The organism is Sphingopyxis sp. J-6 (assembly GCF_046603995.1).
Lineage (GTDB): Bacteria > Pseudomonadota > Alphaproteobacteria > Sphingomonadales > Sphingomonadaceae > Sphingopyxis.
On record NZ_CP145810.1, the window covers coordinates 3728020 to 3784868 of the forward strand.

Annotated in this window: 55 protein-coding genes and 1 pseudogene (2 of these 56 only partly in view); 20 read left to right on the forward strand and 36 right to left on the reverse strand. The window is 66.3% G+C overall.

Annotated features, from left to right (window positions below):
* The 3 genes in view from V6U71_RS17825 to V6U71_RS17835 are tightly spaced (at most 43 nt apart) and all read left to right on the forward strand, a layout consistent with a single transcriptional unit that may run on beyond the window.
* A protein-coding gene (locus tag V6U71_RS17825; RefSeq protein ID WP_411339690.1) for a methyl-accepting chemotaxis protein crosses the window boundary here: on the forward strand, positions 1-1346 show its 3' portion. The gene continues 7 nt to the left of window position 1, outside the view; only the last 1346 of its 1353 coding nucleotides appear in the window; the start codon falls outside the window, past its left edge; it ends in the stop codon at positions 1344-1346.
* Positions 1347-1389: 43 nt separating this feature from the next.
* A complete protein-coding gene (locus tag V6U71_RS17830; RefSeq protein ID WP_411339691.1) occupies positions 1390-2082 on the forward strand; it encodes an SDR family NAD(P)-dependent oxidoreductase in 693 nt (230 codons plus the stop codon).
* A gap of 3 nt (positions 2083-2085) precedes the next feature.
* The gene (locus tag V6U71_RS17835) at positions 2086-3057 is read left to right on the forward strand and encodes a 50S ribosomal protein L11 methyltransferase (RefSeq protein ID WP_411339692.1); all 972 of its coding nucleotides are present in this window, start codon (positions 2086-2088) and stop codon (positions 3055-3057) included.
* 100 nt (positions 3058-3157) lie between these two features.
* On the opposite strand, the gene phhA is transcribed toward V6U71_RS17835, so the two are convergent.
* The 15 genes from phhA to V6U71_RS17910 all read right to left on the reverse strand — a co-directional run bounded on the left by phhA (position 3158) and on the right by V6U71_RS17910 (position 18483).
* Complete coding sequence (phhA, locus tag V6U71_RS17840) at positions 3158-4027, reverse strand: phenylalanine 4-monooxygenase (RefSeq protein WP_411339693.1); 870 nt, start codon at positions 4025-4027, stop codon at positions 3158-3160.
* 52 nt (positions 4028-4079) lie between these two features.
* Positions 4080-4697 (reverse strand): ATP-binding cassette domain-containing protein, encoded by a 618-nt coding sequence (locus V6U71_RS17845; RefSeq protein WP_411339694.1) that lies wholly within the window; start codon positions 4695-4697, stop codon positions 4080-4082.
* A complete protein-coding gene (gene modB / locus V6U71_RS17850; RefSeq protein WP_411339695.1) occupies positions 4687-5382 on the reverse strand; it encodes a molybdate ABC transporter permease subunit in 696 nt (231 codons plus the stop codon). The genes V6U71_RS17845 and modB overlap by 11 nt, the downstream gene beginning before the upstream one ends.
* Entirely contained in the window at positions 5382-6149 is a 768-nt protein-coding gene (gene modA, locus V6U71_RS17855) for a molybdate ABC transporter substrate-binding protein (RefSeq protein WP_411339696.1), read from the reverse strand. The genes modB and modA overlap by 1 nt, the downstream gene beginning before the upstream one ends.
* A gap of 26 nt (positions 6150-6175) precedes the next feature.
* Complete coding sequence (locus V6U71_RS17860) at positions 6176-7519, reverse strand: PepSY-associated TM helix domain-containing protein (protein ID WP_411339697.1); 1344 nt, start codon at positions 7517-7519, stop codon at positions 6176-6178.
* 12 nt (positions 7520-7531) lie between these two features.
* Complete coding sequence (locus V6U71_RS17865; protein WP_411339698.1) at positions 7532-9523, reverse strand: TonB-dependent receptor family protein; 1992 nt, start codon at positions 9521-9523, stop codon at positions 7532-7534.
* A 71-nt stretch (positions 9524-9594) separates the two neighbouring features.
* Positions 9595-9987 carry a hypothetical protein gene (locus V6U71_RS17870; RefSeq protein ID WP_411339699.1) on the reverse strand — a complete coding sequence of 131 codons (393 nt, stop codon included), beginning with the start codon at positions 9985-9987 and terminating at the stop codon, positions 9595-9597.
* 40 nt (positions 9988-10027) lie between these two features.
* Positions 10028-11197 carry a sterol desaturase family protein gene (locus V6U71_RS17875; RefSeq protein ID WP_411339700.1) on the reverse strand — a complete coding sequence of 390 codons (1170 nt, stop codon included), beginning with the start codon at positions 11195-11197 and terminating at the stop codon, positions 10028-10030.
* Positions 11198-11356: 159 nt separating this feature from the next.
* A complete protein-coding gene (gene ligA / locus V6U71_RS17880; RefSeq protein ID WP_411339701.1) occupies positions 11357-13492 on the reverse strand; it encodes an NAD-dependent DNA ligase LigA in 2136 nt (711 codons plus the stop codon).
* On the reverse strand, positions 13489-14091 hold the full coding sequence (locus V6U71_RS17885) for a hypothetical protein (protein ID WP_411339702.1): 603 nt from the start codon (positions 14089-14091) through the stop codon (positions 13489-13491). The genes ligA and V6U71_RS17885 overlap by 4 nt, the downstream gene beginning before the upstream one ends.
* Before the next feature lie 18 nt (positions 14092-14109).
* Entirely contained in the window at positions 14110-14496 is a 387-nt protein-coding gene (locus tag V6U71_RS17890; protein WP_411339703.1) for a putative quinol monooxygenase, read from the reverse strand.
* Complete coding sequence (locus V6U71_RS17895; protein ID WP_411339704.1) at positions 14496-15179, reverse strand: GNAT family N-acetyltransferase; 684 nt, start codon at positions 15177-15179, stop codon at positions 14496-14498. Before V6U71_RS17895 ends, V6U71_RS17890 begins: the two co-directional genes overlap by 1 nt.
* A complete protein-coding gene (gene recN, locus V6U71_RS17900; RefSeq protein ID WP_411339705.1) occupies positions 15176-16861 on the reverse strand; it encodes a DNA repair protein RecN in 1686 nt (561 codons plus the stop codon). The genes V6U71_RS17895 and recN overlap by 4 nt, the downstream gene beginning before the upstream one ends.
* 49 nt (positions 16862-16910) lie before the next feature.
* On the reverse strand, positions 16911-17702 hold the full coding sequence (locus V6U71_RS17905) for an outer membrane protein assembly factor BamD (protein WP_054589182.1): 792 nt from the start codon (positions 17700-17702) through the stop codon (positions 16911-16913).
* A gap of 61 nt (positions 17703-17763) precedes the next feature.
* Positions 17764-18483 (reverse strand): peptidylprolyl isomerase, encoded by a 720-nt coding sequence (locus V6U71_RS17910; protein ID WP_411339706.1) that lies wholly within the window; start codon positions 18481-18483, stop codon positions 17764-17766.
* Positions 18484-18585: 102 nt separating this feature from the next.
* Between V6U71_RS17910 and V6U71_RS17915 the strand changes: the two genes are divergently transcribed.
* Positions 18586-20109: a M28 family peptidase gene (locus V6U71_RS17915; protein ID WP_411339707.1), complete on the forward strand. Its 1524-nt coding sequence runs from the start codon at positions 18586-18588 to the stop codon at positions 20107-20109.
* Between the two features lie 107 nt (positions 20110-20216).
* Here V6U71_RS17915 and pnp read toward each other — a convergent pair whose 3' ends face one another.
* The 6 genes from pnp to V6U71_RS17945 all read right to left on the reverse strand — a co-directional run bounded on the left by pnp (position 20217) and on the right by V6U71_RS17945 (position 25557).
* A complete protein-coding gene (gene pnp / locus V6U71_RS17920; RefSeq protein WP_411339708.1) occupies positions 20217-22535 on the reverse strand; it encodes a polyribonucleotide nucleotidyltransferase in 2319 nt (772 codons plus the stop codon).
* Between the two features lie 192 nt (positions 22536-22727).
* Positions 22728-22997: a 30S ribosomal protein S15 gene (gene rpsO / locus V6U71_RS17925; RefSeq protein ID WP_054590387.1), complete on the reverse strand. Its 270-nt coding sequence runs from the start codon at positions 22995-22997 to the stop codon at positions 22728-22730.
* Between the two features lie 25 nt (positions 22998-23022).
* Positions 23023-23919, reverse strand: coding sequence for a tRNA pseudouridine(55) synthase TruB (truB, locus tag V6U71_RS17930; RefSeq protein WP_411339709.1), 897 nt, complete (start codon positions 23917-23919; stop codon positions 23023-23025).
* A 47-nt stretch (positions 23920-23966) separates the two neighbouring features.
* Positions 23967-24374 carry a DUF6491 family protein gene (locus V6U71_RS17935; protein ID WP_411339710.1) on the reverse strand — a complete coding sequence of 136 codons (408 nt, stop codon included), beginning with the start codon at positions 24372-24374 and terminating at the stop codon, positions 23967-23969.
* Positions 24375-24419: 45 nt separating this feature from the next.
* Entirely contained in the window at positions 24420-24962 is a 543-nt protein-coding gene (locus V6U71_RS17940) for a GNAT family N-acetyltransferase (RefSeq protein WP_411339711.1), read from the reverse strand.
* The gene (locus V6U71_RS17945; protein ID WP_054731467.1) at positions 24955-25557 is read right to left on the reverse strand and encodes a thymidine kinase; all 603 of its coding nucleotides are present in this window, start codon (positions 25555-25557) and stop codon (positions 24955-24957) included. The genes V6U71_RS17940 and V6U71_RS17945 overlap by 8 nt, the downstream gene beginning before the upstream one ends.
* 203 nt (positions 25558-25760) lie before the next feature.
* On the opposite strand from V6U71_RS17945, the gene V6U71_RS17950 reads away from it, so the two are divergent.
* A complete protein-coding gene (locus tag V6U71_RS17950) occupies positions 25761-27191 on the forward strand; it encodes a WS/DGAT/MGAT family O-acyltransferase (protein ID WP_411339712.1) in 1431 nt (476 codons plus the stop codon).
* An 86-nt stretch (positions 27192-27277) separates the two neighbouring features.
* On the opposite strand, the gene rbfA is transcribed toward V6U71_RS17950, so the two are convergent.
* From rbfA to rimP, 5 genes are read right to left on the reverse strand one after another with little or no spacing between them, the layout of a single operon-like run.
* Positions 27278-27688, reverse strand: a complete 411-nt coding sequence (rbfA, locus tag V6U71_RS17955) for a 30S ribosome-binding factor RbfA (protein ID WP_411339713.1) — start codon at positions 27686-27688, stop codon at positions 27278-27280.
* A gap of 51 nt (positions 27689-27739) precedes the next feature.
* Positions 27740-30310 carry a translation initiation factor IF-2 gene (gene infB, locus V6U71_RS17960; protein WP_411339714.1) on the reverse strand — a complete coding sequence of 857 codons (2571 nt, stop codon included), beginning with the start codon at positions 30308-30310 and terminating at the stop codon, positions 27740-27742.
* A 17-nt stretch (positions 30311-30327) separates the two neighbouring features.
* Entirely contained in the window at positions 30328-31098 is a 771-nt protein-coding gene (locus V6U71_RS17965; RefSeq protein ID WP_411339715.1) for a DUF448 domain-containing protein, read from the reverse strand.
* Positions 31079-32704, reverse strand: coding sequence for a transcription termination factor NusA (gene nusA / locus V6U71_RS17970; protein WP_411339716.1), 1626 nt, complete (start codon positions 32702-32704; stop codon positions 31079-31081). The genes V6U71_RS17965 and nusA overlap by 20 nt, the downstream gene beginning before the upstream one ends.
* Positions 32704-33249: a ribosome maturation protein RimP gene (gene rimP / locus V6U71_RS17975; protein WP_411339717.1), complete on the reverse strand. Its 546-nt coding sequence runs from the start codon at positions 33247-33249 to the stop codon at positions 32704-32706. The genes nusA and rimP overlap by 1 nt, the downstream gene beginning before the upstream one ends.
* Before the next feature lie 300 nt (positions 33250-33549).
* Here rimP and V6U71_RS17980 point away from each other — a divergent pair, with 300 nt between their 5' ends.
* Positions 33550-35040, forward strand: a complete 1491-nt coding sequence (locus tag V6U71_RS17980) for a CpaF family protein (protein WP_054731473.1) — start codon at positions 33550-33552, stop codon at positions 35038-35040.
* A gap of 2 nt (positions 35041-35042) precedes the next feature.
* On the opposite strand, the gene V6U71_RS17985 is transcribed toward V6U71_RS17980, so the two are convergent.
* Positions 35043-36029: an isopenicillin N synthase family dioxygenase gene (locus V6U71_RS17985; protein ID WP_411339718.1), complete on the reverse strand. Its 987-nt coding sequence runs from the start codon at positions 36027-36029 to the stop codon at positions 35043-35045.
* A 10-nt stretch (positions 36030-36039) separates the two neighbouring features.
* Entirely contained in the window at positions 36040-36225 is a 186-nt protein-coding gene (locus tag V6U71_RS17990) for a hypothetical protein (RefSeq protein ID WP_145923529.1), read from the reverse strand.
* A gap of 55 nt (positions 36226-36280) precedes the next feature.
* On the opposite strand from V6U71_RS17990, the gene V6U71_RS17995 reads away from it, so the two are divergent.
* A complete protein-coding gene (locus tag V6U71_RS17995; protein WP_411339719.1) occupies positions 36281-37129 on the forward strand; it encodes a class I SAM-dependent methyltransferase in 849 nt (282 codons plus the stop codon).
* Between the two features lie 65 nt (positions 37130-37194).
* Positions 37195-37902 (forward strand): leucyl/phenylalanyl-tRNA--protein transferase, encoded by a 708-nt coding sequence (gene aat / locus V6U71_RS18000; RefSeq protein ID WP_234715974.1) that lies wholly within the window; start codon positions 37195-37197, stop codon positions 37900-37902.
* A gap of 44 nt (positions 37903-37946) precedes the next feature.
* Here the strand turns inward: aat and V6U71_RS18005 are convergent.
* From V6U71_RS18005 to V6U71_RS18020, 4 genes and pseudogenes are all read right to left on the reverse strand, one after another.
* Positions 37947-38306 (reverse strand): annotated as a pseudogene (locus V6U71_RS18005) (DUF2155 domain-containing protein); the annotation flags it as partial.
* Between the two features lie 53 nt (positions 38307-38359).
* Entirely contained in the window at positions 38360-38746 is a 387-nt protein-coding gene (locus V6U71_RS18010) for an NADH:ubiquinone oxidoreductase subunit NDUFA12 (protein ID WP_054589196.1), read from the reverse strand.
* A gap of 61 nt (positions 38747-38807) precedes the next feature.
* Positions 38808-39269: a DUF192 domain-containing protein gene (locus V6U71_RS18015; protein WP_411339720.1), complete on the reverse strand. Its 462-nt coding sequence runs from the start codon at positions 39267-39269 to the stop codon at positions 38808-38810.
* A gap of 35 nt (positions 39270-39304) precedes the next feature.
* Positions 39305-39877, reverse strand: coding sequence for a regulatory protein RecX (locus tag V6U71_RS18020; protein WP_411339721.1), 573 nt, complete (start codon positions 39875-39877; stop codon positions 39305-39307).
* A gap of 181 nt (positions 39878-40058) precedes the next feature.
* Between V6U71_RS18020 and V6U71_RS18025 the strand changes: the two genes are divergently transcribed.
* The 5 genes from V6U71_RS18025 to V6U71_RS18045 all read left to right on the forward strand — a co-directional run bounded on the left by V6U71_RS18025 (position 40059) and on the right by V6U71_RS18045 (position 45945).
* Positions 40059-41819, forward strand: coding sequence for a fatty acyl-AMP ligase (locus V6U71_RS18025; RefSeq protein WP_411339722.1), 1761 nt, complete (start codon positions 40059-40061; stop codon positions 41817-41819).
* Positions 41820-41916: 97 nt separating this feature from the next.
* Entirely contained in the window at positions 41917-44268 is a 2352-nt protein-coding gene (locus V6U71_RS18030; RefSeq protein WP_411339723.1) for a putative bifunctional diguanylate cyclase/phosphodiesterase, read from the forward strand.
* 175 nt (positions 44269-44443) lie between these two features.
* A complete protein-coding gene (locus V6U71_RS18035) occupies positions 44444-45025 on the forward strand; it encodes a CHAP domain-containing protein (RefSeq protein ID WP_054589201.1) in 582 nt (193 codons plus the stop codon).
* Between the two features lie 236 nt (positions 45026-45261).
* Positions 45262-45438, forward strand: a complete 177-nt coding sequence (locus V6U71_RS18040) for a hypothetical protein (protein WP_411339724.1) — start codon at positions 45262-45264, stop codon at positions 45436-45438.
* Positions 45439-45471: 33 nt separating this feature from the next.
* Entirely contained in the window at positions 45472-45945 is a 474-nt protein-coding gene (locus tag V6U71_RS18045) for a hypothetical protein (protein WP_411339725.1), read from the forward strand.
* Positions 45946-46015: 70 nt separating this feature from the next.
* On the opposite strand, the gene V6U71_RS18050 is transcribed toward V6U71_RS18045, so the two are convergent.
* From V6U71_RS18050 to hflK, 4 genes are all read right to left on the reverse strand, one after another.
* Positions 46016-46384 carry a VOC family protein gene (locus tag V6U71_RS18050; RefSeq protein ID WP_054731483.1) on the reverse strand — a complete coding sequence of 123 codons (369 nt, stop codon included), beginning with the start codon at positions 46382-46384 and terminating at the stop codon, positions 46016-46018.
* Positions 46385-46515: 131 nt separating this feature from the next.
* Complete coding sequence (locus tag V6U71_RS18055) at positions 46516-48012, reverse strand: Do family serine endopeptidase (RefSeq protein WP_411339726.1); 1497 nt, start codon at positions 48010-48012, stop codon at positions 46516-46518.
* 138 nt (positions 48013-48150) lie between these two features.
* On the reverse strand, positions 48151-49002 hold the full coding sequence (gene hflC / locus V6U71_RS18060) for a protease modulator HflC (RefSeq protein ID WP_411339727.1): 852 nt from the start codon (positions 49000-49002) through the stop codon (positions 48151-48153).
* Positions 49002-50168, reverse strand: a complete 1167-nt coding sequence (gene hflK / locus V6U71_RS18065) for a protease modulator HflK (protein WP_411339728.1) — start codon at positions 50166-50168, stop codon at positions 49002-49004. Before hflK ends, hflC begins: the two co-directional genes overlap by 1 nt.
* Before the next feature lie 91 nt (positions 50169-50259).
* Here hflK and V6U71_RS18070 point away from each other — a divergent pair, with 91 nt between their 5' ends.
* The 7 genes from V6U71_RS18070 to V6U71_RS18100 all read left to right on the forward strand — a co-directional run.
* On the forward strand, positions 50260-51237 hold the full coding sequence (locus tag V6U71_RS18070; RefSeq protein ID WP_411339729.1) for an Mrp/NBP35 family ATP-binding protein: 978 nt from the start codon (positions 50260-50262) through the stop codon (positions 51235-51237).
* A complete protein-coding gene (locus V6U71_RS18075; protein ID WP_411342372.1) occupies positions 51237-51659 on the forward strand; it encodes a CoA-binding protein in 423 nt (140 codons plus the stop codon). Before V6U71_RS18070 ends, V6U71_RS18075 begins: the two co-directional genes overlap by 1 nt.
* A complete protein-coding gene (locus V6U71_RS18080; protein WP_411339730.1) occupies positions 51656-52252 on the forward strand; it encodes a hypothetical protein in 597 nt (198 codons plus the stop codon). The genes V6U71_RS18075 and V6U71_RS18080 overlap by 4 nt, the downstream gene beginning before the upstream one ends.
* 54 nt (positions 52253-52306) lie before the next feature.
* Positions 52307-53023, forward strand: coding sequence for an SIMPL domain-containing protein (locus tag V6U71_RS18085; protein WP_411339731.1), 717 nt, complete (start codon positions 52307-52309; stop codon positions 53021-53023).
* Positions 53024-53088: 65 nt separating this feature from the next.
* Positions 53089-55377, forward strand: a complete 2289-nt coding sequence (locus V6U71_RS18090) for a xanthine dehydrogenase family protein molybdopterin-binding subunit (protein WP_411339732.1) — start codon at positions 53089-53091, stop codon at positions 55375-55377.
* Positions 55374-56345, forward strand: a complete 972-nt coding sequence (hemH, locus tag V6U71_RS18095) for a ferrochelatase (protein WP_411339733.1) — start codon at positions 55374-55376, stop codon at positions 56343-56345. Before V6U71_RS18090 ends, hemH begins: the two co-directional genes overlap by 4 nt.
* Before the next feature lie 77 nt (positions 56346-56422).
* Positions 56423-56849, forward strand: the start of a protein-coding gene (locus tag V6U71_RS18100) for a DUF1963 domain-containing protein (RefSeq protein ID WP_411339734.1). 1259 nt of this gene lie beyond the right edge of the window; 427 of the gene's 1686 nt are visible here — the first part of the coding sequence; the start codon lies at positions 56423-56425; its stop codon lies off the right edge, out of view.

Genomic DNA, 56849 nt, shown 5'->3' on the forward strand with positions numbered 1-56849 from the left:
AGGAAAATCCGATTCATAAGCAACAGATCGACCCCGTTTTGATGGTCGAACGCTTCCCCTTCTACGATCTCGACGGAAGCCTCGCCGCCGATGCCCTGGAAATCCACAGTATCATCGCCGGGCGCGAAGAAAGCATCGCGCGCGCCTATTGGCACAGCTTCAACACCCTGCCGAGTATCGAGCGCAAGGTCGAGGGCGAGCTTCTCCACTCCTATATCAAGGGCAGCACCCGCCACACCGAGGCGAAATATCGCGACGCCGCCGGGCAGGAAGTGGCGACGATCGCTTGCCAGAACACGCATATGGCGCGCCGCGTCAAGCTGCCGCTTGCATCGGTGCTGTCGTGCATGGCCGAAAGCCAGCGCCTGACGATCGAATATGTCGTGGCCGCGTGCGGCGGCGATGCCGAACGCATCGTCCGGCTGACCAGCGCGATCAACCGCCTCGGCCTGCTCGAATATGACGTGATGCAGCGCTATGCGAAGAAGCTCGACCGCGCCGTCATATCGGCCGAGCGCCAGTCGCTCGCGGGCGATTTCGACCGTTCGATCGCCTCGCTGGTTCAGGACACCGACGGGGTGCGTCAGCAGCTCGCCAAACAGGCGGCATCGGCCGACCACGCCGCAAAGGATATGATCGCCAAGACCAGCGAAGTCGCCGCGGCGTCCGAACAATCGGCGATGGCGATGCGCGAAGCCGCATCGACTGCGGCGGGGCTGATCCGCGCGATCGAGGATGCGCGGAGCGAGGTCGAAGCATCGGCGAGCGTCGCGACGCGCGCCTCCGAACAGGCCGGCGAAGCGGTGGCGATGTCCGAAACGCTGTCGCACCATGCGCAGTCGATCGAATCGATCCTCGGCCTGATCCGCGAGATCGCGGGCCAGACCAACCTGCTGGCACTCAACGCGACGATCGAAGCGGCGCGCGCCGGCGAATCGGGCCGCGGCTTTGCCGTCGTCGCGCAGGAGGTCAAAAGCCTCGCCAATGAAACGGCGCGCGCGACCGACGATATTGCGGGCAAGATCACCGCGATCCAGCAGGCGACGCGCGGGTCGGTCAGCGCCAACCAGTCGATCCAGGCAACGATCGTCGAAGTCCAGCAATCGGCGCGGCGCATCCAGCACGCGATGGACGCGCAGGCGCAGACGGTCACCTCGATCACCGCCGCCGTCGACGAAACCGCGCTCGCCGCCGACAGCATGTCGTCGACGATCGCCAGCATCCGCAACGATTCGGGCATGGTCGCGAGCGAGATCAGCGTCCTCAGCAACGAATTCGCCAAGATGGGCGCGCGGCTCCAGTCGCTCGAACAGGCGGCGAGCGAGTTCAGCCGCAGGGTGGCGTAACGCCAAGCTAGCGCGCCCCCTTGGACGGCTCTATGGCGGAGCCATGCAGACCCATATCCTGATTACCGGCGCCAGCCGCGGTATTGGCGCCGCAATCGTCGACGCGCTGGCCGGCGACGCGACGAAAATCGTGGCGCTGTCGAGCGCCGACGGCGACCTTGGCGATCCCGCCGTTCCCGAACGCGTGTGGCAGCAGAGCCTCGACCGGCTGGACGGGCGGATCGACGTGCTCGTCAACAATGCCGGGGTGTTCGAAGACAATGCGCTGGACGCCGGCGATGCCGACTGGCTCGCGAACTGGAACCGGACGCTGCAGATCAACCTGACCGCGAGCGCGCTGCTCTGCCGCCGCGCCGTGCTGCACTGGCAGCAGCGCAACGCCGCGGGCCGCATCGTCAACATCGCGAGCCGCGCCGCGCATCGCGGCGACAGCCCGGCGCATTGGCATTATGCGGCGTCGAAGGCGGGCATGGTCGCGATGACCAAGACGATCGCACGCGGCTATGCCAAGGACGGCATCCTTGCCTTTGCCGTCTGTCCCGGTTTCACGCTGACCGGGATGGCCGAAGCGCATCTGGCGGGCGAAGGCGGTGCGGACCTGCTCGCCGAAATCCCGCTCGGCCGCGTCGCGACGCCTGGGGAGATCGGCGAAATGGCGCGCTGGTGCGCGCTCGACGCGCCGCCGTCGATGACCGGCGCGGTGCTCGACGCCAATGGCGCCAGCTATGTGCGCTAGATCATGAGCTGGCTCGTCTCCCTCCCCTGCACTCGCGACGAGGCCGAGGCGCTGTCGGGCGAAATCCCCGAACTCGATGTGCTGCCTGAAGCCCCCGTCGTGGTGACGCGCGAGATCGACGAGGACGCGGGGCTGTGGCAGCTCGACGCCTATATGGACGACAAGCCGGGCGCGACGCTGCTCAAATTGCTGCAGTCGTTCGTGCCGAGTGCGAAGGGCGTCAAACCCGCGGTCAGCGAGCTGCCCGAGGAGGATTGGGTGACGCTGAGCCAGCAGGGGCTCGAGCCCGTGCAGGCCGGCCGCTTCTTCGTCCATACGAGCAGCCACGCCGATCGCGTTCCGCCGGACACCATTTCATTCCTGATCGACGCGAGCCAGGCGTTCGGCACCGGCGGGCACGACACCACCGCGGGCTGCCTCGCGATGCTCGACCGGCTCGCGCGCGCCGGCGCCAGCCCGCGCAACATCGCCGACATCGGTACCGGGACCGGCCTGCTCGCCTTTGCCGCGATGGCGCTGTGGCCCCGCGCCAAAACGATCGCATCGGACATCGACCCCGCGAGCATCCTCGTCACCCGCGACAATGCCGCAATCAACGGCGTGCCGCTCGGCCGCGGCGGCGGACGCCTCGCGCTCGCGGTCGCGCCGGGAACCGACCATCCGGCGATCCACCACCGCGCGCCTTACGACCTCGTCGTCGCCAACATCCTTGCCGGGCCGCTGATCACGCTGGCGCCCGATATCGCCGCCGCGACCGCGCCGGGCGGCCACGCCATCCTCGCCGGGCTGATCGCGCGGCAGATGGAGCCGGTGCTCGCCGCCTATCGCGCGCAGGGCTTTCGCCTCGCCGCGCGCGGCGGCAGCGCCGAATGGCCGTGCCTGTTGCTGGTCAAGCGGCGGCGCTACGGCTGGCGGCGCAAGGAACGCGCGCGACACCGCGCGAGCCCGTCGGATGCCAGTTTCGGGAGCTGGTAGTTAAAAGTCATTGCGAGCGCAGCGAAGCAATCTCCTGCCATCGTTCAGCTTTGCCGATAGCTGGAGATTGCTTCGTCGCTACGCTCCTCGCAATGACGGGTTAAGCTTTCGCCGTTGCATAATCCTGCGTGCCGCGCGTGATTACCTCGTCGCCGGGCAGGATGTCGGCGATCGGGATCGGCGGTAGCGCGGCGTTTTCGACATAGAGCGGCGCGAAGTCGGTGTTGACCGTCGTGTCGAGCAACTGGCCCAAGCTGTCGATGACGAAATAATTCTGCTGGAAATCGTCGATCCGGTAATCGGTGCGAATGACGCGCGCGAGGTCGAAACCGATGCGGTTCGGGCTGTCCGACTCGAGCGCGAAGATGCTCTCGGCATAGGAGGAGACGATGCCGGCGCCATAGATGCGCAGGCCGCCAGCTTCGCGGATCAGGCCGAATTCCACCGTATACCAGTAAAGGCGCGCGAGCTGCTTCAGCGCGTCGAATTTCAGGCTGCGCAGCCCGCCGAGACCATAGGCGACCATATAGTCGGCAAACACCGGGTCGGCGAGCATCGGGACATGCCCGAACACGTCGTGGAAGACGTCGGGCTCCTCGAGATAATCGAGCTGTTCGGGGGTGCGGATGAAATTGCCCGCGGGAAAGCGCCGGTTCGCCAGATGGTCGAAAAAGACCTCGTCGGGGACCAGCCCCGGCACCGCCACGACCTGCCACCCCGTCGCATCGGTGAGCCGCGCATTGAGTTCGCGATAATCGGGAATGCCGGGCTTTTCGAGCCGGAGGACGTCGATCCCGCGCAGGAAAGCGTCGGAGGCGCGCCCCGGCAGCATATCCGACTGGCGCGCGAAGAGGCGATCCCACATCGCATGTTCGTCGGGTGAAAAGCCGTCCCAATTCTGCGGACAGGTCCAGTCCGGCGCGGAACCCGGCGGCGGCGTCTCGTGGACGTGCGTATCAGGACTTTTCATCGACCCCGCACATAGCATGACAAGGTTTCAATTGAAACTTCTCCAGCCCGCCTCACTCCAGCGCGACGACCCCGGTCGCCAGCCGGTCGACCTCCGCCCGATCGTGGCTGACATAGAGGATCGGCAGCTTGAGCTCGTCGCGAATCCGTTCGATCACTGCCATGATCTCGCCGCGCCGCGCCGCATCGAGCGACGACAAAGGTTCGTCCATCAGCAGGCATTCGGGGCCGCTGAGCAACGCGCGGCCGATCGCGACGCGCTGCGCCTCGCCGCCCGACAGGCTTGCGGGCCAGCGCCCGAGCAGGTGACCGATGCCGAGGAAGTCGACCGCTTCGTCGAGGCCCATCCAGCGCGCGGCGGGGTCGGCAAGGTCGTGGCCGTACAGCAGATTGGCGCGTACCCGGCGATGCGGGAACAGGCGGCCGTCCTGGAACACATAACCGATCCGCCGCGCTTCGGGCGGCAGGTCGACGCCGTCGCCGAACAGCGTCCGCGCGCCGACGCGGATATGCCCGCAGTCGGGGCGCAGCAGCCCCGCGACCATGTTGAGAATGCTCGTCTTGCCCACCCCCGACGCGCCGAACAGTGCGGTCAGCCCCGGACCGGCGGTAAAGCGCGCCGCGATGACCCGGTCGCCGAGCCGCCGTTCGATATCGATATCAATCGCCATGCGGCGGCCTTCCGGCGTGCGTCCGCCGCACCAGCCATTCGGAAAGCACCAGCGCGCCGAGCGACAGCGCGACCGAGAGCAGCGCCAGCCGCGTCACCATCGCCTCTGCCCCCGGCACCTGCAGCGCCGAATAGATGGCGAGCGGCAGCGTCCGCGTTTCGCCCGGGATGTTCGAGACGAAGGTGATCGTCGCCCCGAACTCGCCGATCGAGCGCGCGAAGCCGAGGACGAGCGCGGCGAGCACGCCGGGCAGCGCGAGCGGCAGGCTGACCGTCCTGAAGGCGTGCCAGCGGCCGGCGCCGAGCGTTCGCGCCGCTCCCTCCAGTCGCCGGTCGATGCCCTCGATCGACAGCCGCATCGCGCGCACCATCAGCGGCAGCGCCATGATCGCCGCCGCGAGCGCGGCGCCGGTCCAGCGGAACATCAGGCTGACCCCGAACCAGCTTTCGAGCCAGCGCCCCGCGGGGCCCAGCGGCCCGAAAGCGATGAGCAGCAGCCAGCCGGTGACCACCGGCGGCAACACGAGCGGCAGATGGACGAGCCCGTCGAGCAGCACGCGCCCCGGAAAGCGTTTCCGCGCCAGCACCCAGGCGAGCGCGAAGGCAACCGGCAGCGTGACAAGCACCGCCGCGCCGCCGACCTTCAGCGACAGCGCAACGATGCCCCATTCTTCGGCGGAGAGCATCAGGGCGTGGAAAATCCGTGGCGGGCGAAGATAGCGCGCGCCTGTTTCGACAGCAGGAAGGCGCGGAAACCGGCCGCATCTTTGTGCCGGGATGCCTTCAGCATCGCGACCGGGTAGCGGATCGGCGGATGGCTCGCCGCCGGAAAGGTGCCGACGACGCGCACGGCGCGCGATGCCTTCGCATCGGTCGCATAGACGATGCCGAGCGGCGCGGCGCCGCGTTCGACGAGCGCCATGGCGGCACGGACATTCTCGGCGGGCGCGCCGCGCGCCGCGACGCCGGTCCACACACCGAGATGGATCAGGGCAGCCTTCGCATATTTGCCCGCCGGGACCGCATCGGGATCGGCCAGCGCGAGACGGCCGTCCCCGAGGGCGCGGGCCAGCGGAAAGCCGCGCGCGGGGGTCAGGCGGAGCTTGCTCGCCGCGGGCGCGATGAGCACCAGCCGGTTGCCGAGCAGCGTCGTGCGCGTCCCCCGGCGCAGCAGCCCCGCCTTCGCCACCGCGTCCATCCATTCCTCGTCCGCTGACAGGAACAGGTCGGCAGGTGCCCCCGCGATCACCTGCCGAGCCAGCGCCGACGAGGCGGCGAACGACAGCACGGGTTTGGGGTGCCCCTTCGCGGCCCAGGCATCGGCCGCTTCGGTGAGCGATTCCTGCAGGCTGGCGGCAGCGAGCACGACCGGCCCGCGCTCGGCCGCCAATACGGCGGGGGCGAGCAGCAGCGCGGCGAGAGCGAGACAGAGCTGGCGGAGAAGACGGGTCATCGGACCGCTATATACGACCGGATAGGTCACGCCAAGGCACGAACGCCGAGCCAGCGCGCGAGTCGCGGCAGCCGGGGTATCACCAGCCGGTCGACGATCCACAGCAGGATCAGCGACGCCGCCAGCAGCGGCAACAGCGCGGCCAGCAGCAGAATGATCGCCGCGACGCCCTTCAGCCGGACCGGATCGCGCGGCAACGGCGGCGCGCCGAGCGTCGCTTCCGGCTTGCGCCGCCGCCAGAGCAGGAAACCTGAGATCGCGAGCGTGACCAGCGCGAGCGCCGTCGCGACGCCGATGAGCTGACTGACGATCCCGAACAGCGCGCCCTCGTGCCAGGCGATCCCGATGCCGACGATACGGTCGATGACATGCTTGTCGGCGAAACCCGATCGCGACACCTCGATGCCCGTTGCGGGGTCATAGCCGACCTTGCGCACCAGCGGCCGGTTCTGCGTCTGCGTCGTCAGCGTCCACACATCGCCGTTCGGCGGCCCGAACAGGTTCGGCGCGCCGGGCGGCTGGACGATCACCGGCGGCGGCAGCGCCTCGCCCCGCGCGCGCAGCACGATGGTGGCGAGCGGGACGCCGAACGGCGCGGCGGAGGACGGCGCCATCGCCATCGCGCGATGATCGTTCGCGGCATGATGGCCGGCGGCCCCGCCCTTCCAGTCCTGCACCCCCGCTACCCAGCCCATTTCGGCGCGCACGGTCCGGAAGCCGCTCGCCCAGACGTCGGTCCACGGCAAGGCGGTGAGGAGCAGGACCAGCGCGAGACCCGACACCCAGAAGCCGGTCACCGCGTGCAGATCGCGCAAGGCCGCGCGGCCGCCGAGCGACAGGCGCGGCCAGACCACCCCCGCCGCCCCGCGCCCGCGCGGCCACCAGAGATAGAGGCCGGTCAGGATCATCACGATCGCCCAGCTCGCGGCGAGTTCGACGAGCAGCCCGCCGGTACGTCCGATGAGCAGGCTCGAATGAATACGCGCGAGCCAGGCCGAAATGCGCGCGTCGGGATCGGCCGCGCCGACAACGCGCCCGCGCGGCGACACCGCGACGTCGCGCATACCGCCATCCGGCAGGGCGAGATGGACGACCGCCGCGTCGTCCGACGCTTCGGGAAGGCGGTAATAATGGAAGCTCGCGCCCGGAAACGCCGTCAGCGCCGCCGCGACCTGCGCGTCGGCGTCGACGCGCTCGGCCGCCGGCAGCCCGCGCCAGCCGCGCTCCTGCCACCGGTCGAGCTGCGGCTTGAACAAATAGGCCGCACCGGTCAGCGACAGGACAAGCACGAAGGGGATGACGAACAGCCCGGCATAGAAATGCCAGCGCCAGATCGTCCGATAGAGCGGTGCGGTCTTGATGTCGGTCATCCCCCGTCCCTCTCAGAAACGCGCGCGAAGGCCGGCCGACACGGCGCGGCGTTCGACCGGATAATAGATGGCCGACGTATCGGTCACCGCAATCGCCGCGCTGATATCGCCGATCGCCCTCTTGCCGGCGATGTTGCGGACATCGACGAAAGCGTCGACGCCCTCGGCCAGACGCGCACCGCCGGTGATCCCGAGCAGCGCATAGCCGGGCGTCCGCACGGCGTTGCCGTAATCGGCGAACGGCCCCTGCGGCACCCATTCGAAATTGGGTGCGATATGCAGATTGTCGGAGCCCAGCCGCAATTCGGCGCGATAGACGTGGCGCGGCACGACCGGCAGGCGGTTGTTGCCATATTGGACATCGCCCCGGAAACGGAAGTTGCTGAAGGCATAGACTTGCCGCAGCCGCAGCCAGTCGGCCGGCGCGAGTTCGAGCGCCGCCTCGATGCCCTCGTGCCGCGTCCGCTGCGCATTGAAGGTCGAGGCGGGAATATCGGCGCCGACCGTATATTGCAGCAGCTCGCCCTTGATGTCGGCGCGGTAGAGCGACAGGTCCCAGCTTGCGATGCCCGACCGGCCGCGCGTGCCGATCTCGGCCGTCCACGCGCGTTGCGGATCGAGCGGGACGAAGGCCGAGACTTGTGCAAGCTCGATGAAGCCCGGAAACTCGACCGACCGGCTGTAGTTGGCGTAGAATTGCATTGCCGGCGCGGGCTCGAACAACAGGCCGAGCTTGGGCGAGAAAGCATCGAAATCGGCGCGGCCGCCGCGGTCGACCGGGCCGTTGTTGAACGTCTCATGCTGACGGCGCATCCCGTCGGCATAAATGCCGCCCGCGATCAGGGTCAGCGTGTCGACCGGCCGCAACCGCAGCTCGCCGTACAGCGTCGCGGTGCGCGCATCCTGCTTGGCATCGAAGGTCTTCCCGCCGCGCTTGCCCGCCAGATTGAGGAAGCGCCGCGAATTGACGTCGCCGACGCGCAGTTCGCCGCCGAGCGTCGCCTCGACCGGACCGCCCGCATAATCGAGGCGGAAGAAGGCGCCACGATCGACGCTCTTCTGGTCGATGAGCTGATAGATGGGATGGTGGAGCGCCTTCGCATTGACGAAGGCGCCGACGTCGAGCGTCGCCGCGCCGAAATCGAAGCTGGTGCGGTTCTGGAGACGCAGCGAATCGATATCGCGCGCCTGATCGCCCGCAACCGCCGCCGCATTGGCCCGGCCCGGCACGGTCAGCGCGTCGTCATAGGTCAGCGCCCCGGGCAGGTCCTGCCGGATACGGTTGAAGCTCGCGTAGAAGCGGGTCGCAACTATGTCGCTGAATTTCAGCCCGACATTGCCGTGGAAACGGACGCTCCGGCGCTTTGCATGGTCGCGGTCGCCGTCCGAGGTGTCGGCGCTGATCGCGCCCCATGCGTCGACCTGCGGCCCCGCGACGCCCGCCGCGACGAGCTCGCGCCAGCTATCGAAACTGCCCGCGTCGGCGCGCAGGTAAATTCCCTCGGCGCTGCGGCCGGTCGGGGTCACCCCATTGATGGCGCCGCCCAAGGTGCCCGACCCGAAGCGCAATGCGTTGGCGCCGCGATAGACTTCGAGGTGGTCGAAGAAGATCGGTTCGAGTTCCTGGAAATCGCCATTGTCGTCGGCGAGGTTGATCGGGATCCCGTCCTGCAGCAGCGTCAGCCCGCGCATGTGATAGCCGCGCGACAGCCCCGACCCGCGGATCGAGATCCGCACCTCCTGCCCGAACCGCGGCTGGAGATAGACACCGGGCGAGAAGGCGAGCGCGTCGCGCAGCGATACGACCGACTTGTCGGCATAATCCTCGTGCGCGACGATATCGCTGCCGCCGGGCGTGCGCGCGGCGCGCGCTTCGGCGGCGTCGGTCGCGGTCGGCGCGGTGACGATGATGGTGGCGTCGGCCTCTTCGGCGCGGACGGGCAGGGCGGCAAGGCAGGTGACGAGCGCGAGCAAGGGCGCCGCGCGGCAGATATGGTTTTTCATCGGAAAATCTTCCCCGGATACAAGCATGGAACCGCGCCGCGCTTCCCGCGCAGACGGCATTTCAGGCTGGATCAGGCGAAGGCGGGTGGCCCGGTACTCGGCGGCAGCGGCGAGGCGATGCCGGGGGCAAAGCCGAGCGAGGCCAGCGCGACGGGCGCCGGTTCGGCAAGCATCGGTGCCGCGGGCAGCACCGGCAGATCGGGAACGATCGGTGCGGCGGCGAGCGCCCCCCATGGGCAATGCTGCTGCCCCTCGCCCGCCTGATGGTCACCCAGTTTTTCGATCGGGATCGTCACGGTTCCGCCGGGGTTGGCGGGATCCGAACAGACGCGGACGGTGATCGACCCGCCGGCATCGCTTTCGATCATCCAGCCCGGTGCGACGAGCACCCGCGCGGCGAGCGCGAGCAGCAAGGGCAGCAGCAGCAGGATGCCGGGACGGCGAAAGGCGGCGAGCGGACTCACGCGGCGGCTCCTATGCGCGCCGCCCGGGCGTGGCAAGCCGCTATTCGGCCGGCGTCTCGTCGGTCTTCTTGCCGGTGCGCGTCCAGGGGTAGAGGAACTGGCCCCAATAGTTTTTCGGGACATCCTCGGGGATGCCGTAATTTTCGGGCCAGCGGTCCTTGGGCAGATGGAAGGTGCCGAAGAGCTTGTCGATCCACGGGAAGTGGATCGCGAAATTGACGTCGAACGCCTCGCGCTCGAGCCCGTGATGCCAGTGGTGAAAGCGCGGCGTCGCGATCCAGTGGCCGAGGCGGTTGAAATTGCCCCCGACATTGGCGTGGAGCAGCGACGACCAGACATAGACGAAGCCGATATAGGCCTGCATCACCGACGGGCTGAAGCCGAGGGTGAACAGCGGCAGCGAGGTGATCGAACGCAAAAGGATGATCTCGACAAAATGCATCCGCGACCCCGCGAGCCAGTCCATCGACTTCGCGCTGTGGTGCACCGCGTGGAAACCCCAGAGGAAGGGGTAGCGATGGAAGGTGCGGTGGAAGAAATATTGCGCCACGTCCGACGCGACGAGCACGATGGCGAACTGGACGATCCACGGCAGCGACGCGACCGCGGCGCGGAACGCCTGCCAGTTCGACGTATGTTCGTTGATGATCGTCGAGGGCGCGAGCGCAAGGAAGCCGAGCACCTGCACGAACATCGTGCTGACGAGATAATAGAAGAGGTCTTCGCGCCATTCGGTGCGGAACAGCCGCTGCGTCCGGCGATGCGGAAAGGCGCGTTCGAGCGGCGCGAACATGAAGCCGGTGACGAGCAGGTTCACGACGAAAAAGTCGAGCCCGAAGAAAATGCCCCAGTCGCGCGTTTCGGTGGGCTGGACGTTCGATCCGCCGACGAGGATTGCCGCCAGTCCGATCATCAGCGCGGTAAGGCCGAGCACCTTGCGTGGCCGCAGCAGCAGGCTGAGCAGGGAGAGGCCATAGCTGACGAGCAGCACCGCGTGAACAAGGCCGCGAAATCCGCCCCAATCCTTGATGATCGCCAGCTCGGGGGTTGCGAACCAGTCCGGAAAGCGCAGCGCAACGACCATGAAAAAACCGGCGATTGCGAACAGCAGCCCGAAGAAGCCGGAAAGCCAGCCGCTGCCGAACCGCCGCACCTCGGTATGCGATTCGAGGTCGCGCATCAGGTTGTTCAGATAATCACGCTTTGCCATGTCGCCCCCCTCACAGCATTTCCGCCGCGCCGCCTGTGATGGCGCGCACCATTCAGTCTCAACCTCTTATTCGTCATGCCGGGCTTGACCCGGCACCCGCCTTACTCCTTCAAGAAAGGCGGACCCCGGATCAAGTCCGGGGTGACGGGATGGTGTTACCTACCCAGCCGCCTTCACAATCTCGGCCCATTCGCCTTCGTCGATCACCCTGATGCCAAGCGCGCTTGCCTGTTTGAGTTTCGACCCTGCCCCCGGGCCAGCGACCACAAGGTCGGTCTTCGCACTCACCGATCCCGCCGCCTTGGCACCCAGCGCTTCGGCCTGCGCCTTTGCTTCGTCGCGGCTCATCGTTTCGAGTTTGCCGGTGAACACCACCGTCATTCCCGAAACTTCGCTTTCTCGCGTCTCCACCACATAAGGCGGCGGCGAAACTTCGGAGAGGAGATCGTCCCACAGGGCGCGATTATGCGGCTCGTGGAAGAAATCGCCCAGCGCTTCGGCGACCGCGGGCCCGATCCCGTCGGCGCGAACGTCGAGGATCGCCTTGATCGCCTCCATCTTGCGCGCGACGAACTTGCCGTCGGACTCGCCCTCGGCCTGCGGGTTTGCGTCGAGATAGGCCTGAATTTCAGCGGCTTTTCCGGGAAGAACGGCGATGTCGCCGAGCCCCTTGAGCAGGTCGCGCGCGGTCACCGCACCGATATGGCGGATACCGAGCCCGAACAGCAGCCGCGCGGCGTCGGGCGAGCGCTTCGTCTCGATCGCCGCGAAGAGTTTATCGACCGACGTCTCCTTCCACCCCTCGCGCGCGAGCAGTTCGGCGCGGTGATTTTTCAGCCGGAAGATATCGGCGGGCCCCTTGTCGAGCCAGCCGAGGTCGAGAAATTCCTGGATGCTCTTTTCGCCCAGCCCCTCGATGTCGAGCGCGCCGCGGCTGACGAAATGGCGCAGACGCTCGAACTTCTGGGCATTGCAGATCAGACCGCCGGTGCAGCGGACGTCAACCTCGCCCTCCTCGGCCACCGCCTCGCTGCCGCAGACGGGGCAATGATCGGGAAAGGGATAGGCGGCGCGGTCCTCGTCGCGGGTCAGATTCTCGACCACCTGCGGGATGACGTCGCCGGCGCGCTGGACGACGACGCGGTCGCCGGGGCGTACCCCCAATCGGCCGATCTCGTCGCGGTTGTGGAGCGTGACGTTCGACACGACGACGCCGCCGACGGTCACGGGAACGAGCCGACCGACCGGGGTCAGCTTGCCGGTGCGGCCGACCTGGATGTCGATGGCTTCGAGCGTCGTCTGCGCGCGTTCGGCGGGGAATTTATGCGCGATGGCCCAGCGTGGCGCCTTGGCGACGAAGCCGAGGCGTGCCTGCCAGTCGAGCCGGTCGACCTTGTAGACGACGCCGTCGATATCATAGGGCAGTTCGGCGCGCTCGGCCTCGATCAGCGTATAATGGGCGAGCACATCCTCGACCGCCTCGAAGCGCCTCAGCAGCGGCGACACGGGCACGCCCCAGCTTTCGATCTGCTTCATCATCGCAAATTGCGTCGTCTCGGGCACGTCGCTCACCTCGCCCCAGCCGTGCGCGAGGAAACGCAGCGGGCGCGCGGCGGTGATGCCGGCGTCCTTCTGGCGCAGCGAGCCCGCGGCGGCATTGCGCGGATTGGCGAACTGGCGCGCTTTTTCGGGGTCGTCCGCCTCGGCGAGCAGGCGCGCGTTGAGCGCGGTGAAATCGGCCTTCGCCATGTAAACTTCGCCGCGGATCTCGAAGACATCGGGAACCGCGCCGGCAAGCTGCTGCGGGATGTCGGCGATGGTACGGACGTTGGGCGTCACATCCTCGCCAACGCTGCCGTCGCCGCGCGTCGCGGCCTGCACGAGCGTGCCCTTTTCGTAGCGTAGCGAACAGGACAGGCCGTCGATCTTGTCCTCGGCGGTCAGCGCGACGATGTCGCCCTCGCCGAGATTGAGGAAGCGCCGCACGCGCGCCGCGAACTCCTCGACATCCGCGCCGCTGAACGCATTGTCGAGGCTCATCATCCGCTGTGCGTGCGTCACTTTTGCCAGCGGCGAAGCCTCGACCGCAGCGCCGACCTGGTTGTTCGGGCTGTCGGCGCGGATCAGGTTCGGGAAGGCCGCTTCAAGCTCGTTGTTGCGGCGAACAAGCGCGTCATAGTCGGCATCCGAAATTTCGGGCGCGTCCTCCGCATGATAAAGCTTGCTGTGACGGGCGATGGTCTTCGCCAGCCGCATCAGTTCGTTGGCGGCATCGGCTTCGGTCAGATTTTTCATTCCATCGCACCTTCGACGAGCGGATGCTTCCACCAATCAGCGAAACGGGATTCCAAGGTCCCGTCCACCAAAATGCGGACGAGGACAGTAATATTGCGCGACAATTCTTCCAAGCTCTCACGCTCGGCCCGGAGCATATTTGCATCCCATTGAACCACGCCTGATTTTGTCTTCTTTTCCAATTTCATCTCAGAATGCGGCTTTTTATATCCAAGAAGTTTAAACTTACCCTCGGCGCTTGTATCGATCACTATACCCCGCCCAACAAACACGCTTGAAGCGTGAGCAATCTGATTTCTATTGTCCGCAGATAATTTTATTCTTTTCTTTAAATCGTCCCACAAACCTTGAATATTGATATTTCTAGTCATCAGAGCAGCAGTAATCATCCTGCAGCGGTCTTCCAAACTCTTTGCGATAGAAAACATACCATGGGCGGCGTCGGCTTCGATCCGGAGCGATGCCTTGAAGATGCTTTCGAGCCTATCTTCGATCGATTGATAATCGGAAATACAAATTCCCACGAGCGCATAAAAACGCAGCTGCTTCTGCTGCATTGTATCGATATCGTCATCTTCGTTATTAAATAGCTCTCTCATCGACTTCCTTCACCCGCCCTAGGCGTTCACCGGCTTGAACTCGGCGCGAGTACCAAATCCTGCAATCAGCGGACGCCCCCTTTTGATCGCGTCCTGCACCGCCGGCAGCGCGAGCGACGCACTATGCGCCTCCTGCGTCTCCCAGATTTCGACGATCCAGATCGCGTCGGGGTTCGTACTGTCCTCGCCGATCAGATAGCCCATGTTGCCGGGCATCGATCCCGTGCCTTCGGACAGGATTGCGATCAGCTCCGCGCGCTGCCCCGGCTGCGCGATCATCTGGCCGATCAGGCCATATTCGGGAACGACTTCTTCCATTTGCGCCTCCAGCGCCTTCAATTGTCCCGCCGGCAACAACATCGTCGCCATCGCCACCAGCGCCGCGATATGTTCGCGCCGGTTCATCACCGCGCGATCACCAGCACATGCACCTCGCGGCGGATACGAAAGCCGAGCGATTCATAGAGCGCGATCGCCCCCTTATTGTCGGCATAGCTGTGCAGGAAGGGTTGTTCGCCGCGCGCCACCATGTCGCGCATGACATGGCCGATCAGCGCCCGCGCCAACCCGCGGCCGCGGCAATCCTCCCATGTCGACACGCCGCTGACCTCGGCCATGCCCGGCACGAGGATGCGCTGCCCCGCCATCGCGAGCAGGCGGCGGTTCTCGCGAACGCCGAAAAACGGACCGTAACGATGCGTCTTCGGACCCCATGGCCCGGGCCTGGCATGTTCGGCGAGCGCCGCCATTTCGGCCGCATCATCCTCGCCGAGCGGCAGAATATCGGGTTCGCCCGCGCGCGGTACCGGCGGCGCGCCTCCGGCGACCATCTGCGCGAGCACGGCGCGCTTCACCTCGCGCGTTCCGGGCGGAACCGGCGACCGCTCCCCTTCGACGATCCAGATTTCGCCCTCTTCGGGCACGAGTGCAGCAAGCGCCGCCTGCGCCTCGGCGCCCGTATCGGCGGCGACACCGAAAACGCCATAGCCGCGATCGATCCGCAGCGCCTGCGGACCGCCCTCGGCAAGATGCACCTGCCGGCCGGTGAGCATGGACCATATGGGCCGGTCGAGGGGATGCCCGCTCACGCGGCAACCTCCAGCAACCGTTCGGCTTGCGCGCGCGCTTCGTCGGTGACTTCGGCGCCCGACAGCATGCGCGCGATTTCTTCGCGGCGGCCGGCGTCGTCGAGCGCGCGGACGCTGGTGTGGGTGACGCTCCCTTCGCTCGACTTGGCGATGATGAAATGCGCGGCGCCTTTCGCCGCCACCTGCGGGCTGTGCGTCACGGCGAGCAATTGCTTGCCCGCATCGCTCCCGGTTCCTTTGGCCAGCCGCGCCAGCCGCTCGCCGATCGCGCTCGCCACCGCGCCGCCGACGCCGCGGTCGATTTCGTCGAAGATGATCGTGTCGGCGCCGCCCTCTTCGGCGAGCGCGACCTTCAGCGCGAGGATGAAGCGCGAAAGCTCGCCGCCCGACGCGATCTTGGCGAGCGGCGCAAAGGGCGCGCCGGGGTTGGTCGAGATGAGGAATTCGACGCGGTCCATGCCGGCCTCGCCCCAGCGTTCGGCGGGCAGGCGCTCGACGAGCGTCCGGAAACGCGCCGCGTCGAGCTTCAGCGGCACCAGTTCGCCCGCCACCGCCGCGTCGAGCCGCGCCGCGGCTTTGGTGCGCAGGTCGGACAATGCGGTCGCGGCATGGGTGTAGGCGGCGGCCGTCTCTGCCACCTCCATTTCGAGCTTCGCGAGCCCGGCGCTGCCGCCCTCGATCGCATCGAGCCGCGCGGCAAGGTCGCTCGTCAACGCCGCAAGATCGTCGGGCTGGACATTGTGCTTGCGCGCCATCGCGCGCAGTTCGAACAGGCGCGTCTCGGTCGCTTCAAGCCGGTCGGGGTCATATTCCATCGCGCGCGCGGCTTCGTGCAGCTTCGTCTCGGCCTCGTCGGCCTCGATGATCGCGCGGTCGAGCCCGGCAAGCGCCTCGGCGAGCAGCGGATGATCGCCCGCAAGCCGGTCGAGCCGCCGCGCCGCGCCGCGCAGCAGCGCCGGGCCGCTCTCGCTGCCCTCGAACGCTTCCATGATCGCGCCGAGATCGCCGGCCAGCCGTTCGCCCTTCTGCATCGCAGCGCGCGCTTCGGCGAGTTCGGCTTCCTCCCCCGGTTGCGGGCCGAGCGCCTGCAATTCGGTAACGCAATGCTCGAGCCATTCGCGATCGCGTTCGGCTTCGAGGATCGCGGCGCGCGCGGCGGCGAGTTTCGCTTCGGCGCCGCGCCACGCCGCATGCGCCGCCGCCACCGCCGCCGTATCGGCGCGCGCATAGGTATCGAGCAGGGCGCGGTGCCCGGCGGGCGCCAGCAGGCCGCGGTCGTCGTGCTGGCCGTGAATCTCGACCAGATGGGTGCCGATTTCGCGGAGCAGCGCTGCCGAACAGGGCTGGTCGTTGAGGAAGGCGCGGCTGCCGCCGTCGGCCTTCAGCGTGCGGCGGATCAGCAAGGGTTCGCCCGCTTCCAGCGCGATTTCGTTCGCCGCGAGCAGCTCGGCAAGCGGGGTGCCCGGCGCGGGCGGCGCGAAGCTTGCCGTTACCTGTGCCTGATTGCTGCCCTGCCGGACCAGCGCGCTGTCGGCGCGCATGCCGAGCGCAAGGCCGAGCGCGTCGAGCAGGATCGACTTGCCCGCCCCGGTCTCGCCGGTCAGCACGCCGAGCCCCGCCTCGAAATCGAGGTCGAGCCGCTCGATCAGCACGATATTGGCAATGGACAGGGCGGTCAGCACAATGCGCCCCTTACATTAGAACAAAGCGCGAATCCACGCCGACGCGAGTTCAGGCGCTGGGCGCGTGCTTCTGCATCAGCTTGTACGCGCGCTCGTACCATTTGCTGCCCGGATAGTTGACGCCGAGCACCGCGGCCGATTTCTTGGCTTCCGCCGGGATCCCGAGCGCGAGATAGGATTCGGTCAGGCGATAAAGCGCTTCGGGCGCGTGGCTGGTCGTCTGATATTTGTCGATGACTTCGCGGAAGCGGATCGACGCGGCAAGCCAGTTCGAGCTGCGCTGGTAGAAACGGCCGATCTCCATTTCCTTGCCGGCAAGATGATCCTGCACAAGGTCGACCTTCAACCGCGCGTCGGCGGCATAGCGGCTGTCGGGATAGCGGCGGATGACTTCGCCCAGCGCGTTCGACGCCTGCTGGGTAATCTTCTGGTCGCGGGTCACATCGCTGATCTGCTCATAATAGCTGACGCCGATCAGATAATAGGCATAGGCCGCGTCCTTGTTGCCCGGATGGATGGCGAGGAAGCGCTGCGCAGATTCGATCGCCGGGGTATATTCGCGATCCATATAATAGCTGAACGAGCTCATCAGCTGGGCCCGGCGCGCCCAGGGCGAATAGGGATGCTGGCGCTCGACTTCGTCGAACAGCGCAGCGGCAAGGCGATACTGGCGCCGTTCGAGCCGGTCCTGCGCGGCGCGGTAAAGCGTGTTGACGTCGCGCGCGACATAGCGCGTGTCCTTCTTGACCCCGCCACCCCCGGCACAGGCCGCCAAGGGCGAAATCAACAGGGCGGCGGCGAGCAGGCGCGTCATGGCGCGCGAAGAGGGACGCTGAGTCATGCGGGCGGTATAGCCACAGCGCGCATGAACGCAAAATAAATGATCGCCTGTGGGCGCAGCTTTACGGCGCCTTGACGACACAGCCCTTCAGGGCGTCCGCGGGCGCGGGAATCCGGCGGGCGGTCTTGATCGTCACCATCGGTTCGAGCATCTGGCCCTGCATCACGCCTTCGCCCGCAGTCGGCGAGACCGGAGCCGCAAAAATCTTTTCGGCGACGTCGGCGCCGCCGACCAGCTCGCCGAACACCGCAAAGCCCGCATTGTCGCCGCTCTGCGCGGGATCGGCGTCGAAACCCGGGATATCGCTGAGTAGCAGGAAGAAATCGGTCATCGCGTCGCCGGGCGCGAGCCGCGCCATCACCAGCGCCCCCTTGCAATTGGTGAGGCCCGTGACGTTCGTCGGCTCGTGCGCGATGACGGGGAAATTCTTGCGCGCATCGCCGCGATTGCCCGCCTGAATGAGCTGGCTGGCGGGCCCCCAGCTACGCGTCGAACGATAGAATTTGAACCCGTCCATCCGCTTCGTATCGACATAGCGGAGGAAATTTGTGGCGGTGACCGGCGCGCGCTTGTCCTCGAGCCGCACGGTGATCGTGCCGAGGTCGGTCGCGAGCGCGACATAGGGCCGTGTGTCGGTCTCCACGACCCCCACGACAGGCGATGTAACAGGCGCGGGGACCGGCGGCGCAGGCGGCGGCAATTGGGTCGCCGAGGGCGGAACGGTCGGGATGGTCGGACCTTGGGCGGCGAGCGCGAGCGCGGAGAGAATGATGGTCAGCATAGGCCAAGGCATAACCGCGCGGCGCGGCGGTGGCGACCCCTTTTGCTGTTTGTCAGGGCGGCAGCCTTCGTTAAGACATCCCGGTTGAACAAGGGGATTGGCATGCGTTTTCCATCGCTTCTGTGTGCGGCCAGCCTGACGGCGGCTTCCCTGGCAACGGCCGCGCTGGCATCACCACCCGAAACGGCCGATGCCGACACCAAAGCCTGGTGGTCGATCACCGAGGAGCTGTCGAGCGACGCGATGGAAGGCCGCGACACCGGTTCGGCGGGTTATGACCGCGCTGCCGATGTCGTTGCGCGCGCCTTCGCGGCGGCCGGACTCAAGCCCGCCGGGGACGACGGCGGCTGGTTCCAGCCGGTGGCAATGGACGAGATCGCGATCACCCGCGCCGCATTGCGCGTCGGTACCCGCCCGTTGACCTTCCTGCACGATTATCGCTTCACCCCCACGGCGGCGATGCCTTTGCAGTTCACCGCCCCGCTCGCCTATCGCGGCTATTGCGATGCGTCGGTACTGGGCACGGTCGCAGACAAGATCGTCATCTGCCATGCGACGCGGCGCGCCGGACTGCCCGGCGATGCCGACCGCGAAGCCGCGGTCAAGGCGGCGGGCGGCATCGGCATATTGAGCATCGCCGATCCCGGCTTCACCGTCGAGCCACCGCGCTGGCCCGCCGCCTATGCACGGCAGGTCAAGCTCGCGGGGGCACCCGCCGATACCGACCGCTTTGTGCGGATCGTCGTCAACGCGGACGCGCTCGGCACGCTGACCGGCAAGAGCGGCGCCGAAACCACCGACCTGATCACGCGGGGCAGCCGCGGCGAGCCGCTGCCGGCATTCGACATCGCCGATCCGCTCGACGCGCGTTTCGAGACCAAGGCCCGGCGGATCAGCTCGTCGAACGTGCTGGGGCTGCTGCCCGGGACCGATCCCGTGCGCGCCGGCGAAGCGATCGTCCTGTCCGCCCATCTCGACGGGTATGGCTATGGCGAGCCGATCGACGGCGACAATCTCTATAACGGCACGCTCGACGATGCGGCCTATGTCGCGCTGTTGATCCGCCTCGCGCAGCAGCGGCAGGGCAAGGGTTATGCACGCCCGGTGCTGTTCGCGGCCTTTGCGGGCGAAGAAAAGGGCCTGCTCGGCGGCGAATATTTCGTCGCCCATCCGACGGTCCCCAAAGCAGAGCTGGCGGGGAACATCAACCTCGACCAGCTCCGGCCGATCTTCCCGCTCGACCTGCTCACCGTCCATGCGCTGGGCGACAACAGTCTCGGCGCCGATGCCCGGGACGTGGCGGCCGGGCTGGGCATCGCGGTACAGCGCGACCCCGAACCCGAACGCAACATGCTGAAGCGCTCCGAGCATTGGGCCTTTATCAAGGTGGGGATTCCGGCGACGGGCTTCGTTTTCGGATATCGCCCGGGCACGAAGAGCGAGGAAATATACCGGCACTGGTACAAGACCGGTTATCACACGCCGCAAGACGATCCGGATCAGCCGATCGACTGGCAGGCGGCGGGCGATTTCAACCGCTTTTTCTATGCGCTGGTCGACCGGGTCGCGAACAAGGACAGTGCGCCGGCATGGAATGCGGGGAGTCCTTTGGCTCCAAAACCTTAGATACTTGGTACGGGAGAGAGTTCCGGGGCACGTCTGCAAATCCTGGATCGCCAACGAAAAAGGGACCGCAAGCGCGGCCCCTTTCCCTTGTTCGATAGCCGAAGGACTTAGTCCTTCAGGAAATCGGGCACATGGCCCTGATCTTCCGGACCGTCGTTGCGCTCGCGGCGCGGGCCGCGATCGCCACGATCGCCGCCGTCACGACGCGGACCGCGATCGCGATCACGGCCACCGCCGCCGCGCGGGCCGCGATCGCCACGATCACCGCCGTCGCGGCGCGGACCACGATCACCGCGCGGTTCGCGCGGCGGGCGGGTGTCTTCCAGCTCGGCGCCGGTTTCCTGATCGACGACGCGCATCGACAGGCGGACCTTGCCGCGCTGGTCGATCTCGAGCACCTTGACCTTGACTTCCTGGCCTTCGCTGAGGACGTCCGAGACCTTCTCGACGCGCTCGTTGGCGATTTCGCTGACGTGGACGAGACCGTCCTTGCCGCCCATGAAATTCACGAACGCACCGAAATCGACGAGGTTGACGACCTTGCCGTCATAGATCTTGCCGACTTCGGCTTCCTCGACGATGCCGCTGATCCACTTGCGGGCCGCCTCGATCTGGTCGAGGTCGCTCGACGAAATCTTGATCAGACCTTCATCGTCGATGTCGACCTTGGCGCCGGTGGTCGCGACGATCTCGCGGATCACCTTGCCGCCGGTGCCGATGACGTCGCGGATCTTCGACTTGTCGATCTGCATCGTCTCGATGCGCGGCGCGTGCGCCGACAATTCGCTGCGGGTTTCGCCGAGCGCCTTGTTCATTTCACCGAGGATGTGCGCGCGGCCTTCCTTGGCCTGGTTCAAAGCGGCTTCGAAGATCTCGCGCGTGATGCCCGCGATCTTGATGTCCATCTGCATCGTGGTGATGCCTTCGGACGTGCCGGCCACCTTGAAGTCCATGTCGCCAAGGTGATCCTCGTCGCCGAGGATGTCCGACAGGATCGCATAATCCTTGCCTTCGAGGATCAGGCCCATCGCGATACCCGACACGGGGCGCTTGATCGGCACGCCGGCGTCCATCATCGCGAGCGAACCGCCGCAGACCGACGCCATCGACGACGAGCCGTTCGACTCGGTGATGTCGCTGGTGAGGCGGATCGTGTAGGGGAATTCGTCCTTCGTCGGCAGCACGGGGTGCAACGCACGCCAGGCGAGCTTACCATGACCGACTTCACGGCGGCCCGGGGCGCCGAAGCGGCCGACTTCGCCGACCGAATAGGGCGGGAAGTTATAGTGGAGCATGAAGTTCTGGTACGACAGGCCGTTGAGGCCATCGACCATCTGTTCGCTTTCCTTGGTGCCGAGGGTCGCGGTCGCGATCGTCTGGGTTTCACCGCGGGTGAACAGCGCCGAACCGTGCGCGCGGGGCAGGAAGTGCGTTTCGGCGACGATCGGACGAATCTGCGTCGTCGTGCGGCCGTCGATGCGCTTGCCGTCCTTCAGGATGGCACCGCGAACGATTTCGGCTTCCAGCTTCTTGGTCAGCTTGATGCCCGCCATGACTTCCTGCGGAGCAAGACCGTCTTCGGTGAACTGGGCCTTCGCCTTCGCGCGCGCTTCGTTGAGCGCGTTCGAGCGGGCCGACTTGTCGGTCAGCTTGTAAGCGGCGGCGATGTCCTTGCCGATCAGCTTCTTGAGCTTGTCCTTGATCGCGGCATTGTCGTCCGACGCGGCCATGTCCCAAGGGTCCTTGGCAGCCTGTTCGGCGAGCTTGACGATCGCCTTGACGACTTCCTTGCACGCGTCGTGCGCGAACAGAACGGCGCCGAGCATGATCTCTTCCGACAGCTCATTGGCTTCGGATTCGACCATCATCACCGCATCGTAAGTGGCGGCGACGACGAGGTCGAGGTCGCCTTCGGCAACCTGCGCGTCGGTCGGGTTCAGGATATATTCGCCGTCGACATAGCCGACGCGCGCGGCGCCGATCGGGCCCATGAAGGGGACGCCCGAGATGGTGAGCGCGGCCGACGCGGCGACCATCGCGAGGATGTCGGGCTCGTTGTGGCCGTCATAGCTCAGAACCTGAGCGATGGCGTTGATTTCGTTGTAGAAACCTTCGGGGAACAGCGGGCGGATCGGACGGTCGATCAGGCGGCTGACGAGCGTTTCCTTTTCGGTGGCGCCGCGTTCGCGCTTGAAGAAGCCACCCGGGATGCGGCCGGCGGCCGAATATTTTTCCTGATAATGGACGGTGAGCGGGAAGAAGTCCTGCCCGTCCTTCACCGACTTCGCGGCGGTCACGGCGCACAGGACGACCGTTTCGCCCAGCGTCGCCATCACGGCGCCGTCGGCCTGGCGGGCAACCTTGCCCGTTTCGAGCGTCAGCGTTTCACCGCCCCACTCGATCGATACTTTTTTCACGTCAAACATGTGGTTTCCTTCGCCCGCCGGGCCCTATGCCGGGCGGGGCCTCTGATTCCGGGCAATCCGGCCCGGGGCGGTTCAGGGCATCGGTCTGCCCTATGGCGGTCCCGCCGGATGCGGGAGCGGCCCTGCGGTCCGGCGCGATTGCACGGGACCAATATGACAGCGGCCCCGGAAGTCCGGGGCCGCCAGAAATTCTTATTTGCGGAGACCCAGCTTCGCGATCAGCGCCTGATAGCGGCCCTCGTCCTTCTTCTTCAGATAGTCGAGGAGGCTGCGGCGCTTGTTGACCATCATCAGAAGGCCGCGGCGGCTGTGATTGTCCTTGTGGTTCGCCTTGAAATGGTCGGTCAGGTTGTTGATGCGGTCGGTCAGGATCGCGACCTGCACTTCCGGCGAGCCGGTATCACCCTGTTTGCGGGCATTGTCGTTGATGACTTCGGTCTTGCGCTCGGCGGTAATCGACATATGCAAACTTCCTTCGAACATCGTGTCAAAGATTGAAGCCGCGGACGACCTTCAGCGTTCCCGCCAAAGCCTCGATCAGGGCGACGGGACGCAAGTCGCTGTCCCTTCCCCAATAGAGCCCGTCATCCGTGCTACCCCCGGTCCAGACACGACCCTGACGGATCGCCCCTGCCGCTTCCGGGGAAAGGTTCAGAGCCGGGATGTCGACCAGCCCTGCCTCGAGCGGCAGAAATATTTCTGATTGGGCGGCCCCTTGGCCGAAAGCGTTTAATTTGTCCAGCGAAATCGCCGCTTCGAGCGTGAAGGGCCCGGCTTTCGTGCGGCGCAGCATCGTGACGTGGCCGACGCTGCCGACGGCATGGGCAATGTCGCGGGCAAGGCTGCGGATATAGGTGCCTTTGGAGACATGCGCGGTGAGCGTGATAGATTCAAGCCGCCCCTCTCCCGCATCGCCGCCCGCGCGCAGCGAATGGACCGTGACGGCCCGCGCCTTCATCTCGACCGCCTCACCTTTGCGGGCGCGGTCGTAAGCCCGCTCGCCATCGATCTTGATCGCCGAATAGGCCGGCGGCACCTGCTCGATCGGCCCGGTAAAGCGCGGCAGCACCGCCTCCACTTCGGCCAAGGTCGGCCGGATGTCACTGGTCGCGACAACCTCGCCCTCGGCATCGAGCCCCGCAGTCTCGGTCCCGAACGCGATCGTGAAGTCATAGACCTTGCTCGCGTCGAGCATCCGGCCGCAAAGCTTGGTCGCCTCGCCGAGCGCAATCGGCAGCACGCCCGAGGCGAGCGGGTCGAGCGTCCCGCCGTGACCGACCTTGACCTTGCCCAGCCCCGCCTCGCGGCACACGCGCTTGACCGCGCCCACCGCCTGCGTCGAGCCGAGCCCCACCGGTTTGTCGAGAATGATCCAGCCGTTCATCGCAGCGCCGCTAGGGCGCCGAGGCGGAGCTTGTCAATTTGGGCGTGTCAATTTTTGGCGGCCTCTTCGGCCTCGCGCGCCGCCTTTTGTTCTTCCTTCGTCGGCGGCGCCGCCGAGGTGACGAAGCTGGTCAGCATACAGCGCTGACCGCGCACGATCAGCGTCCCGAACTTGTCGAGCCGCGAGACGCCGCGCGTATCGACGCCGATCGCCTCGGCGAAGTCGAGATTGCGGCAGGTCCCGGCGAAGGTGCCGTAAAACCATTCGCCGCTGCGACCCTCGATCCAGATGCCGCGTTCGCGGTCGGCGCGCCAGTTGCGGATCGTGCTGTCGCTCGGGAAGGTGATGCTCGATTCGACGCCGAGCGCGCGCGGCGCCTCAGCGGGCTCGGTGGCCGCCGCCGCAGAAAGGGGAAGCAGCATGGCGGCCAGGGAGAGTGCGAGTTTCTGTTTCATGGACGGCGGATAGCACAGCGAGTCTGAACCGGTGCTGACCCCCGTTCAGGAACGCGCGCGCCACTCCTCTGCTAGCAACGACCACAGCCCGGTATCGCGGACATATCCGGTCCAGGTGGTGCGTTCGGACCGCAGCACGCCTTCCTTCGTGCAACCGAGCTTGGCGACCGCCGCCTGGCTGCGTTTGTTGCGCTCGTCGATACGGAATTCGATGCGGCGGATGCCGGCGCCGAACGCATGGTCCAGCATCAGCCGCTTGACCCGGCCGTTGAAACCGGTGCCGCGCGCATCGGGATGGATATAGGAGTTGCCGATTTCGACCGTCTCGGCGGTCCAGTCGGGGCGGAGATAGGCCGTCATGCCGACGAGCCGGTCGCCGTCGACGATCGCATAGGGCATGCGGGCATCGTGTCCGATCAGCGCGGTAAAGCTGGCATCGAAATGATCGGGACCGAAACTCGACGAATAGATCGGCCAGATATCCGCGTCGGCGGCGCAGACGGCGCGCAGCGCCTCGCGATGCGTTTCCGCCAGCTTGAGGAGGCGGAGGTCGCCGTCGGCGAGTTCGACATAGAGACGGTCACGCATCGGCCAGCACCTTTGCCGCTTCGCGGCGCTTGGCCATGAAATGGCGCCGGCACATCGCGACATAACGGTCGTTGCCGCCGATCTCGGTCTGCGCCCCTTCGACCACGGCGCGGCCATTTTCATCGACGCGCAGGTTCATCGTCGCCTTGCGCCCGCACTCGCACACCGCCTTCAATTCGACGAGCGCATCGGCGATGCCGAGCAGTGCCGCCGAGCCGGGAAACAGCGCGGCCGAAAAATCGGTGCGCAGGCCATAGCAGAGCACCGGGATATTCGCCTCGTCGGCAAGCCGGGCGAGCTGGAAGACCTGTTCGCGCGACAGGAATTGCGCCTCGTCGACGAGAATGCAGGCCAGCGGCCGTTGCCGGTTTTCTGCATTCGCCGCTTCCCACAGGTCGCTGTCGGGGTCGAATTTATGCGCCTCGGCCATCAGCCCGATGCGGCTTGTCACCTGTCCGGCGCCGTAACGGTCGTCGAGCGCCGCGGTCCACAGCATCGTTTCCATGCCGCGCTCGCGATAATTGAAATCCGCCTGCAGCAGCGTCGTCGATTTGCCCGCGTTCATGCTGGCATAGTAGAAATAGAGCTTGGCCATGGGTGGGGGATAACCCGTTCACGGCCGCCCGCCAATCTTCAAAGCTTCGTCACCCCGGACTCGATCCGGGGTCCATTCAGCATCGGCATAATGGACCCCGGATCAAGTCCGGGGTGACGAGAGAAAGGAGCAACTTGACTCGCCCTCGTCCCCTGTCATGCTGCATCCAAAGAGTGCAGCATATTCAGTGGGGAGAGCTGCGAATGCGCCTGATGCCGGTCAGCGATGCGATGTTCCTGGTGGGCGAGAGCCGCGAGATGCCGATGCATATCGGCGGCATCAATCTCTACACCTTGCCCGACGGGGTCGACGAGACCGAGTGGCTGAACGAACAACTCGCGCTGCTCCGGCAATCCGAGGGGCTGCGGCGTCCGTTCAGCGAGGTGCTGAAGCTGACCCCGCTCGGCCAATATGGCCCGATCCGCCTCGAACCCGACCGCGACATCGACATGCATTACCACGTCCGCGCCGCGGCGCTGCCAAAGCCGGGGCGCTATCGCGAGATGTTCGAACTCGCCTCGCGGCTCCATTCGGGGCTGCTCGACCGCACCCGGCCCTTGTGGGAGATTACCCTGATCTCGGGGCTCCCCAATCGCCAGATCGCGACCTTCAAGAAGGTCCATCACGCGCTGATGGACGGCGCGGCGAGCATCCATTTCTATAATTCGATGCTGTCGGCGGACCCGAAGGAGCGGCGCGCCGCGTCGCCGCTGTCGGTCGAAGCCTATGAAGCGTATAAACGCCAGTTCCCCGCGCCGAAGAAGCCGCCGCGCCCCAACCTGATGGACATCAAGGCGATCGGCGATTTCCTGAAGGAGCAATGGGGCAACAGCGTCGGCGTCACCAAGGCGATGAACCAGTATCTCGCCGCGATGTTCGGCCTTGGCGGCGACGGGCTGGTCACGCCCTTCGCCGGGGTACCGCGCACCAGCTTCAACCGCAACATTACCGGCGCGCGGCGCTTCGTCGCGCAAAGCTGGTCGCTCGAACGCGTGCGCGCGGTCGGCAAGGCCTATGACGGGACGATCAACGACGCGGTGCTCGGCATGTGCGCGGGGGCGATGCGCAAATATCTGCAATCGCTCAACGAGCTCCCCGACAAGCCGCTGAAAGCCATGGCGCCGGTGTCGATCCGGCCCAAGGACGATATCGATTCGGGCAATTCGGTCGCGTCGGTCACCGCCAATCTCGCGACGCATATCGACGATCCGGCGACACGCATGGCGGCGATCCAGGAATCGATGAACTCGGCCAAGGCGCAGCTTCGCGCGATGACCGCGGGGCAGATTCAGCTCTATACCGCGATCACCAGCTTCCCGATGATGCTGACCGCACTGACGCGCACCGCCGACAAATTCCCGGCGTATAGCGCGACGATCTCGAACGTTCCCGGCCCGCGCGAGCAGATGTACTGGAACGGCGCGCGGCTCGACGGCATGTACCCCGCCAGCATCCCCGTCGACGGCATGGCAATGAACATCACGCAGGTGTCGAATTTCAAGAATATCGATTTCGGCATCACTGCCTGCCGGCGAAGCGTGCCGCACGCGCAGCGGATGATCGATTATCTGGAGGAAGCGCTGGTCGAACTGGAAGCGGCGGCGGGGATCAAGACGCCTAAGGGGAAAGCCTAAACCGTTCGCATCGAGCGAAGTCGAGATGCCCCCTCGGTTTGGCGCCATCCTTCGGCGTGTCTCGACTTCGCTCGACACGAACGGAGTTAGAGGGCCTCGTCGCCTTCCGCGGGGCCCAAATCCCTCGCTACCTTCGGATCGCGCAGCAATGCATCGATATGGCTCGCCTCGTCGAAGCTTTCGTCGGCGAGGAATTTGAGCTTCGCGGCATATTTCATGCGGATGCGATGCGCGACCTCGCGCTGAAGATAGGCGGTGTTGGTGCGCAGCGCCTTGAGCACCGCTTCCTCGTCCTTGCCGAGCAGCGGTTTCACGAACACGGTCGCGTGGCGGAGGTCGGGCGACATGCGCACCTCGGTCACGCTGACCGGATGCGTCGCGAGCACATCGTCGTGCACGTCGCCGCGCGCGAGGATTTCGCTCAGCACATGACGTACCTGTTCGCCGACGCGCAGCACGCGGACCGACGGGCCCTGGGGTTGTTCCTTATGCCGCATCCATCGATTCCTTCCGCGTCCCCGCACCGGCGGGAACGCGGGGGTTGTCAATTACAGCGTCCGTTCGCGCAGCTCGACCTCGAAGACTTCGAGGTGGTCGCCCGGCTTGATGTCGTTGGTATCGGCCAGCACAACACCGCACTCGAGGCCGGCGCGTACTTCGGCGACGTCGTCCTTGAAGCGGCGGAGCGACGCGATCGTCGTTGCCGAGACGATGACGTCGGCGCGTGTGAGGCGTGCGTGCAGCCCCTTGCGGATCGACCCTTCGAGCACGAGCAGGCCGGCGGCCTTGTCGCGCTTGCCGGCGGGGAAGACTTCCTTGACCTCGGCGCGGCCGACGACGGTTTCGACGCGTTCCGGACCCAGCTCGCCCGCCATCTCTTTCCGGACCTCGTCGGTCAGGTGATAAATGACGTCATGATACATGAAGCGCACCTTTTCGCGCTTCGCAATCTCGCGCGCCTTGGCGTTCGGGCGGACGTTGAAGCCGATGATCGGCGCACCCGTAGCAGCCGCCAGCGTCACGTCGCCCTCGGTGATCGCACCGGCGCCCGACTGGAGCACGCGGACCTTGATCTCGTCGGTCGATATCTTGTTGAGCGCATTGACGATCGCTTCGACCGACCCCTGCACATCGCCCTTGATAATCACCGGGAACTGGATGACGTTCGCCTTGTCGGCGAGCGCCTCGAACATGCCTTCGAGGCTGACCGGCGCCTGGACGGTACGCTTGCGCGTCGCCTGTTCCTGACGATAGGTCGCGACTTCGCGGGCCCGCGCTTCATTCTCGACAACGGTCAGGGTATCGCCCGCCATCGGAACACCGCCCAGACCGAGGACTTCGACCGGCATCGACGGGGTGGCCGACTTGATCTGCTTGCCCTGATCGTCGATCAGCGCACGGACACGGCCGCTTTCGGCGCCGCAGACGAAGATATCGCCGACCTTGAGCGTCCCGCGGCGGACGAGGATCGTCGCCACCGGGCCGCGGCCCTTGTCGAGCTTTGCCTCGACCACCGTGCCTTCGGCGGCGCGGTCGGGGTTGGCCTTCAGCTCCATGATTTCGGCCTGCACCGCGATCGCGTCGAGCAATTTGTCGAGCCCGGTCTTCTTCAGCGCCGACACTTCGACATTCTGGACGTCGCCGCCCATTTCCTCGACCACCAGCTCATGCTCGAGCAGGCGTTCGCGGACGCGCTGCGGGTTGGCGCCTTCCTTGTCGACCTTGTTGATCGCGACGATGATCGGCACGCCGGCCGCCTTCGCATGGTTGATCGCCTCGATCGACTGCGGCTTGAGCCCGTCGTCGGCCGCCACCACGAGGATGACGATGTCGGTGACGTTCGCGCCGCGCTGACGCATCTCGGTAAAGGCTTCATGGCCCGGCGTATCGAGGAAGGTGATGACGCTGCCGTCCTTCGCCTTCACCTGATAGGCGCCGATATGCTGCGTGATGCCGCCGGCTTCGCCCGCCTGGACATTCGCACCGCGCAGCGCGTCGAGCAGGCTGGTCTTGCCGTGATCGACATGGCCCATGATCGTAACGACCGGCGCGCGCGGCTTCAGATGCTCGGCATCGTCGATATCCTCGTCGTGACGGATGTCGATATCGCCTTCGCTGACGCGTTTGATCTCGTGCCCGAACTCGGCAACGAGCAGTTCGGCCGTATCCTGGTCGATCGTGTCGGTGCTGGCCGACGGGCTGCCCATCTTGAACAGCGCCTTGATCAGGTCGTTGGTCTTTTCCGCCATGCGGTTGGCGAGTTCCTGAACCGTGATGCTTTCGGGCACGACGACTTCGCGGACCTGCTTTTCGCGCGGGCCCGACGAGGCGGTGTGCGAACGCTTTTCCTTTTCGCGCGCGCGCTTCAGCGCCGCAAGGCTGCGCGCGCGCGCGCCTTCGTCTTCGTTGAGCGCGCGCGTGACGGTCAGCTTGCCCGACTGGCGGCGGCTGTCGCCGCCACGGGTTGCCTTCGGCTCGGGACGCTTGGGTTCGGGGCGCGGGGGAGCCGCGACCGGAGTAAAGCGACGCGGCGCGGGAGCAGCGCTGGTCGTGGCGCGCGGCGCCGGTGTCGGTGCCGCGTCGCCCTGAGCAGCGGCGGCAGGTGCTTCGGTAGCCGGCGCAGCAGCGGCGGCAGGCGCTTCGGCAGCGGGCGCGGCAGGAGCCGGCTCGGCGGCCTTGGCTGCGGCCTGCTCGACGCGCGCTTCGGCGCGCGCCTTTTCTTCCTCGGCAGCGCGCGCGCGCGCGGCTTCGTCACGGCGACGGTTATCCTCGAGCGCATTCATGCGCGATTCTTCGGCCTCGCGAAGAAGCTGCGCCTGGCGTTCCTGACGCGACATCAGGCTATCATTCTCGCTGACGCGGGGCGCAGCCGGCTTCGGAGTCGGCGCAGGTGCCGCAGCGGGAGCGGGCGCCGGTGCCGGAGCGGCCTGGACCTCTTCGGCCTCGGGCGCCGGAGCGGCTTCGCCCGGACGACCGAGCACGCGGCGGCGCTTCACCTCGACCACCACCGTGTTGCGGCGTCCATGGCTGAACTGCTGCTGCACCTGCCCGGCCTCGACCGTCCGCTTCAGCCCCAGAGGCTTGCGGGTAAGGGTCGGTTTGTCCTGTTCGTCACTCATCGAAAACCATCATTCCTTCAAAACGCGTCCGAAGCGGCGGTGCCTGCTGGCGCCGTCCCTGTTTTTTCCTCGCCGGCGAGCGGCGGGGCAAGCGGATCGGAATCGCGGTTGGCCGCGTCCCTACTCCATCCTGTGAAAAACTGCCAGCGGCTCAAATGCGCCAGCACCCGGTCCGCCGCGCGGGCGTCCGTAATCGCCAGATGCACCGCATTCTCGCGGCCCAATGCCATAGATAGGGTGTGCCGGTCCACCGGCAAGACCCGGCCCTCGCGGCCCGAGCCCTCGTCATCCTCGCCGACGCGCCATGCCTGCGCCAGTTTCTTGCGGCCGTCCTCGCCCGCGTCGCTGGCGTGGAGCAACAAGCGGACCTGTCCGCGCCGCGCCGCCTGTTCGATCTTTTCGTTGCCGCTGATCAGCGTTCCCGAACGGGATTCGAGCCCCAGCCGGTCGAGCGTCGCGCGCCGAAGCTGTGCCTCGATCCGTTCGCCCAGATCGTCCGGAATGCCAAGCTGCCCCTCGTGGAGCGCACGCGCCAGCCCGCCCTTGAGCTTGCCTTTCGCCTGCGCGGTCTCGAGGTCGGCGCGCGCCACGCCGATCCACGCGCCGCGTCCCGGCGCCTTGCCATGCACGTCGGGCGCGATGCTGCCGTCGGGGCCGAGCGCCAGGCGCACGAGCTGCTCCGCCGGCGCAACCTCGCCGGTGACGACGCAGCGCCGCTCGGGCACATGCTGGCCGCGCCCCTTTGCGCGGTCGGTTTCGGTCAGCTGATCATTGCGCGGGGTCCGCATCGGCGGCCTCCCCGACTTGGGCTGCTTCGGCTTCCGGTTCGTCTTCGAACCAGTGCGCACGCGCCGCCATGATGATCTCGTTGCCCTGTTCTTCGCTCAGGCCATATTCGCCGAGTACGCCGCCCTTGTCCTCGGCACGTTCGCCCCGCGGCGGACCGCGGCGATTGTCGGTGCGCTTCTTGGCGATCAGTTCGTCGGTCGCAAGGTCGGCGAGGTCGTCGAGCGTCTTGATGCCTGCCTTGCCGAGCACGACGAGCATCGCTTCGGTCAGGTGCGGGATCTCGGCGAGATCGTCCTCGACGCCGAGCGCGCGGCGTTCCTGACGCGAGGCTTCCTCGCGGCGTTCGAGCGCTTCGGTCGCGCGGCTCTGCAGTTCCTGCGCCAGTTCGTCGTCGAAGCCTTCGATGCTCGCGAGTTCGTCGATGCCGACATAAGCGACTTCTTCGAGTTCGCCGAAGCCTTCGGCGACGAGGAGCTGCGCGAGCGTCTCGTCGACGTCGAGCTCTTCCTGGAACATCGTCGAGCGTTCGACGAATTCGCGCTGGCGCTTCTCGCTCGCGTCGGCCTCGGTCATGATGTCGATCTGGCTGCCGGTGAGCTGGCTGGCGAGACGGACATTCTGGCCGCGACGGCCGATGGCGAGGCTGAGCTGGTCGTCGGGAACGACGACTTCGATGCGGCTGTCATCCTCGTCGATGACGACGCGCTGCACCGTTGCGGGCTGGAGCGCGTTGACGACGAAGGTTGCCGTGTCTTCCGACCAGGGGATGATGTCGATCTTTTCGCCCTGCATTTCCTGGACGACCGCCTGCACGCGGCTGCCCTTCATGCCGACGCAGGCGCCGACGGGGTCGATCGAACCGTCATAGCTGATCACGCCGATCTTGGCGCGCGAACCCGGGTCGCGGGCGGCGGCCTTGATCTCGATGATGCCGTCGTAGATTTCGGGCACTTCCTGCGCGAACAGCTTCTTCATGAAGTCGGGATGCGCGCGGCTGAGGAAGATTTGCGGGCCGCGTGTTTCGCTGCGCACCGACAGGATCAGCGCGCGGACGCGATCACCGACGCGCATCAGTTCGCGCGGGATCTGCTGGTCGCGGCGAATGACGCCCTCGGCGCGGCCGAGGTTGACGACGATGTGGCCGAATTCGACCGACTTGACGACGCCGGTGATGATCTCACCCGCGCGGTCCTTGAATTCCTGATACTGGCGCTCGCGGTCGGCTTCGCGGACCTTCTGGAAGATCACCTGCTTCGCCGACTGGGCGTCGATGCGGCCAAGGTCGACCGCGGGCAGCGGATCGACGATGAAGTCGCCGATCTTGGCGTCCTTCTGCAGCTTCTGGCCCGACGCAAGATCGACCTGCTTGAAATAATCCTCGACCTGTTCGACGACCTCGACGACCCGCCACAAACGGAGGTCGCCGGTCTGGGCGTCGAGCTTGGCACGGATGTCGTTTTCGGCGCCATAACGCGCGCGCGCGGCGCGCTGGATCGCTTCTTCGATCGCCTCGATAACGATCGTCTTGTCGATCATCTTCTCGCTGGCGACACTGTTGGCAATCGCGAGCAGCTCGGCCTTGTTGGCGGAAATGGCAGTGGCCATCAGTCCTGTCCTTCTTCTTCCATTTCGTCGGCGCCCTCGATCGAGAGCGGGACGGTTGCGGCAATCAATTTGTCGGTGAGAACGAGCTTCGCCGTGTCGATCGCGTCGAACGGCAGGCTGTGCTCCACCTCTTCCTTGTCCAAAATCCTGACGGTATCACCGTCGATGCCGACGAGTTCGCCGTTGAAGCGCTGGCGTCCGTTCAGCTTTTCCTTGAGCGCGATCTTCGCTTCGTGCCCCGCCCAGTCGGCGAAGTCGGCGCGGCGCGTCAACGGCCGGTCGATGCCGGGCGACGAGACCTCCAGCCGGTACGCTTGCTCGATCGGATCCTTGCCCGCTTCCTCGAGCGCGTCGAGCTGCGCCGAAATGCGGCGCGACAGGTCGGCGCAATCGTCGATCGTCAACTGGCGCGTGTCGGGGCGCTCGGCCATGATCTGCAACGTCGGGTCACTCTCGCCGCCGAAAAAGGCGACGCGCACCAGCGCGAGGCCCATCGCCTCGGCTTCGGGCGCGATGATCGCATTGAGGACGCCGATATCGACCAATGAAAATTCCCAAAACCATGAACCGGAAGCCATGCAGGAACGGCCGCCGCGGCCCGCGGCCCCGACGTCCCAACTGGCTAACCATGTCAAGAAGTACGCCGCATATAGGCCGATGCGCCGGAGTCGGCAAGGGGGAATGGGAGGATCGCCGTCCGGCCGCAACACCCTTGTGCCCGTCCGGGCGCTTCGACGTTCCGCATTAGGAGAATGTCAAAGTTTCCGGATTATTCACCCTGTCGGATTGGGGGTCCGCGTACAAATGTCGCGGTTTCCCGTATAAATAGAGGCAGGACCCACGCGATGAGTGCATTCGGACGTCGACCCGGAACCGCAGGCCGCCCCGCTTTTGGCGTGGCGAAGCCGATGCAGGGCGGTGGCGGAGCAGCCGGCGGCAGCCAGTTTCCGGCGATCGAGCCGGCCGCGATGCCCGAGTCGCCGTCGGGTCCGCTCTCGCCCGAAATGGAGGCGATGGAACGGCTGAACCAGCGTTCGACCGCCGAAATGGCCGAACCCGAAAAGGCCCAGGGGTTCGAAGCGAGCGTCCACAAGATCAAGGAACAGGTACTGCCCCGCCTGCTCGAACGCGTCGATCCCGAAGCCGCGGCGACGCTGAGCAAGGACGAGTTGACCGAGGAATTCCGCCCGATCATCCTCGAAGTGCTTGCCGAACTGCGCATCACGCTCAATCGCCGCGAACAGTTCGCGCTCGAAAAGGTGCTCGTCGACGAACTGCTCGGCTTCGGCCCGCTCGAGGAATTGCTCGCCGATCCCGACATCAGCGACATCATGGTCAACGGGCCGTACCAGACCTACATCGAACGCAAGGGCCAGCTCGTCATCGCGCCGATCCAGTTCCGCGACGAACAGCATCTGTTCCAGATCGCGCAGCGCATCTGTAACATGGTCGGCCGCCGCGTCGACCAGACGACGCCGCTCGCCGACGCCCGTCTCAAGGACGGTTCTCGTGTGAACGTGATCGTGCCGCCGCTGTCCTTGCGCGGCACCGCAATCTCGATTCGTAAATTCTCGGCCAAGCCGATCACGCTCGACATGCTCTGCCAGTGGGGCGCGATGAGCCAGAAGATGTGCACCGCGCTGAAGATCGCGGGGGCCAGCCGTTTCAACATCGTCATCTCGGGCGGTACCGGTTCGGGCAAGACGACGATGCTCAACGCCCTCTCCAAGATGATCGACCCCGGCGAGCGCGTCCTGACCATCGAGGATGCCGCCGAACTTCGCCTGCAGCAGCCGCACTGGCTGCCGCTGGAAACGCGCCCGGCGAACCTCGAGGGCAATGGCGCGATCCACATGGGCGACCTCGTCAAGAACGCGCTGCGTATGCGTCCCGACCGGATCATCATGGGCGAAGTCCGTGGCTCGGAGTGTTTCGACCTGCTCGCCGCGATGAACACGGGTCACGACGGGTCGATGTGTACGCTGCACAGCAACAGCCCGCGCGAATGCCTCGGCCGTATGGAGAATATGGTGCTGATGGGCGACATCAAGATTCCGAAGGAAGCGATCTCGAAACAGATCGCCGATTCGGTCGACATGATCGTCCAGATCAAGCGCCTCCGCGACGGTTCGCGCCGCGTCACCAACGTCACCGAGGTGATCGGCATGGAAGGCGACGTCATCGTCACCCAGGAACTGTTCAAGTTCGAATATCTCGACGAGGACAAGGACGGCAAGATCGTCGGCGAATATCGCGCGATGGGCCTGCGCCCCTATACGCTCGAAAAGGCGCGCCAGTACGGCTTCGACCAGCCCTATCTCGAGGCATGCCTCTAGGGTCAGTCGCGAAACGCCTTGCCGGCGAGGTCGGGAAAAACCTTGCCGACCTTGCCGAGCAGATAATCGCCATAGGTGCCGCTCGCTGCATGGACGTCGACATCGTCCCAGCGCGGCAGGCTGCGGGTTGTAGCCGCGATGGGCAGCGGATCGACCGGCGCGGCGAAATCGGGATCGTAGAATAAAGGCCACGACAGCCGGTCGCGTCCCGACGCGTTGATCACGCGGTGCGGCGCCGAGCGGAAGCGGCCGCGCGTCAGCCGTTCGAACATGTCGCCGATATTGACGACCAGCATCCCTCCTTGCGGCGGCACCGCGATCCAGTCGCCATTCGCGGCGCGGACTTCCAGCCCGCCATGGCGGTCCTGTCCGAGCAAGGTGAGCAGGCCGTAATCGCTATGCTCGCCAACCCCGAGGCGGTCGGGCGCGCCGTCCGGAGGATAGTGGAAGATACGAAAAAGCAGGGTGGGCCGCCGCGTCATGCCCGCCGCGAAATGCTCCGCGGGCAGGCCGAGCGCGAGCGCCATGCCGCGCATCAGCGCCTCGGCGGCAGCGACCGCGGCCTCCAGATAGTCGCCGACCGCCCGCCGCAGCTCGGGGACCGCGCGCGGCCAGAGGTTGGCGCCGTGCAGCGGCCAGCCGGCAACCACCCGCGGGTCGTCGGCGGCCAGTTCCTCGCCGAGATAAAACCCCTCCTTGCGGTCGGGGAGGCCCGAGGTAAGCTCGCCGCCGAGCGGGAACCAGCCGCGCCAGGCAATGCCACCATGCGCCATCGCGATTTCGGCCTTCTCCTCCTCGGGCAGGGCGAAAAAGAGATGGCTCGCCGTTTCGAGGCGCGCGACGAGGCTGTCGGCGATGCCATGTCCGTCGGCATAGAAAAAACCGAATTCGGCGCTCGCCGCGCCGATGGCCGTAGCTGTGCGCCGAACCATCTCCGCATCGCCCATCGCGCGCAGCGGCGCGATATCGATGACGGGGAGCGTCGTCACCGGCGCCGCATCATTGGTGCAGCCAGAGTGCGGTCGAGAGCAGCGCCACCATCGCCGACAGCATCGCGATCCCGCGCCACGGCATGAATCCGACCTTGTCGACGTCTCGGCGGTTGCGGCGGCGCCAGTCGGCGACCTCGGCGAAACCGAACATCGCGGCGGCGCCGATGCCGAGCGAGAGCATGGATACTTGCATTGCCGCGCATCCCTACGCAAACAGGGGCATTCCCCCCAAGAGAGAGGTTGCCCATATGCGTTCCCTGTTGCTGGTTGCAAGTGCCGCCATCGCCCTTTCGGGTCCCGCCGCCTTCGCGCAGGATGGCCATGCCGGTCACGACGCGCACGCCGCCCACCAGAGCGCCGATGCCGACGGCACGGCGATCGCCGCCGCGGTCGCCGCTTCGACCCGCACCCCCGCCAACACCGCGCGCGATCCATATCGCCACCCCGCCGAAACGCTCGCCTTCTTCGGGGTCAAGCCCGGCGACACGATCGTCGAGCTGTGGCCCGGCGGCGGCTGGTACACCGAAATCCTCGCCCCGCTGACCAAGGCCGGCGGCGGCACGCTCTATGTCGCGGCGCCGTGGGAAAAGGGGCTGAACAGGATCAAGGAAAAGCAGGCGGCGGACGCCGCGACCTATGGGGCGGTCAAGCTCGCCGAATTCCCGGGCACCGGCGCGGGTGACAAGGTTCCCGATGGTGGCGCCGACATCGTGCTGACCTTCCGCAACGTCCACAACTGGCGCTTCGGCGGCGCCGACAAGACGGCGGATGCGTTCAAGCAGATCTTCGCGATGCTCAAACCCGGCGGCACGCTCGGCGTCGTCGAGCATCGGCTGCCCGAGGAGATGGCTTCGGCGCTTGAGGAAAAGAGCGGTTATATGAAGCGCTCGTCGGTCGTCGGTTTCGCCGAGGCGGCGGGCTTCAAGCTCGTCGGCGAGAGCGATATCAACGCCAATCCCAATGACACGCACGACTATGAAAAGGGTGTGTGGACGCTGCCGCCGAACCTGACCGAAGGCGACAAGGATCGCGAGAAATATCTGGCGATCGGCGAATCGGACCGCATGACGCTGAAATTCGTAAAGCCCGCCTCCTGACCCTCCATCAGGAAACAATCGACCCCGCGCTGCTGCTCAGCGCCTATGCGCAGGGGCTTTTCCCGATGGCCGACGGGGCGGACGACCCGTCGGTCCATTGGGTCGAACCGCGGCTGCGCGCGATCCTGCCGCTCGACGGCTTTCACCTGTCGCGCAGCCTGAAGAAGGTCATCGTCTCCGACCGCTTTCGCGTCACCACCGACACCGCCTTTGCCGAGATGATGGCGCTGTGCGCCGAGTCCGCCGACGACCGCCCGACGACGTGGATCAACCCCGTCATCAAGGCGAGTTACGAACGCCTGTTCCGGCTCGGCCATGCGCACAGCGTCGAGGTGTGGCTGGACGGCGCGCTGGCCGGCGGCCTCTATGGCGTTTCACTCGGGCGCGCCTTTTTCGGCGAATCGATGGTCAGCCGGGCGCGCGACGCGTCGAAGGTCGCGCTGGCGCATCTCGTCGCGCGGCTGCGCGCCGGGGGGTGGCAGTTGCTCGATTGCCAGTTCATCACGCCGCACCTCGCCAGCCTCGGGGCGATCGAAATTCCCCAGCGCGATTATCTGGCGCGGCTTTACTCGGTATTGTCGGAAGGTGCCGGCGGGGCCTTGGGTGCAGGCGCGGGCGCTGCGGCGGGTGCCGGGCTTCCCTCTCCGCCGTTCGTCGCCGGCGATTGGGGGGCGCTCGACGCCTTGGGCGCGGCGGCGCCGGACGCGGCTTTCGGCGCCGAACGCGCGACCGGTTCGCCGCCCGGATATGTCATCGCGCAGCTTTTGACATAAACGTCATAGATCGGATGCTCGATCACGTTACGGTCGGGCCGTTCCTTGAACAGCCAGCCCGAAAAGACGCGATACCATTTGTCGTCGCGCTGGTCCTGCACGGTCAATTGCACGAAGGCCCCGGTTTCGGGCGGGTCTTCCCATGGCGCAGTCTGTTCGCACGCGCGCAGGCGGACGATCGCGCGGCCGACGCGCGCCGAATCGCCGGGCTTCATTTCGAGGTCGCGGACCAGCCCGTTGCGCTTGTTGAGCAGGCCGAGCACGGCGATGCGATCGGCCATCGGCGTCGCGCCCTCGATGCCGCCGACTTCCTGCGGCACGCGTTCGGATTTGGCGATCTGCGGCGCCTTGTCGGTACCGCCCGTTTTCGTGGCGGGTGACCGGTCGCAGGCTGCGAGCGACATGGCGGCAACAATCGCCAGCCCCGCCGCCCTGGTCAGCCTCGTCACGCCGGCGCTCACTCGGCGCCGGGCCGCCAGGCCTCGTAATCGCCCGTCGCGGCGGCACGATGCCCGCCGCGTTCGAGCGCGCCCGCCGGGCGATAGGCGCCGGTGCTGCCGGTAAGGTTGGCGGTCGGCTCCTTTTCCCACGCGCGCGGCGCGGGAAGGACATCGGCGGGAAGCTCGTCGAAAGTGCCGTGCAGCCAGCCGTGCCATTCGGGCGGCACCCGGCTCGCGTCGTTCGACCCGTTATAGATCACCCAGCGGCGGCCGCCCTTCTTGGCGCGGAAATAACGGTTGCCGAGGCTGTCCTCGCCCACCTTCTCGCCGGTGCTCCAGCTGTTCAGCAGCGTGCCGACGGTCGCGCCGTCCCACCAGGTGAAAATCTTGCCCAAGATGCTCATGGCTGCGGCGTTTACAGCCAAGCTGGCGCAATCCGCAAGCCGCAAACCGCCCGCCGCACCGCTATTTCTTGTCGTCCCATGTCACTCTGGCGTTCTCGTCGAGGCCAAGCTCGGCCGCCGTGCCCCCCGCCAGTTCGAGCACCGCCGCCACCTCGCCGCCGCTCGCCACGGGTTCGAGCGATTCGGGGATGGTGTTTTCGGCGATCCGGTCGATGCTGCCGTCGGCGCGGACGAAGATCATGTCGAGCGGGATCAGCGTATTCTTCATCCAGAAGCTGGCGATGCGCGGTTTTTCGAACGGGAAGAGCATGCCGCCGCCTGCGGGCAGGCTGGTGCGGAACATCAGTCCCTGCTGCTGCTCTTCGGCCGTGCGCGCCACTTCGACGTTGAATTTATGCAGCTTTTCGTCCGCTGCGATGGTCAGCGGGATGGTCGCGGCTTGCTCCGCCCCGTTGCCGTGCGAGCTGCATGCTGCCATCGGCAAGGCGAACGACAGGGCAAGGGCGGCAAGCACGGCACGCATCGGCAAGATCCTTTCGCCGGAAATGATGTCCCGGCCTAGTCGAGCGCCGCTTCGGCGTCCAGCGCGGCCAGAGCATCCTCGTCCCCCGGCGCGACCGCCAGAATCCGCCGCGCGAGTGCGAGGCTATGACCCGCGCGGGCGAACGCCGCGACCTGCCGTTCGCGCATCGCCGGGTCGTCGGCCGCGCGCACCGCAAATGGCCCGAAGCGCCGCCGCCGGGCAAAGCCGATCGCCGACGCCAGCGCCTTGTCTTCGGCTTCCGACAGCGCATCCTCGCTGTCGCCGAGCGCGATGCCGTCGACGAAGAGCTGTGCCTTGACCCGCCGGACGCCCAGTCCGCGGCGCGTCATCGCCCCGGCGCGCATCGCGGCATATTGGCGGTCGTCGAGGAAGCCGAGCCGCTCCATCCGGCCGGCAATCGCCTCGCACGCGGCCATGGCGTCAATTTCGTCAACCCATTCGGATTCGCGAATTTTTCGGGAAAGATAGCGCGTCAGCTTGGCGCGGCTGGTCGCGAATCGCGCCACATAGGCGAGCGCCAGTTCGTCGAGCTTTGCTGCGCCGAGTGGCCTTTTTGAACGGTCGGGGAGAGCGTAGCGGTTGGCCATATGCCATGTTTATGCCACAGTCGGGCCCGATTGAGAACGATCAGCACCGCCATATCGGGCAACAAAGCCCGGAAACGGGCCATTTTGTTCCAACAATATAGGGTTCGCGCACCATAACATGGCTCAGAAAGATGACATGCTTGTTGCCGCGCGACCCGGTTCACGGGACTCAGCACCCATTATGACCGAAAATCCTGCCCTCACCGCAGATGCTGCGGACGGCCTCGCGCCGACGCCGACCCATTGCGCCCAGCCGCGCCGCTTTTCGGATTTCGCCACCGTCGGCGAAGCGCTCGATTATGCCGCCAGCGGCTCGCGCGGGCTCAATTTCCACGATCCGCGCGGTAAGCTGACGCGGCCCTATCCGTACCGCGAGTTGCAGGCCGACGCCATCGCCACCGCCTATCGCCTGATCGCGGCGGGGGTGAAGCCCGAAGACCGCATCGCGCTGATCGCCGAAACCGGCCCCGAATTTGCGGCGCTGTTCTTCGGCACCATCTATGCCGGCGCCTGGCCGGTACCGCTGCCGCTGCCGACCAGCTTCGGCGGCCGCGATTCCTATGTCGGCCAGCTTACCGTCCAACTGACGAGCTGCGATCCCACGATGCTCTTTTTCCCGCCCGAAATCGCGGCGATGGCGATCGAGGCCGCCGAAGCGAAGGGTCTGACCCCGGTCGACTGGAGCGCGTTCGAACAGCGCCCGGCGCCCGTAACCGACCTGCCGGTGCAGCAGAGCGATGCGACCTGCTACCTCCAGTATAGCAGCGGCTCGACCCGCTTCCCGCACGGCGTCGCGGTCACCCACGGCGCGTTGCTCAACAATCTGTCGGCGCATTCGCATGGGATGCAGCTCCAGGACAGCGACCGCTGCATCTCGTGGCTGCCCTGGTATCACGACATGGGTCTGGTCGGCTGCCTGCTGTCGCCCGTCGCCAACCAGGTGTCGGTCGATTATCTGAAGACCGAGGATTTCGCCCGCCGCCCGCTCGCGTGGCTCGACCTGATCAGCCGCAACGAGGGCACGACGCTCAGCTATTCGCCGACCTTCGGTTACGACATCTGCGCGCGCCGCATCTCGAGCCAGACCCACGTCGCCGACCGCTTCGACCTGTCGCGCTGGCGCGTCGCGGGCAATGGCGCCGACATGATCCGCCCCGACGTCATGCAAAGCTTCGTCGACGCCTTTGCCGATGCGGGTTTCAAGGCAACCGCCTTCCTGCCGAGCTACGGCCTTGCCGAGGCGACACTCGCGGTCAGCATCATGCCGCCGGGTCAGGGCATCGTCGTCGAACTGGTCGAGGAAACCGAATTGTCGGGCGCCGCGAACGACGCCGGCCGGCCGACGCGTTATCGCGCGATCGTCAACTGCGGCCGCGCAGTCAAGGATATGACGATCGAGGTCCGCGACGAGGCCGGCAACATCCTGCCCGACCAGACGGTGGGCAAGGTCTGGTGCAGCGGCCCATCGCTGATGACCGGCTATTACCGCGACCCCGAATCGACCGCCGCCTGTCTGGTCGACGGCTGGCTCGATACCGGGGATATGGGCTATTTGTCAGATGGTTACATCTATATCGTCGGCCGTGCCAAGGACATGATCATCATCAACGGCAAGAATCACTGGCCGCAGGATATCGAGTGGGCGGTCGAACAATTGCCGGGCTTCAAGTCGGGCGATATCGCGGCCTTCGCGATCACCGCGCCGGGCGGTGAGGAAACGCCGGCGGTGCTGGTCCAGTGCCGCACCAGCGACGATGGCGAACGCGCGGTCCTGCGCGAAACGATCCGCGAACGCGTCCGCGCGATCACCGGCATGAACTGCGTTATCGAGCTGATCCCGCCGCGCACCCTGCCGCGGACGAGCTCGGGCAAATTGAGCCGGTCGAAGGCGCGCGCCCAATATCTCGCGGGCGAAATCCAGCCGTTCGCGATCGCTGCCTGACGATATCGGAAATTTGTCCCGCAGCAGGACAAAAATGGTCGACGCGCAGGCCGGTACGGTTACCTTCGGGTAACCCCACCGCATTAAACAGGCGTTCGTGAAAAGCCTGTTGACCGACCAGATCTTTGCCGACGACATTCCCGCGCGCACCCTGTTGGGGCTGGGTCCGCGCGACGAGGATGTCGGCGACCTCCGCCAGCTCCAGCTCGCCCCGCTGCGCGGCAAGGGCAGCCTGCGCCTGTGGATGGGGCTCGGGATGGCGCTCGTCGCCGCGCTGACCATGGTCCTGCGCGTCCCCGTCGCGATCGCCGGCGCGTGGTTCGCCGTGGCGCTGCTGTTCAGCCTCTGGTCCTATCGGGCGTTCGCCAGCCTTGCCATCGGCGAACTCAAACTGTCGGGCCTGCCCGAATACCGGCTTTGCCATCGCCACGCCTTTTATTCGGCGATGCTCTGGTCCTCGACCTTCTGGCTGCAGGGGGTACCGACGCTCGACCATGTGCTGTCGATCTGGACGATCGCGCTGCTGATGATGCTGACGCTGGCGATGATCGCGCACAGCATGCCGATGATCTGCATCCTGTATATCGCGCCGGTCAGCCTGTCGGCGGCCGTGGCGCTCGTCCGCGCCGGGGCGCCGCAACTCGCGGCGGTGGCGCTGGTCGCCGCGCTGCTGCTCTGCACATCGTGCATCCGCTTCGCCAAGACGCACGTCCGCTTCCGCCGCGCCGAAGAAACGCTGCACGAAAAGAACGAGACGGTCAGCCTGCTTCTCCGCGAGTTCGAGGAGACCTCGGCCGACTGGCTGTGGCAGACCGACAACGCCCGCCGCCTCGTTCACGTCTCGCCGCGCCTCGCTTTTGCGCTCGGGGCGGCCGCCGAAGGGCTGGAGGGTGTGCCGCTGCTCCAGGCACTCTCGGGCGACGCGTGGGAGACGGGACAGTTTCCGCGCAGCCTGCACGACATCGCCGAGCGGATGAAGCGGCGCGAAAGCTTTTCGAACCTGATCGTGCCCGTGACCATCGGCGGCAAGCCGCGCTGGTGGGAATTGTCGGCATCGCCGCGCCTCGACGAAACGGGCAAGTTCCTGGGCTTCCGCGGCGTCGGATCCGACGTCACCGAACAGCGCGCGTCGGCCGAACAGATCGCCAAGATGGCGCGCTTCGACAATCTGACCGGCCTGCCCAACCGCCTGCACCTCAACGAGGAACTCGCGCGGGCACTGAAGCATGCGAATGATGCGAAATCGCGCTGCGCGCTGCTGATGATCGACCTCGACCGGTTCAAGGCGGTGAACGACACCTTGGGCCACCCCGTCGGCGACAAGCTGCTCGCGCAGGTCGCCGCGCGGCTGAAGAGCATGATGGATCGCGGCATGACCTGCGGCCGGCTCGGCGGCGACGAATTTGCGGTGGTGCTGCAGGATGTGCCCTCGGCGCTCGATGCCGAGGATCTGGCGCAGCGGATCATCGCTGCGGTCAGCCGGCCTTATGTGGTCGACAATCATCAATTGTTCGTCGGCGCCAGCATCGGCTTCGCGATCGGGCCGCAGGACGGCGCGACGGTCGAAACGCTGACCCGCAACGCCGACCTTGCGCTATACAAGTCAAAGGACAAGGGCGGCAATCTCGTCGCGGCCTATGTTGCCTCGCTCCATGCGCAGGCCGAGGAACGGCGCGTCATGGAACAGGAGCTGCGCGGCGCGCTCGATCGCGGCGAGTTCGAGATGTATTACCAGCCGGTGGTCACCGCCGCCGACGGCACGCTCAACGGGTTCGAAGGCCTGATCCGCTGGAACAACCAGAAGCTCGGCAATGTGGCGCCCGGCCGCTTTATCCCGCTGGCCGAGGACAGCCGCCTCATCTCGCCGATCGGCGAATGGGTGCTGCGCACCGCCTGCCACGAAGCGATGCGCTGGCCGTCGAACCTCAAGGTCGCAGTCAACGTATCGGCCGAACAGCTGACCGACCCCGCCTTCGCGTCGGTCGTCGTCTCGGCGCTCGCGCAGAGCGGGCTGCCGCCCGAACGGCTCGAAATCGAAGTCACCGAAAGCGTCTTCCTGCGCGACGGCGGCGGCGCGGCGCAATTGCTCGACCAGCTCATCAGCCTCGGCATCCGCCTGTCGCTCGACGACTTCGGGACCGGCTATTCGTCGCTCGGCTATCTGCGCAAGACGCAATTTTCGACGATCAAGGTCGACCGCAGCTTTGTCGTCGGCGCCGCCAAGGGCAGCATCGAATCGATCGCGATCATCCGCGCCGTCGTCGCGCTCGCCGACAGCCTCGGCATGTCGACGACCGCCGAGGGCGCCGAGACCGAAGTCGAGGTCGACACGCTGCGCGCGCTCGGCTGCAGCAACATCCAGGGCTATTATTATGGCCGGCCGATGCCGGCGAGCGACGTGCTGACGCTTTTCCGCCGCCCGGATTCGCTCGATACCGAAGCGGCATGAAATCCCGTTCCGGCGACGGGCCGAAGCCCTGCCGCGACGAGTTGAAAGCGTTACCAAAAGGTTCCGCCACCCATCGCACTTCGGGCGCAACTCACCGCTAGATTGTGGTCGCGTTCGTCAAACGTGGCAAACAGCCTCCAACGCTTGAAGACAAGCCAAATGGGGGTCGCAATCCATGCTTTACAGCCGCTTTCTGGGTGCCGTCGCCGCGTCCTTGATGATGCTGACCGGTATCCTTGCCGCCACCCCTGCGGCGGCGCGCGGTTATCTGCAGTGCGTCCCCTTCGCCCGCGCCGAATCGGGCGTCGAAATCCGCGGCAATGCCAAGACCTGGTGGTCGCAGGCCGCCGGCACCTATGAGCGCGGCGAAGAGCCCCGCAAGGGCGCGGTGATGGCGTTTGCCGGCACTCGCGGCATGCCGCTCGGCCATGTCGCGGTGGTCAAGAAGATCGTCAGCGACCGCGAAATCCTGATCGACCATGCCAACTGGTCGCCGATCAACGGCCGCCGCGGCCAGATCGAACGCAACGTCCGCGTGATCGATGTCAGCGACCGCGGCGACTGGAGCATGGTCCGCGTCTGGTATGCGCCGATCGGCGACCTTGGCCTCCGCGCCAACCCCGTGCAGGGCTTTATCTACGCGGGCGGCGCCAGCGCCCCCGACCGCAATGTCGTCGATCAGGAGCCCGTCTGGACGAAGAACGACTGGAAACCCGGCAACGGCCTCGCAATGGTCGTCGCCTCGCTCGCCAACTGAGCCTTACCCCCCAACCCTCTAAGGCCATTGGCGAGCACTGAAGCCATCCGGGACGGTCCGCCGCTCCGGGTGGCTTCCCCCCTTTTGGGGAAGAAGGATTTTAGCGCCGCGGCTGGTTGTAGATGCAGGCACGCTGACGGCCAACGGCCGACTGTGGACATTCGCTCGCCGCATATATTCTATGAATTTTAACTCGCAACGTGTCAGTCATGGCTCGAACAGCAAGGACTTGCATCGTGAAGCTGAGCCGATGGATCGTAGACATCATTGGGTATGCGATGCTGTTCGCTGCCTTCGTGCTGTATAATTATCTGGAGAGCACTCAAAAAGATTACGTCGCCGTCGTTGCGACGGTTGCCGCCGTGCTTCCTGGCGTTGCACTCTGGCACCATTATTACGCCAAATACACTTGAGAGGTCGGAGCAGGCCCTGTCAGCATACGACCGATGGCGAACATCCCGTTAAGAGGGCATCATTCCATTGGCGCGATGGAGGCGGTAATGATTGATGTACGAAATTTTTTGCTGACAGCGACACGTCATCTGAGCCGACCAGCGGTGTCTTCCCTGTCCGAATACTGCGATGGAAATGCGCCGCGCAAAAGGCGCTCATGGTGTTGCTGGACAACTTTCGGCCGGCTTGAATGTGACACGGTATATTGGTCCGCCGAGCTTCCCCTCGAGACGGAGCTATATGAAACATCGGTTGCTGACGGAGGTTCTTGGGGCCAGCCATTCAGCTACCGAGAAATTGCCCATATCATTATTCCCCGCACCTTTCTTGAGGAGCCTTGGTCCGCCGACGGCACGTTTACGCAATGGCACCACGAGCAGGATGTGGATGGTCTGTCCAAAGTTCTAAATTTGGAAGGCATCGATCACAATCTGCTGCAATTCTGCCTGGAGTTGAAGCTGTACTAGCCATCTCCGGCGACAATGCACGTGCGGCTGTGATTCCCCTCTCCACCCCAAAACCGCTGACCCAGACCCCTCACCCCATGATGAAGGCGTTGAGCTTGTTGCCGTCGGGGTCGCGGAAATAGCCGGCGTAAAAGCCTTCGCCACGCGGTCCCGGCGGGCCTTCGCAGGTCCCCCCGTTGGCGAGTGCGATGTCGTAGAGCCGATGCACCTGTTCCTTGTCGCGCGCTTGCAGCGCGACCATCACGCCATTGCCGACACTCGCCGGATTGCCGTCGAACGGCCGCGTCAGGCCGATGCCCGCGCCGCCGCCATCCTTGCCCCAGGCAATGAAGCCGTCGAATTCCATCATTCGCGGCGTATCCAGTTCGGCGGCGATGGCGTCGTAAAAGACCGCCGCTTTCGCCAGATCGCGCGTTCCCAAGGTCACATAACCGATCATCATTCTTCTCCCGACTCAACCGATGGAACATATTAGGAACAAATGCCGCAGGCGCAAACAAAAGGGCGCCGGACCCGAAGGTCGCGGCGCCCTGTTTCGTCACCCGCCTCGCCAGCGGGCAAAGCAGCCCGTTACGGCTTCACCCGCACCGCGATAAAGGCCGAGGGGCCGCCGCGGCGGAGGATTTCGAGCAGCACCGCGTCGCGGCCCGCCTTCTTCGCATCGCCGACGATCTTCGCCAGCGCGTCGCTCGTCGTCACCGGCGTGCGATTGGCGCTGAGGATGACGTCGCCGCGGCGCAGGCCCTTGCGGCCCGCGTCGCTGTTCGCCGACGCCGCGCCGATCACGAGACCCTTGGTCGTCGCATCGACGCCGATCGAGCGTGCGATGTCGCTGGTCAGCGGCTGCACCGCGAGGCCGAGCGTTTCCTGGATCGTCGTATCGGCGGCGCCCGACGGATCGTCGGGCAACGTCTGTTCTTCCTCGGGGTCGAAGTTCGTCCCCGCGAGTTGTTCCTCGGGCGGCCGCGTGCCAACGACGGCGTTGAGCGTCATCGGCTTGCCATCGCGGACGATTTCGAGCGGGATGCGCGTCCCCGGCTTGGTATTGGCAACGATGTACGACAGCGTCTGTTGCGGCGTCACATCCTTGCCGTTGACCTTGGTCACGACGTCGCCGCGCTTCAGGCCGGCCTTGGCGGCAGCGCCGCCATCCTCGACGCGCTGGACAAACTCGCCGCGGTCCTTCGGCAAGCCGAGGGCAGCCGCCAGATCCTCGTCGACCGGCGCGATGCCGATGCCGAGGTAACCGCGCTCGACCTTCTCGCCGGCGCGCAGCGCATTGATCACCGGGATCGCCGCATCGGCGGGGATCGCGAAGTTGACGCCGATGTTGGCGCCGACAGGCGAAATCAGCATGTTGTTGATGCCGACGACATTACCCTGCAGGTCGAACAGCGGACCGCCCGAGTTGCCGCGGTTGATCGCCGTGTCGGTCTGGATGTAGCGGTCATAGGCGCCGCCCTGCCCGAGGTTGCGCTGCACCGCCGAGATGATCCCCGCGGTCACCGTCGAACCGAGGCCGAGCGGGTTGCCGATCGCGACCACCCAGTCGCCGACGCGCGCCGTGCTGCTGTCGGCGAATTTGACGAAGGGCAGCCCCGTCGCATCGATCTTGAGCAGCGCAAGGTCGGACGCGACGTCGCGGCCGACGATCGTCGCCTTATATTCCTTCTGGTTGGTCAGCGTCACCGTCACCTGATTGACCGCCTCGCCGCGCGGGCCGCCCGAGATGACGTGGTTGTTGGTGACGATATAGCCGTCGGCCGAGATCAGGAAGCCCGAGCCGCCGCCCTGCTGCTCCTGCGTGATCGGTTCGCGCGTCCCGGCAAAGGGATTGAGCCGGACGCCGAGCGTGACCTCCTGCTTGGTCGAGATGTTGACGACCGCGGGCTGGAGCTGCTCGACGAGGTCGGCGAAGCTTTCGGGCGCGCCCGAACGCGGAACGACCTTGGCGATCTCGCTCTTTTCGTTCTGCGCGACCTGCGCGCCGACGGGGGATTGGGTTACCAGCGCCAGCGCCGTGCCACCCACCAGCAAGGCCGAAGTGATGCCATAAACATAACGCACGATCGCAAATCCTTTTCTCTTACGAAAACCGTTGAAGGTCCTGAATCCCGGCGCTGCGGTATCTGCTCGCCGTTGGCTGAACGCTATTTGAACATGAACGATCCTTGCATCATCCGTTCATCGGGCGTCTTGCCGCGGTCAACCTCCCTGAAAGCGCTTCAGATATTCATTGTCGGGCGACAGGATGATCGACGTCCCGCCCTGGTTGTTCTCACCGAGGAAGGTCTGCCGATAGCTCTGCATCGCGCGATAGAAATCATAGAATTCGGGGTCCTTGCCGAAGCTTTCGGCATAGATGCGCGCCGCTTCGCCATCGGCGCCGCCGCGAATGATCTGCGCTTCCTTCTGCCCTTCGGCGCGGATCGAGATCGCTTCCTGCTGACGCGCGGTGCGCATGCGGTTGTACGCCGCCTCGAGCGTCGCGCCTTCGGGAAGGTCGGCGCGCTTGATCCGGACGTCGATGATCTCGGCGCCATATTTGTTTGCCTCGCGATTGAGCGCGACCTGGATATTGTCCATCACCGCGCCGCGTTCGGCCGACAGCAGGGTCGCAAAGGTGCGCTTGCCGAGTTCGTTGCGCAGCGACGATCCGAGGATGGTCGCAAGCTGCGCCTGCAATTTATCCTCGGTGCGGATCGCGGTGTACATGCGCACCGGATTGGTGATGCGGAAACGCGCAAAAGCGTCGACCTGCAGCCGCTGCTGGTCGGTCGACAGCACCTGCTGGCGTTCCATGTTCACGCCGAGAATGCGCTTGTCGATATACTGGATGCCGTCGGTGAACGGCACGCGCAGGACAAGGCCGGCACCCGAGCGGCCGAAATCCTCGTTCGGCTTGTAGCGGTTCACCGTCCGCTCGATCTCGCCAAAGCGCAGGATCAGCGCCTGCTTGTCCTCGGGCACGATCGCCAGCGACTGCGACATGATGACGAGCAGGACGACAAGGCCGACGAGCAAGCGCATCGGGTTGCGGAAGAGGGCCTCGAACATCACTGGCCTCCCTTCGTCGCCGCTTCGGGCTCAGCCGCCACGCGGCGCTGGACCTGATTGAGCGGCAGATAAGGCGTCACCCCGCGGGGTTCGACGATCGTCTTGTCGACGTTCGACAACACATTCTCCATCGTTTCATAATAAAGCCGCTGGCGCGTCACCGCGGGCGCAAGCTTGTACTGTTCATAGATCTTGTCGAACGCCGCGGTATCGCCGCGCGCGCGTTCGAGCACCTGCTGCTGATAGGCGCGGGCAAGGTTGATCGCCGATTCGCGTTCCTGCCGCGCCGCCGTGACTTCCTTGAACGCCTCGTCGACCTGGCTCGGCGGGTCGGCCTGACGGATCGCGATGCCCTGGATCGTCACGCCGGCGCGATACTGGTTAAGCAATTCCTGCATGCGCGCCTGAACCTGCGTTTCGATCTCGACGCGGCCGGGACCGATCGCCTGCACAAGGTCGAAATTGGCGACGGTCGCGCGCATCGCGCTTTCGGCGACCTCACGGATCGTGCCTTCGGGGTCGGCAAGCTGGAAGAAGAAGAGTTCGGGATCGCGCACCGACCAGCGGACCTCATAGGCGAGGTCGACGATGCTCTGGTCGCGCGTCAGGACGAAATTCTCGTCGGTCGCGTTGGGCGAGCCGACCGCCATCGTCCGGATGGCGCGCACGTCCTCGAGCCGGATGCGTTCGATCGGCGCCGGCCAGGTGAATTTGACGCCTGGTCCGACGGTGCGCGAATAGCTGCCGAGCCGCGTGACGACGCCTTCCTTTTCGGGCGGGACGATGTGGAAGGAGGAAAACAGCACCCACAGCACGGCGACCGCGAGGACGCCCCATTTCCAGAGCCGCGCTGATTCGGGGAGGTTCAGCCCCCCGCCACCACCGCCGCCCGAGCCGCCGCTGCCGAAGCCGCCGCGCCCCTTCCGCAGCAATTCGTCGAGCGCCGAGGGACCGCGCGGTTTGCGCGGGCGCTGCTGGTCGGCGGGATCGGGGGTGACCCAGGGATTGCGCGGGCCGGGTTTCTTGCCATCGTCGGGTCCGCCATCGCCGCCGCCCTTGGGGCCGCTGCCCCACGGGCTGTTCGCCATCAGGCTGATCGAATCGAAAAATTGCCGCAATCCCCGGGGAGTGCGGCGTCCCATGCTGCCGTCAATCTTGTCGTTCATATTGCTTTTATAGGGGCGACGGGCGCGATTAACAGGGGGTGCGCGCGAAAATGGCTGGCAATCCCCCCTGCCATCCCTATTTCCCGCTCGCATGACCGATATCGCTCCCCTCGCCAGCATCGCCACCGACCTCAGCGGCGGCCGCACCTCCGGCCTCCGTTTCCTCGACGAGCAAGGCACGCTCGCGATCGTTCTCGACGTCACCGGGCTGGCGGAAGCCGAGCGCAAGCCGCTTGAGGACAGACTGCGCGCGGGACTGCTCGCCCGGCCCGGCGTTACCGAGGTGCGCGTCGCGATGACCGCCGAGAAAAAGGCACTGACCATCATCGCGGTCGGCAGCGGCAAGGGCGGCGTCGGCAAGTCGACGCTCGCCGCAAATCTCGCGGTCGCGCTGCGCCGGCAGGGGGTGAAGGTCGGGCTGGTCGATGCCGACATCTACGGGCCTTCCCAGCCTCGCCTGATGGACAGCGAGGGCGTCAAGCCCGAGGCGCGCGGGTCGAAGCTCGCCCCCGTCCCCAACGCTTATGGCGTACCGATGCTATCGACCGGCCAGATCGCGGCGCCCGGACAGGCGATTGCGTGGCGCGGCCCGATGGCGGGCAAGGCGCTCGAACAGCTCGTCGATGCGAGCTGGGGCGATATCGACACGCTCGTCGTCGACCTGCCGCCCGGCACCGGCGACGTCCAGCTGACAATGATCCAGCGCCACAAGCCCGCCGGCGCGGTGATCGTGTCGACGCCGCAGGACCTCGCGCTGATGGACGCGACGCGCGCGATCAGCCTGTTCGAACAAGCCGAGGTGCCGATCATCGGCCTTGTCGAGAATATGGCGGGCTATGCTTGTCCGCATTGCGGCGAGGTCAGCGACCCGTTCGGTTGCGGCGGTGCCGAGGCGGCGGCGCAGACGATGGGGCTCGACTTCCTCGGCCGCGTGCCGCTGTCGATGGGCATCCGCCTCGCCAGCGACGGCGGCGTGCCGCCGGCCGCCGGAACCGATCCGGCGGGCGAGCCGTTCCACGCGATAGCGGCGAAGGTCGCCGCATGGCTGGCGACAAGAAAGGGGCGATGATGGTGATCAACGACGAAAATGAGATTCGCGAGCTGTTGGGCCAGCCGCGCCGCATCGCCGTCGTCGGCGCCTCGCCCAACCCCGCCCGCGCCTCGAACGAAGTCCTCGCCTTCCTCGTCCGGCAGGGCCATGACGTGATCGCCGTCAACCCCGGCCACGCCGGCAAGACGATCCATGACGCTCCCGTCGTCGCGACGCTCGCCGATGTCGAGCCGCCCGCGCATCTCGTCGACATTTTCCGCAACAGCGCCGAGGCCGGCGCCGCGGTCGACGAAGCGATCGTCCATGGCGCGAAGGCGGTGTGGATGCAGATGGGGGTGATCGACGAAGCCGCCGCCGCGCGCGCCGAAGCGGCGGGGCTGGTCGTGGTCATGGACCGTTGCCCCAAGGTCGAAATCCCGCGCCTCGGCCTGCTCAGGTGAAGGCGCTTCTGCCGCTGCTCATCGCCACCACGCTTGCCGGATGCGCGACCGCGGCGACGCGCGCGAACCCGCAGGACGCTTTCTTCGAGGCTCTCGCCGCGCGCTGCGGCAAGGCCTATGCCGGCAAGCTCGCGAGCGATCAGGACGCCGACGCCGACATGCGCGGCAAGGCGATGGTGATGCATATCCGCCATTGCACGCCCGACCGCATCGAAATCCCCTTCCACATCGACGGCCTCGGTCCCGACGGCGGCTGGGACCGCTCGCGGACGTGGATCATCAGCCGCACGGCCAACGGCCTCCGCCTCAAGCACGACCATCGCCATGCCGATGGCAAGCCCGATACCGTCACCCTCTATGGCGGCGACACCGCCGATGGCGGGACGGCGACGCGCCAGACCTTCCCCGTCGATGCCGAATCGATCGCGATGTTCACGGCGACCGGCCGCAGCGTTTCGAACACCAACATCTGGTCGGTCGAAACGACCGCTGCGCGCTTTACCTATGGGCTGAACCGCGAAGGAAGGCATTTTCGCGTCGCGTTCGATTATGCCAGCCCGGTAGCGCCGCCGCCCGCACCCTGGGGCTGGTAGGGGGAACCCTTCCGCCCGTCATGCGCTAGCCCGGCATCGAACGGGAGAAAATTCATGCGCACCCAGCCCCTAATGCTGATCCTTCTGCTCGCGCTCGCCGCCTGCGGCGACAAGGCGCCCGACCCGCGCGGGGTCGAGCACGACGAAACCCTGCTGTCGGTGTCGGCGACCGGCCGGTCAGAGACACGCCCCGACGAGGCGCGCTTCACCGCCGGGGTGAGCACGATCGCCGCCGCCTCCGAAGAGGCAACGCGGCGCAATAACGAAACCATGGCCAAGGTGACCGAGGCGCTCAAAGCCTTCGGCGTTGCCGAAAAGGACCTCCAGACGCGCCAGTTGACGGTCAACCGGATCGACTGGGGCGCCAACAAGGGCAAATATGAAGCGGTGAATCAGGTCGACGTGCGGATGCGCGCCGTCGACAAGGCGGGCGAAGCGGTGGCGGCAACGACCCGCGCCGGCGCCAACGTCCTGTCGGGTCCGTCGCTGCGCGTTTCCGATCAGGAGGCCGCGACCAAGTCGGCCTATGCCGCCGCTTACCGTGCCGCGCGGGCGCGCGCCGATGCCTATGCAGGCGCGGCGGGGCTCAAGATCGACCGCGTCCTTGCGATCCGCGACGGCGGCGGCGCGCCGCCGCCGATGCCCTATTATGAGATGGACGCCGCCAACCGCGTCGCGCCGCAGGCTGTCGCCGCCGCGCCGCCCTTCAACCCCGGCGTCAGCGAATCGCAGGTATCGGTGCAGGTCGATTTCGCGCTGACGAAGAAATAGCGCCGGGCTCCCGCTCGTCCGAAAGCCTTTGCGTCGCCGACTCGCGCCGACTATCAGCGGCGGGGATGGCGGGCATTCGCGACACTGTGGGGAAAGACAAAAGGCGCCTGCCGCATGTCAGCCGCCGTTCGCTGCTCGTCGGGGCGACCGCGGCAGGGGGCCTCGCGATCGCGTGGAGCCTGTGGCCGCGCGACTATAGCTCCAATCTGACTGCTGCGCCCGACGAGCATGTCTTCAACGCCTTTCTGAAGATCGGCGACGACGGCCATATCAGCGCCATCGTCCCGCAGTGCGAGATGGGACAGGGCGTCACCACCCTGCTGCCGCAGATCATGGCCGACGAACTCGGCGCCGACTGGCGCACGATCGCGGTCGAAACCGCGCCGATCAGCCCGCTCTATACCAACACGCTGCTCGTCGACGAGGATAGCGCCGTCTTCACCCCGCGCAGCGGTGTCCCCGATTTCGTCCACGATGTGCGCGGCTGGGTGCGCCGCGAATGGGCGGTGCGCCACGCCGTGATGCTTACCGCGAACAGCTCTTCGGTGCGGATGTTCGAGGCGCCGTGCCGCGACGCGGCGGCGCAGGCGCGCGCCCTGCTGATGATGGCGGCGGCGCGGCGCTGGGACGCCGACTGGGAAGCGTGCGACACGCAGGACGGGTTCGTCATATTGGGCGCCAAAAAGCTGCGCTTCGCCGAAGTCGCGGCAGCGGCCGCATTGCTCGAACCGCCCGCCGAGCCCGTCTATCGCGCGTCGAGCGCCGATCCGCTATACGGCAAGGAACTGACGCGGCTCGACCTGCCGGCGAAGGTTGACGGATCGGCGAACTATGCCGGCGACATCCGGCTGCCCGACATGGTGTTTGCCGCGATCCGCCAAGGCCCGGTCGGCGCGACGCGGCTGAAGGGCATCGACCGCAAAGCCGGGATGAAATCGCCCGGCCTGCTCCATATCGTCGAGCATGAGCGCTGGCTCGCCACCGTGGCGCGCAACTGGTGGGCTGCAAACCGCGCGCTCGACCGCTTCGCCCCGGTTTTCGAGACCGACGGCACGCCGGTTTCGAGCGACCGGATCGACAAGGCGCTGAAAAGCGCGTTCAAGGCGGATGCCTTCCGGATCAGGAGCGAAGGCGACGTTGGCGAGGCGATGGCGGGGCGCACCAAGGTCGCGGCCGAATATGCCGTCGCTCCGGCGCTCCACGTCCCGATCGAAACGCGCACCGCGACCGCCGCCCCCGACGGCGCGAAGCTGCGCGTCTGGGTCGCGACGCAGGCGCCCGCGCAGTGCCGCGATGCGATTGCGCGCGCGACCGGACTGGCGCCTGCGGCCGTCACGCTGTTCCCGATGATGGCCGGGGGTTCGTTCGACGCCTGTCTCGACCATAATGTCGCGGTGCAGGCGGCGATCATCGCCTTGCAGATCAAGCGCCCCGTCCAGCTCGCCTGGTCGCGCGCCGAGGAGATCATGCGCGTGCCGCCGCGCGCGCCGGCGCGCGCGAAGCTGACCGCGACGCTGAACGCCGCCGGCGGGATCGACGCGCTCGTCACGCGCATCGCGGTGCCGTCCACCAACCACGAAGTCCGCGACCGGCTGTTCGACAATAGCCCGCCCGACGTCGCGCAGCGCGCTTCAGCGGGCAAAGCCGACGCCGCAGCCGTCGAAGGCGCCGCGAACGGCTATGCGATCCCGCATGTCGCGGTCGATCATTGCCCCGCCGATATCGGGCTGCCGACCGCGCGCTGGCGCGGCAACGCCGACAGCTACACCGCCTTCTTCACCGAATCCTTCGTCGACGAGATGGCGGCGCGCGCCGGGACCGACGCACTGTCGTACCGGATCGCGATGCTCGGCGATGCGCCGTTGCTCGCGCGCTGTCTGCTCACCGCAACGAGCCTCGGCGGCTGGGAGGGCGGCCTGTCGGGAACCGCGCAAGGTCTCGCCTGTCACAGCATGCGCGGCAGTCACATCGCGCTGATGGCGACCGCGCGGCAAAGCGACAAGGGCCTGCAGGTCGAACAGCTCGTCGCAGTCGTCGATGCGGGACGCCTCGTCAATCCGGCGATCGCGCGCCAGCAGGTCGAGGGCGGGCTGATCTTCGGCCTCGCCGCCGCGGTCGGGGCGACGACCGACTATGAAGGCGGCATCGCGACCGCGCGCAAGTTCGGCCAGCTCGGCCTGCCGCGACTGTCGCAAACGCCGCAGATATTGATCGAGTTCGTCGACAGCGACCGCGATCCGGGCGGGCTCGGCGAGATCGGCGTACCGGTGGTCGCCCCCGCGATCGCCAACGCGCTGTTCGCGGCGACCGGACGCCGTATCCGCCGCCTGCCCCTCTCGGCGCATCCATTATGAGTGCCGGCGACAGGATCGGGGTGCTGCTGGTCAACCTCGGCACCCCCGACGCGCCCGACGCAGCGTCGGTGCGCCGCTATCTTGCCCAATTCCTGTCCGACCGCCGCGTCGTCGAAATCCCGCAAATCCTGTGGCAGCCGATCCTGCGCGGCGCGATCCTGACCACCCGGCCGCGCAAGTCGGCCGAGGCTTATGCGCAGGTATGGACCGAAGCGGGATCGCCGCTCGCCGCCATCACCCGCGCCCAAGCCGAAAAGCTGCAAGCGGCGTTGGGCGGCACCGTGCTGGTCTCGCATGCGATGCGCTACGGCCGGCCCGCCATCGGCGCCAGCATCGACGCGCTGTTTGCCGCCGGGTGCCGCCGCATCCTGATCGCGCCGCTCTATCCGCAATATTGCGCCGCGACGACGGCGACGGTCGCCGATGCGGTCAATGCACATCTTGCGACGCTGCGCTGGCAGCCGGCGCTTCGCTTCCTGCCCCCTTATCCGGACGACGACGCCTATATCGGCGCGCTGAAAACATCGGTCGAGGCGGGGCTGGCAGCGCTCGACTTCACCCCCGATGTGCTGCTCGCAAGCTTTCACGGCATGCCCGAACGCACCCGCACGCTCGGTGACCCCTATCACGACCAGTGCCGCGACACCGCGCGGCGGCTGTCCGAAGCCTTGGGGCGCCCTGTCGAGGTCGCCTTCCAGTCGCGCTTCGGCCGCGCCAAATGGCTCGAACCTGCAACCGATGCGACACTCGCCCGGCTGGGCGCGGCAGTCTCCAGCGTCGCGATCTTCGCGCCGGGCTTTGCCGCCGATTGCCTCGAAACGCTTGAGGAGCTGGCCATCCGCGGCAAGGAGCAATTTGCCGGCGCGGGCGGGCGGCAGTTCGCCTATCTGCCGTGTCTGAACGACAGCGCTCCCGGCATGACGATGCTCGAAACGCTGGTCCGGCACGAACTCGCCGGATGGCTTTAAACGCTTACTTCCTGTTTAGGTCCTTGCGTTAAGCTCTCCGGCACGGCGCAAAGCCGCTTCAGTCGGAGGTAGGATCGATGAGCCAGCTTGAATCGGCAGCAGTGAAGCTGATCGGCGTTACGCTCGCCTTCCTGCTGGTCGCCTGGTTCGTGTGGCGGAAACGTCAGGGCGAGACCGTGCCGGCCGCCCCGAAAATGCCCCGGTCGCCGTCGGCGCCGCGCGAATTCAAGCTGCCGACGCTATCGCGCAAGGAACGGGCGGTCGCCGAGGAACCGGTCGAAATCTCGCCATCGCGGCTCGCGCGGGTCAGCGGCAAGGCGCCGCTCGCCGGGCTGAGCGAACCTGCCCCCGAACCCGAACCGAGCGCGCCGCCGCCCGATCCCGAGGCGCGCGCGATGGCCGAAGCGATGCTCGCGTCGATGGTGGCGCAGGTCGAACATGAGGCCGATCTGGTCGACCGGCGCGGCAGCGAAGCCGTTGCCATCCGCCTCGTCCCGCAAATTC

Coding starts and splice junctions, on each gene's coding strand:
- V6U71_RS17830 (WP_411339691.1), top strand. CDS start 1,390: ATGCAGACCCATATCCTGATTACCGGCGCCAGCCGCGGTATTGGCGCC.
- V6U71_RS17835 (WP_411339692.1), top strand. CDS start 2,086: ATGAGCTGGCTCGTCTCCCTCCCCTGCACTCGCGACGAGGCCGAGGCG.
- phhA (WP_411339693.1), bottom strand. CDS start 4,027: ATGAAAAGTCCTGATACGCACGTCCACGAGACGCCGCCGCCGGGTTCC.
- V6U71_RS17845 (WP_411339694.1), bottom strand. CDS start 4,697: ATGGCGATTGATATCGATATCGAACGGCGGCTCGGCGACCGGGTCATC.
- modB (WP_411339695.1), bottom strand. CDS start 5,382: ATGCTCTCCGCCGAAGAATGGGGCATCGTTGCGCTGTCGCTGAAGGTC.
- modA (WP_411339696.1), bottom strand. CDS start 6,149: ATGACCCGTCTTCTCCGCCAGCTCTGTCTCGCTCTCGCCGCGCTGCTG.
- V6U71_RS17860 (WP_411339697.1), bottom strand. CDS start 7,519: ATGACCGACATCAAGACCGCACCGCTCTATCGGACGATCTGGCGCTGG.
- V6U71_RS17865 (WP_411339698.1), bottom strand. CDS start 9,523: ATGAAAAACCATATCTGCCGCGCGGCGCCCTTGCTCGCGCTCGTCACC.
- V6U71_RS17875 (WP_411339700.1), bottom strand. CDS start 11,197: ATGGCAAAGCGTGATTATCTGAACAACCTGATGCGCGACCTCGAATCG.
- ligA (WP_411339701.1), bottom strand. CDS start 13,492: ATGAAAAATCTGACCGAAGCCGATGCCGCCAACGAACTGATGCGGCTG.
- V6U71_RS17885 (WP_411339702.1), bottom strand. CDS start 14,091: ATGAGAGAGCTATTTAATAACGAAGATGACGATATCGATACAATGCAG.
- V6U71_RS17890 (WP_411339703.1), bottom strand. CDS start 14,496: ATGAACCGGCGCGAACATATCGCGGCGCTGGTGGCGATGGCGACGATG.
- V6U71_RS17905 (WP_054589182.1), bottom strand. CDS start 17,702: ATGACTCAGCGTCCCTCTTCGCGCGCCATGACGCGCCTGCTCGCCGCC.
- V6U71_RS17910 (WP_411339706.1), bottom strand. CDS start 18,483: ATGCTGACCATCATTCTCTCCGCGCTCGCGCTCGCCGCCCAAGGTCCG.
- V6U71_RS17915 (WP_411339707.1), top strand. CDS start 18,586: ATGCGTTTTCCATCGCTTCTGTGTGCGGCCAGCCTGACGGCGGCTTCC.
- pnp (WP_411339708.1), bottom strand. CDS start 22,535: ATGTTTGACGTGAAAAAAGTATCGATCGAGTGGGGCGGTGAAACGCTG.
- rpsO (WP_054590387.1), bottom strand. CDS start 22,997: ATGTCGATTACCGCCGAGCGCAAGACCGAAGTCATCAACGACAATGCC.
- truB (WP_411339709.1), bottom strand. CDS start 23,919: ATGAACGGCTGGATCATTCTCGACAAACCGGTGGGGCTCGGCTCGACG.
- V6U71_RS17935 (WP_411339710.1), bottom strand. CDS start 24,374: ATGAAACAGAAACTCGCACTCTCCCTGGCCGCCATGCTGCTTCCCCTT.
- V6U71_RS17940 (WP_411339711.1), bottom strand. CDS start 24,962: ATGCGTGACCGTCTCTATGTCGAACTCGCCGACGGCGACCTCCGCCTC.
- V6U71_RS17945 (WP_054731467.1), bottom strand. CDS start 25,557: ATGGCCAAGCTCTATTTCTACTATGCCAGCATGAACGCGGGCAAATCG.
- V6U71_RS17950 (WP_411339712.1), top strand. CDS start 25,761: ATGCGCCTGATGCCGGTCAGCGATGCGATGTTCCTGGTGGGCGAGAGC.
- rbfA (WP_411339713.1), bottom strand. CDS start 27,688: ATGCGGCATAAGGAACAACCCCAGGGCCCGTCGGTCCGCGTGCTGCGC.
- infB (WP_411339714.1), bottom strand. CDS start 30,310: ATGAGTGACGAACAGGACAAACCGACCCTTACCCGCAAGCCTCTGGGG.
- V6U71_RS17965 (WP_411339715.1), bottom strand. CDS start 31,098: ATGCGGACCCCGCGCAATGATCAGCTGACCGAAACCGACCGCGCAAAG.
- nusA (WP_411339716.1), bottom strand. CDS start 32,704: ATGGCCACTGCCATTTCCGCCAACAAGGCCGAGCTGCTCGCGATTGCC.
- V6U71_RS17980 (WP_054731473.1), top strand. CDS start 33,550: ATGAGTGCATTCGGACGTCGACCCGGAACCGCAGGCCGCCCCGCTTTT.
- V6U71_RS17990 (WP_145923529.1), bottom strand. CDS start 36,225: ATGCAAGTATCCATGCTCTCGCTCGGCATCGGCGCCGCCGCGATGTTC.
- V6U71_RS17995 (WP_411339719.1), top strand. CDS start 36,281: ATGCGTTCCCTGTTGCTGGTTGCAAGTGCCGCCATCGCCCTTTCGGGT.
- aat (WP_234715974.1), top strand. CDS start 37,195: ATGGCCGACGGGGCGGACGACCCGTCGGTCCATTGGGTCGAACCGCGG.
- V6U71_RS18010 (WP_054589196.1), bottom strand. CDS start 38,746: ATGAGCATCTTGGGCAAGATTTTCACCTGGTGGGACGGCGCGACCGTC.
- V6U71_RS18015 (WP_411339720.1), bottom strand. CDS start 39,269: ATGCGTGCCGTGCTTGCCGCCCTTGCCCTGTCGTTCGCCTTGCCGATG.
- V6U71_RS18020 (WP_411339721.1), bottom strand. CDS start 39,877: ATGGCCAACCGCTACGCTCTCCCCGACCGTTCAAAAAGGCCACTCGGC.
- V6U71_RS18025 (WP_411339722.1), top strand. CDS start 40,059: ATGACCGAAAATCCTGCCCTCACCGCAGATGCTGCGGACGGCCTCGCG.
- V6U71_RS18035 (WP_054589201.1), top strand. CDS start 44,444: ATGCTTTACAGCCGCTTTCTGGGTGCCGTCGCCGCGTCCTTGATGATG.
- V6U71_RS18045 (WP_411339725.1), top strand. CDS start 45,472: ATGGCGAACATCCCGTTAAGAGGGCATCATTCCATTGGCGCGATGGAG.
- V6U71_RS18050 (WP_054731483.1), bottom strand. CDS start 46,384: ATGATCGGTTATGTGACCTTGGGAACGCGCGATCTGGCGAAAGCGGCG.
- hflC (WP_411339727.1), bottom strand. CDS start 49,002: ATGTTCGAGGCCCTCTTCCGCAACCCGATGCGCTTGCTCGTCGGCCTT.
- hflK (WP_411339728.1), bottom strand. CDS start 50,168: ATGAACGACAAGATTGACGGCAGCATGGGACGCCGCACTCCCCGGGGA.
- V6U71_RS18070 (WP_411339729.1), top strand. CDS start 50,260: ATGACCGATATCGCTCCCCTCGCCAGCATCGCCACCGACCTCAGCGGC.
- V6U71_RS18075 (WP_411342372.1), top strand. CDS start 51,237: ATGGTGATCAACGACGAAAATGAGATTCGCGAGCTGTTGGGCCAGCCG.
- V6U71_RS18085 (WP_411339731.1), top strand. CDS start 52,307: ATGCGCACCCAGCCCCTAATGCTGATCCTTCTGCTCGCGCTCGCCGCC.
- V6U71_RS18090 (WP_411339732.1), top strand. CDS start 53,089: ATGGCGGGCATTCGCGACACTGTGGGGAAAGACAAAAGGCGCCTGCCG.
- hemH (WP_411339733.1), top strand. CDS start 55,374: ATGAGTGCCGGCGACAGGATCGGGGTGCTGCTGGTCAACCTCGGCACC.